The organism is Bradyrhizobium diazoefficiens (assembly GCF_016612535.1).
In the GTDB taxonomy this organism is placed as follows: Bacteria; Pseudomonadota; Alphaproteobacteria; order Rhizobiales; family Xanthobacteraceae; genus Bradyrhizobium; species Bradyrhizobium diazoefficiens_C.
This window is the reverse complement of record NZ_JAENXS010000002.1, coordinates 1,405,506-1,462,246: the sequence shown is the minus strand read 5'-3', so window position 1 is coordinate 1,462,246 and position 56,741 is coordinate 1,405,506. Positions and strand designations below refer to the sequence as shown.

General features: G+C 64.8%; 50 protein-coding genes, 3 pseudogenes and 2 riboswitches (2 of these 55 cut by a window edge). Of the genes and pseudogenes, 38 read left to right on the top strand and 15 right to left on the bottom strand.

Translation table 11 applies throughout. The features are described from left to right. The 6 genes and pseudogenes from JJE66_RS23870 to JJE66_RS38985 all read left to right on the top strand — a co-directional run. Window positions 1-560: the 3' portion of an ABC transporter ATP-binding protein gene (locus tag JJE66_RS23870; RefSeq protein ID WP_409362842.1), read on the top strand. 457 nt of this gene lie to the left of the window's left edge; 560 of the gene's 1,017 nt are visible here — the last part of the coding sequence; its start codon lies off the left edge, out of view; the stop codon is at window positions 558-560. After that, window positions 557-1,570, top strand: a complete 1,014-nt coding sequence (locus tag JJE66_RS23865) for an ABC transporter ATP-binding protein (RefSeq protein WP_200516921.1) — start codon at window positions 557-559, stop codon at window positions 1,568-1,570. Before JJE66_RS23870 ends, JJE66_RS23865 begins: the two co-directional genes overlap by 4 nt. Window positions 1,571-1,625: 55 nt before the next feature. Continuing rightward, window positions 1,626-3,119: an ABC transporter substrate-binding protein gene (locus JJE66_RS23860; protein WP_200516920.1), complete on the top strand. Its 1,494-nt coding sequence runs from the start codon at window positions 1,626-1,628 to the stop codon at window positions 3,117-3,119. Between the two features lie 592 nt (window positions 3,120-3,711). After that, window positions 3,712-4,797, top strand: coding sequence for a cytochrome-c peroxidase (locus tag JJE66_RS23855; RefSeq protein ID WP_200516919.1), 1,086 nt, complete (start codon window positions 3,712-3,714; stop codon window positions 4,795-4,797). 31 nt (window positions 4,798-4,828) lie between these two features. After that, window positions 4,829-5,149 (top strand): plastocyanin/azurin family copper-binding protein, encoded by a 321-nt coding sequence (locus JJE66_RS23850; RefSeq protein ID WP_200516918.1) that lies wholly within the window; start codon window positions 4,829-4,831, stop codon window positions 5,147-5,149. Between the two features lie 26 nt (window positions 5,150-5,175). After that, window positions 5,176-5,859 (top strand): annotated as a pseudogene (locus tag JJE66_RS38985) (MCP four helix bundle domain-containing protein); the annotation flags it as partial. Here the strand turns inward: JJE66_RS38985 and JJE66_RS38195 are convergent. Then, window positions 5,797-6,351: a hypothetical protein gene (locus JJE66_RS38195; protein WP_246756711.1), complete on the bottom strand. Its 555-nt coding sequence runs from the start codon at window positions 6,349-6,351 to the stop codon at window positions 5,797-5,799. The pseudogene JJE66_RS38985 and the gene JJE66_RS38195 sit on opposite strands and share 63 nt — an antisense overlap. Here JJE66_RS38195 and JJE66_RS38190 point away from each other — a divergent pair. Further along, window positions 6,338-6,835, top strand: a complete 498-nt coding sequence (locus JJE66_RS38190) for a methyl-accepting chemotaxis protein (protein WP_311979954.1) — start codon at window positions 6,338-6,340, stop codon at window positions 6,833-6,835. The two genes, JJE66_RS38195 and JJE66_RS38190, sit on opposite strands and share 14 nt — an antisense overlap. Window positions 6,836-6,903: 68 nt before the next feature. Here JJE66_RS38190 and JJE66_RS23840 read toward each other — a convergent pair whose 3' ends face one another. Both JJE66_RS23840 and JJE66_RS23835 read right to left on the bottom strand, forming a co-directional pair. After that, window positions 6,904-7,533, bottom strand: coding sequence for an alpha/beta hydrolase (locus JJE66_RS23840; RefSeq protein ID WP_200516916.1), 630 nt, complete (start codon window positions 7,531-7,533; stop codon window positions 6,904-6,906). Next, window positions 7,530-8,468: a ring-cleaving dioxygenase gene (locus JJE66_RS23835; RefSeq protein ID WP_200516915.1), complete on the bottom strand. Its 939-nt coding sequence runs from the start codon at window positions 8,466-8,468 to the stop codon at window positions 7,530-7,532. The genes JJE66_RS23840 and JJE66_RS23835 overlap by 4 nt, the downstream gene beginning before the upstream one ends. 131 nt (window positions 8,469-8,599) lie before the next feature. Between JJE66_RS23835 and JJE66_RS23830 the strand changes: the two genes are divergently transcribed. Beyond that, window positions 8,600-9,502, top strand: a complete 903-nt coding sequence (locus JJE66_RS23830; RefSeq protein WP_200516914.1) for a LysR family transcriptional regulator — start codon at window positions 8,600-8,602, stop codon at window positions 9,500-9,502. Window positions 9,503-9,584: 82 nt separating this feature from the next. On the opposite strand, the gene JJE66_RS38690 is transcribed toward JJE66_RS23830, so the two are convergent. From JJE66_RS38690 to cobU, 4 genes are all read right to left on the bottom strand, one after another. After that, window positions 9,585-11,603, bottom strand: coding sequence for a caspase family protein (locus JJE66_RS38690; RefSeq protein WP_200516913.1), 2,019 nt, complete (start codon window positions 11,601-11,603; stop codon window positions 9,585-9,587). A 717-nt stretch (window positions 11,604-12,320) separates the two neighbouring features. Beyond that, window positions 12,321-12,953 carry a 5,6-dimethylbenzimidazole synthase gene (bluB, locus tag JJE66_RS23820; protein WP_200516912.1) on the bottom strand — a complete coding sequence of 211 codons (633 nt, stop codon included), beginning with the start codon at window positions 12,951-12,953 and terminating at the stop codon, window positions 12,321-12,323. A gap of 3 nt (window positions 12,954-12,956) precedes the next feature. After that, the gene (gene cobS, locus JJE66_RS23815; RefSeq protein ID WP_200516911.1) at window positions 12,957-13,742 is read right to left on the bottom strand and encodes an adenosylcobinamide-GDP ribazoletransferase; all 786 of its coding nucleotides are present in this window, start codon (window positions 13,740-13,742) and stop codon (window positions 12,957-12,959) included. Then, a complete protein-coding gene (gene cobU / locus JJE66_RS23810; RefSeq protein WP_200516910.1) occupies window positions 13,739-14,242 on the bottom strand; it encodes a bifunctional adenosylcobinamide kinase/adenosylcobinamide-phosphate guanylyltransferase in 504 nt (167 codons plus the stop codon). The genes cobS and cobU overlap by 4 nt, the downstream gene beginning before the upstream one ends. A 121-nt stretch (window positions 14,243-14,363) precedes the next feature. Between cobU and cbiB the strand changes: the two genes are divergently transcribed. Next, window positions 14,364-15,317 carry an adenosylcobinamide-phosphate synthase CbiB gene (cbiB, locus tag JJE66_RS23805; protein ID WP_311979953.1) on the top strand — a complete coding sequence of 318 codons (954 nt, stop codon included), beginning with the start codon at window positions 14,364-14,366 and terminating at the stop codon, window positions 15,315-15,317. An 11-nt stretch (window positions 15,318-15,328) separates the two neighbouring features. Continuing rightward, window positions 15,329-16,291, top strand: a complete 963-nt coding sequence (gene cobD / locus JJE66_RS23800; RefSeq protein ID WP_200516909.1) for a threonine-phosphate decarboxylase CobD — start codon at window positions 15,329-15,331, stop codon at window positions 16,289-16,291. Here cobD and JJE66_RS23795 read toward each other — a convergent pair. Both JJE66_RS23795 and cobO read right to left on the bottom strand, forming a co-directional pair. Continuing rightward, the gene (locus JJE66_RS23795) at window positions 16,288-17,736 is read right to left on the bottom strand and encodes a cobyric acid synthase (RefSeq protein WP_200516908.1); all 1,449 of its coding nucleotides are present in this window, start codon (window positions 17,734-17,736) and stop codon (window positions 16,288-16,290) included. The genes cobD and JJE66_RS23795 overlap by 4 nt on opposite strands. A 7-nt stretch (window positions 17,737-17,743) precedes the next feature. Beyond that, window positions 17,744-18,379, bottom strand: a complete 636-nt coding sequence (gene cobO / locus JJE66_RS23790; RefSeq protein ID WP_200518733.1) for a cob(I)yrinic acid a,c-diamide adenosyltransferase — start codon at window positions 18,377-18,379, stop codon at window positions 17,744-17,746. Window positions 18,380-18,419: 40 nt separating this feature from the next. Further along, a riboswitch (cobalamin riboswitch) is annotated at window positions 18,420-18,640 on the top strand. Window positions 18,641-18,734: 94 nt separating this feature from the next. Here cobO and JJE66_RS23785 point away from each other — a divergent pair. From JJE66_RS23785 to cobJ, 7 genes are read left to right on the top strand one after another with little or no spacing between them, the layout of a single operon-like run. After that, window positions 18,735-19,121, top strand: a complete 387-nt coding sequence (locus tag JJE66_RS23785) for a DUF1636 domain-containing protein (protein WP_200516907.1) — start codon at window positions 18,735-18,737, stop codon at window positions 19,119-19,121. Continuing rightward, the gene (gene cobW, locus JJE66_RS23780) at window positions 19,118-20,152 is read left to right on the top strand and encodes a cobalamin biosynthesis protein CobW (RefSeq protein WP_200516906.1); all 1,035 of its coding nucleotides are present in this window, start codon (window positions 19,118-19,120) and stop codon (window positions 20,150-20,152) included. The genes JJE66_RS23785 and cobW overlap by 4 nt, the downstream gene beginning before the upstream one ends. Continuing rightward, window positions 20,152-23,400, top strand: coding sequence for a cobaltochelatase subunit CobN (gene cobN / locus JJE66_RS23775; protein ID WP_200516905.1), 3,249 nt, complete (start codon window positions 20,152-20,154; stop codon window positions 23,398-23,400). The genes cobW and cobN overlap by 1 nt, the downstream gene beginning before the upstream one ends. After that, window positions 23,397-24,560 (top strand): precorrin-3B synthase, encoded by a 1,164-nt coding sequence (gene cobG, locus JJE66_RS23770; RefSeq protein ID WP_200516904.1) that lies wholly within the window; start codon window positions 23,397-23,399, stop codon window positions 24,558-24,560. Before cobN ends, cobG begins: the two co-directional genes overlap by 4 nt. Further along, window positions 24,560-25,189 carry a precorrin-8X methylmutase gene (locus JJE66_RS23765; RefSeq protein ID WP_200516903.1) on the top strand — a complete coding sequence of 210 codons (630 nt, stop codon included), beginning with the start codon at window positions 24,560-24,562 and terminating at the stop codon, window positions 25,187-25,189. Before cobG ends, JJE66_RS23765 begins: the two co-directional genes overlap by 1 nt. A gap of 2 nt (window positions 25,190-25,191) precedes the next feature. After that, complete coding sequence (locus JJE66_RS23760) at window positions 25,192-25,923, top strand: precorrin-2 C(20)-methyltransferase (RefSeq protein WP_200516902.1); 732 nt, start codon at window positions 25,192-25,194, stop codon at window positions 25,921-25,923. Next, on the top strand, window positions 25,920-26,654 hold the full coding sequence (gene cobJ, locus JJE66_RS23755; RefSeq protein WP_200516901.1) for a precorrin-3B C(17)-methyltransferase: 735 nt from the start codon (window positions 25,920-25,922) through the stop codon (window positions 26,652-26,654). Before JJE66_RS23760 ends, cobJ begins: the two co-directional genes overlap by 4 nt. Here cobJ and JJE66_RS23750 read toward each other — a convergent pair. Further along, entirely contained in the window at window positions 26,630-27,376 is a 747-nt protein-coding gene (locus JJE66_RS23750; protein ID WP_200516900.1) for a cobalt-precorrin-6A reductase, read from the bottom strand. The two genes, cobJ and JJE66_RS23750, sit on opposite strands and share 25 nt — an antisense overlap. On the opposite strand from JJE66_RS23750, the gene cbiE reads away from it, so the two are divergent. The 7 genes from cbiE to cobT are packed head-to-tail and all read left to right on the top strand — an operon-like array spanning window position 27,375 to window position 33,550. Next, complete coding sequence (gene cbiE, locus JJE66_RS23745) at window positions 27,375-28,559, top strand: precorrin-6y C5,15-methyltransferase (decarboxylating) subunit CbiE (RefSeq protein ID WP_200516899.1); 1,185 nt, start codon at window positions 27,375-27,377, stop codon at window positions 28,557-28,559. The genes JJE66_RS23750 and cbiE overlap by 2 nt on opposite strands. Next, on the top strand, window positions 28,556-28,924 hold the full coding sequence (locus JJE66_RS23740; RefSeq protein ID WP_200516898.1) for a cobalamin biosynthesis protein: 369 nt from the start codon (window positions 28,556-28,558) through the stop codon (window positions 28,922-28,924). The genes cbiE and JJE66_RS23740 overlap by 4 nt, the downstream gene beginning before the upstream one ends. Next, the gene (gene cobM, locus JJE66_RS23735) at window positions 28,921-29,703 is read left to right on the top strand and encodes a precorrin-4 C(11)-methyltransferase (RefSeq protein ID WP_200516897.1); all 783 of its coding nucleotides are present in this window, start codon (window positions 28,921-28,923) and stop codon (window positions 29,701-29,703) included. Before JJE66_RS23740 ends, cobM begins: the two co-directional genes overlap by 4 nt. Further along, window positions 29,703-31,013, top strand: coding sequence for a cobyrinate a,c-diamide synthase (locus JJE66_RS23730; protein ID WP_200516896.1), 1,311 nt, complete (start codon window positions 29,703-29,705; stop codon window positions 31,011-31,013). Before cobM ends, JJE66_RS23730 begins: the two co-directional genes overlap by 1 nt. Next, window positions 31,010-31,741 carry a uroporphyrinogen-III C-methyltransferase gene (cobA, locus tag JJE66_RS23725; RefSeq protein ID WP_200516895.1) on the top strand — a complete coding sequence of 244 codons (732 nt, stop codon included), beginning with the start codon at window positions 31,010-31,012 and terminating at the stop codon, window positions 31,739-31,741. The genes JJE66_RS23730 and cobA overlap by 4 nt, the downstream gene beginning before the upstream one ends. Beyond that, window positions 31,738-32,487, top strand: coding sequence for a precorrin-6A synthase (deacetylating) (gene cobF, locus JJE66_RS23720; protein WP_200516894.1), 750 nt, complete (start codon window positions 31,738-31,740; stop codon window positions 32,485-32,487). The genes cobA and cobF overlap by 4 nt, the downstream gene beginning before the upstream one ends. Before the next feature lie 10 nt (window positions 32,488-32,497). Further along, window positions 32,498-33,550: a nicotinate-nucleotide--dimethylbenzimidazole phosphoribosyltransferase gene (gene cobT, locus JJE66_RS23715; protein ID WP_200516893.1), complete on the top strand. Its 1,053-nt coding sequence runs from the start codon at window positions 32,498-32,500 to the stop codon at window positions 33,548-33,550. Here the strand turns inward: cobT and JJE66_RS23710 are convergent. After that, a complete protein-coding gene (locus JJE66_RS23710) occupies window positions 33,543-34,115 on the bottom strand; it encodes a histidine phosphatase family protein (protein WP_200516892.1) in 573 nt (190 codons plus the stop codon). The two genes, cobT and JJE66_RS23710, sit on opposite strands and share 8 nt — an antisense overlap. A gap of 71 nt (window positions 34,116-34,186) precedes the next feature. Next, window positions 34,187-34,390, top strand: a riboswitch (cobalamin riboswitch). Between the two features lie 116 nt (window positions 34,391-34,506). Between JJE66_RS23710 and JJE66_RS23705 the strand changes: the two genes are divergently transcribed. Both JJE66_RS23705 and JJE66_RS23700 read left to right on the top strand, forming a co-directional pair. Next, window positions 34,507-36,840 carry a TonB-dependent siderophore receptor gene (locus JJE66_RS23705; RefSeq protein WP_200516891.1) on the top strand — a complete coding sequence of 778 codons (2,334 nt, stop codon included), beginning with the start codon at window positions 34,507-34,509 and terminating at the stop codon, window positions 36,838-36,840. Between the two features lie 13 nt (window positions 36,841-36,853). Continuing rightward, a complete protein-coding gene (locus JJE66_RS23700) occupies window positions 36,854-38,284 on the top strand; it encodes a PepSY domain-containing protein (protein ID WP_200516890.1) in 1,431 nt (476 codons plus the stop codon). Between the two features lie 18 nt (window positions 38,285-38,302). Here JJE66_RS23700 and JJE66_RS23695 read toward each other — a convergent pair whose 3' ends face one another. Continuing rightward, entirely contained in the window at window positions 38,303-39,436 is a 1,134-nt protein-coding gene (locus JJE66_RS23695; protein ID WP_200516889.1) for an MFS transporter, read from the bottom strand. A 293-nt stretch (window positions 39,437-39,729) separates the two neighbouring features. Between JJE66_RS23695 and JJE66_RS23690 the strand changes: the two genes are divergently transcribed. From JJE66_RS23690 to JJE66_RS23680, 3 genes and pseudogenes are all read left to right on the top strand, one after another. Beyond that, on the top strand, window positions 39,730-40,662 hold the full coding sequence (locus JJE66_RS23690) for an N-carbamoyl-D-amino-acid hydrolase (RefSeq protein ID WP_200516888.1): 933 nt from the start codon (window positions 39,730-39,732) through the stop codon (window positions 40,660-40,662). A gap of 60 nt (window positions 40,663-40,722) precedes the next feature. Beyond that, window positions 40,723-42,192, top strand: a complete 1,470-nt coding sequence (gene hydA, locus JJE66_RS23685) for a dihydropyrimidinase (protein WP_200516887.1) — start codon at window positions 40,723-40,725, stop codon at window positions 42,190-42,192. A gap of 24 nt (window positions 42,193-42,216) precedes the next feature. After that, a pseudogene (locus JJE66_RS23680) lies at window positions 42,217-42,345 on the top strand (peptide ABC transporter substrate-binding protein); the annotation flags it as partial. A 95-nt stretch (window positions 42,346-42,440) separates the two neighbouring features. Here JJE66_RS23680 and JJE66_RS23675 read toward each other — a convergent pair. Next, window positions 42,441-42,674 (bottom strand): hypothetical protein, encoded by a 234-nt coding sequence (locus tag JJE66_RS23675; protein ID WP_200518955.1) that lies wholly within the window; start codon window positions 42,672-42,674, stop codon window positions 42,441-42,443. Between the two features lie 25 nt (window positions 42,675-42,699). Between JJE66_RS23675 and JJE66_RS38685 the strand changes: the two are divergent. The 6 genes and pseudogenes from JJE66_RS38685 to JJE66_RS23645 form a co-directional block, all read left to right on the top strand. Then, window positions 42,700-42,872: pseudogene (locus tag JJE66_RS38685) on the top strand (enoyl-CoA hydratase/isomerase family protein); the annotation flags it as partial. A gap of 113 nt (window positions 42,873-42,985) precedes the next feature. Continuing rightward, window positions 42,986-43,408, top strand: coding sequence for an OsmC family protein (locus JJE66_RS23665; RefSeq protein WP_200516885.1), 423 nt, complete (start codon window positions 42,986-42,988; stop codon window positions 43,406-43,408). 162 nt (window positions 43,409-43,570) lie between these two features. After that, complete coding sequence (gene msrA, locus JJE66_RS23660) at window positions 43,571-44,086, top strand: peptide-methionine (S)-S-oxide reductase MsrA (protein WP_200516884.1); 516 nt, start codon at window positions 43,571-43,573, stop codon at window positions 44,084-44,086. A 1,359-nt stretch (window positions 44,087-45,445) separates the two neighbouring features. Further along, window positions 45,446-46,654: an alpha-hydroxy acid oxidase gene (locus JJE66_RS23655; protein ID WP_200516883.1), complete on the top strand. Its 1,209-nt coding sequence runs from the start codon at window positions 45,446-45,448 to the stop codon at window positions 46,652-46,654. Between the two features lie 31 nt (window positions 46,655-46,685). Further along, the gene (locus tag JJE66_RS23650) at window positions 46,686-48,494 is read left to right on the top strand and encodes a glycoside hydrolase family 15 protein (RefSeq protein WP_200516882.1); all 1,809 of its coding nucleotides are present in this window, start codon (window positions 46,686-46,688) and stop codon (window positions 48,492-48,494) included. Further along, window positions 48,491-48,997, top strand: a complete 507-nt coding sequence (locus tag JJE66_RS23645; protein ID WP_200516881.1) for a hypothetical protein — start codon at window positions 48,491-48,493, stop codon at window positions 48,995-48,997. Before JJE66_RS23650 ends, JJE66_RS23645 begins: the two co-directional genes overlap by 4 nt. Window positions 48,998-49,005: 8 nt before the next feature. Here JJE66_RS23645 and JJE66_RS23640 read toward each other — a convergent pair whose 3' ends face one another. Beyond that, the gene (locus JJE66_RS23640; protein ID WP_200518724.1) at window positions 49,006-50,037 is read right to left on the bottom strand and encodes an SDR family oxidoreductase; all 1,032 of its coding nucleotides are present in this window, start codon (window positions 50,035-50,037) and stop codon (window positions 49,006-49,008) included. Window positions 50,038-50,205: 168 nt separating this feature from the next. Between JJE66_RS23640 and JJE66_RS23635 the strand changes: the two genes are divergently transcribed. After that, window positions 50,206-51,963: a thiamine pyrophosphate-dependent enzyme gene (locus JJE66_RS23635; protein WP_200516880.1), complete on the top strand. Its 1,758-nt coding sequence runs from the start codon at window positions 50,206-50,208 to the stop codon at window positions 51,961-51,963. Window positions 51,964-52,056: 93 nt separating this feature from the next. Then, a complete protein-coding gene (locus JJE66_RS23630; protein WP_200516879.1) occupies window positions 52,057-55,041 on the top strand; it encodes an FAD-binding and (Fe-S)-binding domain-containing protein in 2,985 nt (994 codons plus the stop codon). 282 nt (window positions 55,042-55,323) lie between these two features. On the opposite strand, the gene fdhD is transcribed toward JJE66_RS23630, so the two are convergent. Next, window positions 55,324-56,148: a formate dehydrogenase accessory sulfurtransferase FdhD gene (fdhD, locus tag JJE66_RS23625; protein ID WP_246756521.1), complete on the bottom strand. Its 825-nt coding sequence runs from the start codon at window positions 56,146-56,148 to the stop codon at window positions 55,324-55,326. Between the two features lie 118 nt (window positions 56,149-56,266). Between fdhD and JJE66_RS23620 the strand changes: the two genes are divergently transcribed. Beyond that, on the top strand, window positions 56,267-56,741 hold the 5' portion of the coding sequence (locus tag JJE66_RS23620) for an FdhF/YdeP family oxidoreductase (protein WP_200516878.1). It continues 1,847 nt past the right edge of the window; only the first 475 of its 2,322 coding nucleotides appear in the window; its start codon is at window positions 56,267-56,269; its stop codon lies beyond the right edge, outside the window.

Here is a 56,741-nt window from a genome sequence, read left to right as displayed (position 1 = left end):
TCGATGCCTATCCGCACCAGTTCTCCGGCGGCCAGCGCCAGCGCGTCACCATCGCCATGGCGCTCGCCTGCGAGCCCGATTTATTGATCGCGGACGAGCCGACCACCGCGCTCGACGTCACCATCCAGGGCCAGATCCTCGATCTCATTGCCGATCTCGTCGAGGAGCGCGGCATGTCGATGATCCTGATCTCGCACGATCTCGGCGTCATCGCCGAGAACGTGCAGCGCATGATGGTGATGTATGGCGGCACCGTGATCGAGAGCGGGCCGACCGACGAGGTATTCCGCCGCATGGGTCATCCCTATACGCAGGGCCTGTTTCGTGCCCGCCCGCGGCTCGGCGCGCGCAAGGGGACGCGGCTGACGACGATCGCGGGCACGGTGCCGGAGCTCGCCGATTTGCCGGTGGGTTGCGCCTTTTCCGATCGATGTCCCCTTGTGATCGATCAATGCCGCTCCGCGCTTCCACCCGTTGTGGACGTCGGCCCTGGCCATGGCGTGCGCTGCATCAGGACGGATGTGTCGATGGCCGAAAACGCCGGGACGCTGTCCGCATGACCGCAGCACCTCTTCTCGACGTCAGAAATCTCGAGCAGCGCTACGCGCTGCCGCGCGAGAGCCTGTTTCGTCCGCCCGGAGAGGTGCGCGCGCTCAACGGCGTCAGCGTGCAGGTCGCCAGCGGCAAGAGCCTTGGCATCGTCGGTGAGTCCGGCTCGGGCAAGTCGACCTTCGCGCGGATGGTGATGGCGCTGGAGCGACCGACCGCGGGGCAGGTCACGCTGCTGGGTCGCGACCTCAACCGCATTTCCCCCGACGAATTGCGCCGTGCGCGGCGCGATTTCCAGATGGTGTTCCAGGACCCTTACGGATCGCTCGACCCGCGCCAGACCGTCGCACGCATCGTCGCCGAGCCGGTCACCGTGCTGGATGACGCCGACCGCACCAGTTTCCGCGCCCGCGTCGCCGCGGTGTTGCGGCAGGTCGGCTTGCGCGAAGCGGACATGGACAAATACCCGCACGAATTCTCCGGCGGCCAGCGCCAGCGCATCGCGATCGCGCGCGCGCTGATCACGCAACCGAGGCTGATCGTCGCGGACGAGCCGGTCTCCGCGCTCGACGTCTCCGTGCAGGCGCAGGTCCTGAACCTGATGCAGGACCTCCAGGAGCAGTTCGGGTTGAGCTACGTCCTGATCAGCCACGACCTCGCCGTCGTCGATTACCTCTGCGACGAGGTCGCGGTGATGTATCTCGGCCGGGTCGTCGAGCAGGGGCGGCCGGAGGATTTGTTCGAGCACTGCGCCCATCCCTATACGCGGGCGCTGCTCGACGCCGTGCCGCGCGCGCACGCCGGTGGCCGGCGCCGGCGCGGGGCCCAAGTGATCGCCTCGCAGATCGCCTCGCAATCGGCGACTGCTGCCGGATGTCCTTACGCGGCGCGCTGTCCGCTCGCCGACCAGCATTGCCGCGAGGTTCCACCTGAGCTACGCAGGGTGGGCGAGGGGCACCTTGCCGCCTGCCACAAGGCGGAGGCGGTGATGGCGTTGCCGCAAGTCGCCATGGAAGGTTAGCGTCCGCTGCGGGATTGGCGTAGGCTTGAGAACAGAGAAGGCAGGGGAGTTACGCATGTTCAGGAAATTATCGGTCATCGCATTTGCCGCAGCGCTTGCCGCAGCACCTCTGCCGGTGCTCGCGCAGAGCAAGAAGGACAGCGTCATCATGGGAATGACGCTAGAGCCGCCGGGGCTCGATCCCACCAACGCGGCTGCCGCCGCGATCGCCGAGGTCACGCTCTACAACATCTACGAGACCCTGACCAAGATTAACCAGGACGGCTCGACCTCGCCGCTGCTGGCCGAGAGCTGGACCGCCTCGCCGGACCTCAAGACCTTCACGTTCAAGCTGCGCAAGGGCGTCAAATTCCAGAACGGCGAGCCGTTCGACTCCGCGGCCGTGAAGTTCTCGTTCGAGCGCAACGCGGCGCCGACCAGCACCAACAAGGACAAGAGCCTGTTCCAGGGTTTTGAGAAGGTCGATGCGCCTGACGCCGACACGGTCGTGATCAGCCTGAAAAATGCCGAGCCGAACCTGCCGTTCCTCTTGGGACAGGCGAGCGGCTCGATCGTCGAGCCGAAGAGCGCTGCCACCAACGTCACGCAGCCGGTCGGAACCGGCCCCTATCAGCTCGGCACCTGGGCCAAGGGCTCTTCGATCACCCTGAACAAATGGGCCAACTATCGTAACGCTTCTGCGATCAAGCTGTCCAAGGTGACGATCCGTTTCATCTCGGATCCCGCCGCGCAGGCGGCGGCGCTGCTCTCGGGCGACGTCGATGCGTTTCCGCGCATTGCGACCCGCGTCGTTGCTCAATTCAAGAGCGATCCGCGCTTCACCGTGCTGATTGGCGGCTCCAAGGCCAAGACGATCGTCGCCATCAACGAGAAGAAGAAGCCGCTCGATGACGTCCGCGTTCGCCGCGCCATTCTCGCCGCGATCGATCGCAAGGCGATGATCGAGGGCGCCGCCGAGGGGTTCGGCACGCCGATCGGCAGCTTCTACACGCCGGGATCGCTCGGTTATGTCGACACCACCGGAATCAATCCTTACGATCCCGAGAAGGCCAAGAAGCTGCTCAGCGAGGCCGGCATCACCGCGCCGCTCGAGCTCAGCCTGAAGCTGCCGCCGCCGCCTTACGCGCGGCAGGGCGGAGAAATCCTCGCGGCCCAGCTCGCCAAGGTCGGCATCGTCGCCAAGATCGAGAACGTCGAGTGGGCGCAGTGGCTGTCGCAAGTGTTCGCCCCCAACGGGCCGCACAATTACGACCTCACTATCGTCTCCCATGTCGAACCGTTCGATCTCGTCAAGCTGACCGAGCCCGACTATTATCTCGGCTACAACAACGAGACGTTCAACGCGCTCTACAAGCAGATCGTCTCGACGCCTGATGAGGCCGGCCGCGCAAAATTGCTCGGCGATGCCCAGCGCATGTTGGCGACCGACGCGGTGGCCGGCTTCCTGTACCAGCCGCAATGGCCCACCGTCATCAGCAAGAAGCTGAAGGGCGTCTGGAAGGACGTGCCGCAGTTCGAGAACGATTTCTCGACCTGGGCCTGGGAGTAGGGGGCCGCGTCAGCAAGTCGAAACTGTTGGTTCTGCAATGGCCTCTTCCCATCGGGGAGAGGCCATTCGTTTGACGTCACCAAAACATACTCTGAAAAACAACCCCATGCACCGTAGCGATGGGCCTGATAGGCTTGACTAAGTTTCGGTCTTACCGAAATACCTTGCTCCGTCGGGCAAAACACCGGCATAATGCCACTGTCGGAGATTCTCGATGCCTGGCCGACCAGCATTTGCCGGACCAGTATCCGAAACAGCGACGGTCGTCCGCCCGCAAGGCATTTGGATCGCGCGGGTCGTAATTCTACGGATGATGCTCACCTCATAAACCCAGCTCGGCCTGTCTTCGGCTCGACGATGACGAGCCGGGTCGCTGTGAGGCGATATCCCTCGTCCATTGCACAACTCTTCGTTTGCTGCCGTTTCTTCCCGCACCTTATGAGTGCTGAAATGCCGAAAAGCGATTGCCGAATGATTTGACCGGTACGATCTATTTAACGATTTGCCGCTAAATTCACCACGATCTTCATTGCGCGTTGCTTCCACGTATTTTTTCGGTGTCGCGAATGGCACCCTTTTGGGGGACATTTGCATGCCGGAGCTGGGCTCCTATCGTTCGCGCATCCTCGCCGGAACGATTGCATCGGCCGCGCTCGGCGTTCTCGGCTTCAGCACGATCGGTTTTGGCGCCGCCGTGGTCGGCGAAAGCCGCAAGGCCGAGATCACGCAGAAGGCACCGAGCAGTCTCGACGCGTTGAAGGCGCAGTACCGTAGGCCCGCTTCGATCCCTTTCCCGAAGGACAATCCCTACACGCCCGACAAGGCGGCGCTCGGCAAGAAGTTGTATTTCGACACGCGTCTCTCGGTAAGCTCTGCGCAGTCATGCGCCAGCTGCCATAGTCCGGGTTTCGGTTGGGGTGACGGGCTCGCCGTCGGCGTCGGCCACGGCATGGCCAAGCTCGGGCGCCACTCGCCGACTATCGTCAACGCCGCCTGGAGCGCGATCTTCATGTGGGATGGACGACTTCCGACGCTGGAAGATCAGGCGCTCGGTCCGATCCAGTCGCCCGGCGAGATGAATATGAAGCTCGACGACTTGATGGCCCGGCTGGCGAGTATTCCCGAATATAAGCCGATGTTCGACGCGAGCTTTCCCGGCCAGGGCATGACGGCCAAGGCACTGGCGCAGGCGATCGCCACCTATGAGCGCACGGTCGTCTCGGAGCGCGCACCGTTTGACGCCTGGATCGAAGGCAACGAGAAGGCCATCCCCGAAGCAGCCAAGCGTGGCTTCGCCGTGTTCAACGGCAAGGCGCAATGCGCGGCCTGCCACGAGGGCTGGAACTTCACCAACGAGGGCTTTCAGGATATCGGCCTGCCGAGCACCGACATCGGCCGCGGCGAATATCTGCCGGGGGTGATCAAGATGCAGCACGCGTTCAAGACGCCCGGCCTGCGCGAGATCAACCGTCGCAGTCCTTTCATGCATGACGGCTCGCTCGCAACGCTCGAAGCGGTCATCGACCACTACGACCATGGCGGCGTCGACCGCCCCAGCCGATCCGATCTCATGCGCCCGCTCGGATTGACGGCGCAGGAGAAGGCCGATCTCGTCGCTTTCCTCAAGACCTTGACCAGCGAGCTCGAACCCACGGCCGTGCCGGTCCTGCCACGCTGAACTCGCCACGCTGAACTCGAAGGATATTCTCATGCGCACAATCGCTCTGTTCACCTGCGTGATCGTTGCCGGCTTCTCGGTCGGCGCCTATGCCGCGACCGAAGTGATCCACCAGCAGGGACGGGCCTTCTCCTCCGAGACCATCTCGGTCAAGAAGGGCGAAGCCGTCACCTTCCTCAACGACGACACCGTGCCGCACAACATCATGTCGGCCAGCAAGGGCAATGAGTTCAACCTGGGTTCGCAGGCGCCCGGCACCTCGACGGATGTCACCTTCAAGGAAGCGGGAGATGTGCAGGTGATCTGCGCCATTCACCCGCGCATGAAGATGATGGTCAAGGTGACCGACTAACCGATTGCCAGGCACCGGAGTTGACGATGTCCATACGCTATAAGATTTTCGGCGCCTTCAGTGTCGTGATCATGCTTGCCTGCTGCATTGCGTTCTACGGCATCCGCGCCATCGGCAACTCCGGCGACATGGTCGTACGTCTCTATGACGGTCCCCTGATGGGGATCAACCACGCGCGCTCCGCCCATGCCGGCCTGCACGATGCGCGTCTTCTGCTCCAGCGTGGGCTGGTCGCGGGCAGCTCCGGAGAACTGGTGACGCAGTTTGAATCGCTGATGCGCAGTACCAACGAAGACCTCAATGTGGTTCGTGAGCGCATCGCTGCGCCCAACGTCACGGCAACGCGCGAAAAGGTCGAGGCCCAGCTCAAGGACTGGTCGGGTGCCGTGCTCAAGATATTGAAGCCGTCGCCGGGTGGCACGACGGAGATCCCGACGAGTTTTCTGCTTGCGCAGCAGGGTGACAAGCTGATGGCGTCGATCGACGATCTCGTCGAGCTCGTGGCCGCTTACGGATATGACTATCGTACGGCGGCCGAAGGAGCCGTGGAATCGGCGCGAACGACGATGCTGTCGATTGCCGTCGGAACTGTCGCGATCGGGTTGATCATTGCGCTCGCATTCTCCTACTCGATGAGCCGACCGATCTCAGCCGCAGTGCGGGTCGCCGAACGTGTGGCGGCCGGTAATTTCGCGGACGATATCGTGGTCCGTCGCCGTGACGAGCTTGGCCGTCTTCTCAAGTCGCTTGCAGTCATGCAGGCGAGCCTCAAGATTCGGGCCGACGACGATCTTGCCGTGAGCACCGCCAAGGATCAGAGCAGCGCGGAGCAGACCAATCGCCGGCAGCGTCTCGAAGCGGAGATCGATGCCTTCCGCTCCGCCTTCAGCACGGTGTTGAGCCATACCGCGCGCATGACCGGCGAGCTGACCGACACGGCGCAGAGCCTCGCCTCGACCTCGCGTGCCGCCGGTACACAATCGAACGAGGCGGCTTCGACGGCGAAGGACACCTCGGCCAACGTTCAGACGGTGGCAACTGCCGCGACCCAGCTCGGCCAATCCGTGCAGGCGATCACGGCCCAGCTTGCGGATGCCACCACGATCGTACAGCGGGCGTCCGGCATGGGCGGAATCCGCCAACCAGACCATCGGCAGGCTGGCGAGCGCGGCGCAGCAGATCGACGAGGTGGTCGGCTTCATCAGGACCATCGCCGGCCAGACCAATCTGCTCGCGCTCAACGCCACGATCGAAGCGGCGCGGGCTGGCGAGGCGGGCAGGGGCTTTGCAGTCGTCGCCTCGGAGGTGAAGGCGCTGGCGACGCAGACGGCAAAGGCCACGGAGGAGATTTCGTCCCAGATCACCGAGGTGCAGTCGGCGACCCGGCTGGCGGTCGAGAATGTCGGTGCCATCGCGCTGATCATCGGCGACATCGACGGCTTTACCGGACGGATCGCGGCTGCGGTCGCCCAGCAGAATGAAGCGGCCGGCGAGATATCGAGGAATATCGGGCAGGCGGCCGCCGGCACGGCGCAGGTCGCGCGCAGCATTGCCGGAACGGCGGAGGCGACCGACACCGCCAACCGCACGGCCGATATGGTTCTCGCCACGGCGCACGACCTGTCCGGCCAGGCCACGCAGCTGCGCTCGTCGGTGGACCGGTTCCTGTCGAATGTCGCGGCGTAAGCGGCGGCATCGAGGGTTCGGCAGGCAGGATGGCACATCGTCTCTAAACGATGTGCCTCCTTGTTTGGTCAGGCCGCTTCTGCGGCGGCGATGTTGCCGATCCAGTTGCGGGCGAGCGTCACGTCGGCTTGCGACAATTGATGGCCTGCCGGTAAGACCTTGTGGTCGACACGCGCTCCTGCTTCCGACAACATCGCCGCAAGCTTTGCCGAATTGCTCGCCGGCACGATTGGATCAGCCTGCCCGGACAACAGCAGAACGGGCTTGCCGATAAGCTCCGCCTTGGGTGGATCGGACAGCGGCACCATCGCACGGAGCAGGATTGCGCCTGCAAGCACGTCCGGCTTCAGCAGCAACAGCGCGGCTGCGATGTTGGCGCCGTTGGAGAAGCCGACCGCAACCGGTGCTGCGATGCCATATCGCTGCTGTGCATCCGCGACGAAATCGCCGAGTTCGAGCGCGCGTCGGCGCACGTCCTCCTCGTCGAACACGCCTTCGGCCAGGCGGCGGAAGAAGCGCGGCATGCCGTGTTCGAGCACGCGGCCGCGCGGCGAGAGCAGGGCGGAGCCGGGTGAGATCATCTTACCAAGCCCGAGCAGATCGTTCTCGTCGCCGCCGGTGCCGTGCAGCAGCAGGAGCGGGACCGAGCCCGCGTTGGTCGCGGGCTCGAAACGATGGATGAATGTGTTCTCGGTCATGACATGCTTTCTTCGAGGTGGGGCAGGACACCCTCGATCTGCTTGCGCTGCGGCTCGAGGAAACTCGGCAGCTTCAAGTCGCGCCCCAGCGTCGCGACGGGTTCGTCAACGGCGAAGCCGGGAATATCGGTGGCGATCTCGAACAGCACGCCGCCGGGTTCGCGGAAATAGATCGAGCGGAAGTAGTTGCGGTCCTTCTGCTCGGTCGGGCGCAGGCCGTGGTTCGTAACGAGCTTTTGCGCCATCTGGCTCTGTTCGGCATCGTCCGCTGCGCGGAAGGCGATGTGATGCACCGAGCCGCCGCCCTGATGCCCACGCAAAAAGCCCTTGGCCTCGTAGATGTCGACGACGCTTCCCTGGGCGTCGCCAGGCGCCTTGAAGCGGATCACGGAGCCTTCGCGTCCGGTCTCCTTGAAGCCGAACACGTCGGTGAGAACGGCAGCCGTCTTCGTCGCGCTGTCGAGCAGCAACGTCACGCCGTGGAAGCCGCGGATCGCGTGCTCGGCCGGCACGTCGCCATTGCTCCAGCCGGGCTCGTGCTCGACGCCGGGAATGCCGACCAGCGCGAGCGCCATGCCATCAGGGTCGGTGAACGGCAGCACGGATTCGCCAAAACGCTTCTCCAGCGCCTCGTAGGCGATGCCCTTCTCGGTGAAACGCTGGGTCCAGTAGCCGAGCGAGCGCTGCGGCACGCGGAAGGCGGTCTGATGGGTCTCGCCGACGCCGCGGCGCCCGGCCGGCACGCCGGCCCAGGGAAAGAAAGTCAGGATGGTGCCGGGCCGGCCGGTCTCGTCGCCATAGTAGAAGTGATAGGTGCCGGGATCGTCGAAATTGACCGTCTTCTTGACGAAGCGCAGGCCGAGATCGCGGGTGTAGAAGCCGAAATTCCTGATGGGGTCGCCGGCGATCGCGGTGACGTGGTGCAGTCCAGACATTGTCGTCCTCCAAAGTTCGGGGAGCGGTCTTGCTCTCTGGCCGGAAATATCGTTCCGCTTTGGATTGGAGACAATCCATGCAAATATGACCGCTATGTCTACGATTTGGAAACAATTGCCCGGGCCGGACCTTGGATAAGGTCGCCAGCCTCCGGGCTTTCGTCCAAGTGGTCGAAAGCGGCAGCTTTGCGGAAGCCGGCCGGCAATTGCGGTTGTCGCGCTCGGCGATCAGCAAGTACATCGCCGACCTCGAGGAGAGCCTCGGCGTCCAGCTCCTGAACCGGACCACCCGCCACGCCAGCCCGACCGAGAATGGCCAGCGCTATTTCGAGCGCGCGGTCGTCATCCTGTCGGAGATCGAGGCCGCCGACCACGCGGTGGCGCAAGCGCAGTCGGCGCCGCGGGGCCTGTTGCGCGTCAATGCGCCGATGTCGTTCGGCACGATGCGGTTAGGTCCCGTGCTCGCTGAATTCATGGCGCGCTATCCCGAGCTTCAGCTCCAGATCGTGCTCAGCGACGATCTGCTCGATCCCGTTCAGGACGGTTTTGACGTGACGCTGCGGATCGCGGAATTGGAATCCTCGAGCTTGATAGCGCGAAAAATCATGCCAGTGGCGCGCATGATCTGCGCTTCGCCGGATTATCTCGCGCGGCACGGCACGCCAAAGCATCCGCAGGAGCTGCGCGACCACGCCTCGCTGACCTACGGCTTCCTGCTCACCGGCAATCAGTGGAAGCTCACAGGCCGCGACGGCGATCACTGGATCCAGCCCGCCTGGTCGCTCTGCGTCAACAATGCCGAGGTTTTGCGCGATGTCGCGATCAAGGGCAGGGGGCTCGCGCTGCTGCCTGAGTTCATCGCAGCCGATGCTTTGCGGAAGGGCGAACTGCGGACGGTGCTGGACAATTATTCTGCACCGCCGCTCGCGCTCTATGCGGTCTATCCGCCGACGCGGCACCTGTCAGTGAAGGTGCGGCTGTTTATCGATTTTCTGGTCGAGCGTTTCAGTGCAGGGAACGAACGTGAGGTCTGATAAGGACCAAAAAGATACATCTGAGAATCCGAGACCGCTGCTGGCCGCTGATCGATGTGACAAACGAGACCGATATGCCGCGTCAACGCCGGAGCTGCGCAAGCGAATCAGCCTCGACGACATAGCTATCGTTGACCGCAATGATCCGGCAGGTCGCCTGTACCAGGAATCCGCAGCGATCGAGCGCGAGCCGCGCCGCCTCATTCTCGGTCTTCAGTTGCGGATCGAACGCTACCCCCAGGTAGCCGCCCTGACCCATGGCGATTGCTTTCTGGCCGGAAGCCGGAGTGTAGAACTTCTCGATGAACTTTCGTGCGTTGTCGGAAAAGACGCCGGGATCGTTGACGGCGAGAGGCCTCTCGCCTGCGTGAGTGAACCAGGGTGCAGGCGGGATGTCCAAGGGGGCTTCCTTCCAGACAATCTTTCCGTCAACGGCATAGACGAAGCACATCGACTGAGATGCGCCCAAACATCCACCAAGGACGCGCGTCCGGGCCTCTTCAGCACTGGCCCGACCCCAGGTTGTCCAGTAGCGACCGGAGAAGGAAATAGCGAGTGCAGTATGATCGGGTTTGGAGCTCAGATTCTGCTTGATCTGCTCGCGACACAGGTCGCAGACGAACGGAATTTGGTCCAGTCTGAGCTCAGGTCCCGTCAATGCATAGTCCGGCCCGGTCACGGCTTGTGATAGCGGTGCTGCGGGGATCGAGCGGGGCACCGCATCCAGGACGTTGTGGTCGGCGATGAGGGAATCGGCGATCGCGGCCACACGACACGGCGAATGGGTTATGTAGGCACATCGCTGCAATGCTACGCGTGCGGCTTCCTTGTCAGAATTGGCTCGGCCCGTCATTGTCCACTGCCAGTCTGCTCCAACGGCGAGGGCCTTGCCGTGAAACTCCCGATACAACCGTGCCGCCCTCTCCCGATCATCCGGGCGGATTGCCCCGATTTCCTGGATGTTAAATGGCCTGGCGGCAGCGGGGTTTGATGAAAACCACGGTTCGATTGGCAGGGGCGGGGGTGGTTCGTCCCAACTGATCCGGCCATCGATTGCGTAAACGAAGCAGGCCTGCCGATTGGCAATCAAGCATTGAGCGAGTGCGCTGGCTCGTGCCTCGAGAGCGGTGCGCCGTCCTGTTGACCAGTAGGATCCACCGTCAAACGACAAGACGAGCGCGGAATGCAATGATTGACCGACAAACGAAGTTCTGATCTGTTCGCGACATTGATCGCACAGGAACGGTACCTCGGAAGCGTTGAACGGCGTACCTAGCAACGTTCGCGACAAGCCTGATTGCTGGGGAGTCAGCGCAACTTCCACTTTTCCGTGCAGATAGAACTCCCCGATGATCGACAGCGAAAGCTCGGGCAACTGGCCGTGCTTTGTCGTTTCATAGACGTCCGAACTAACTCTGCGGAAAATCGTTCCGATCTCTTCCGGCGCCTTAATGTTTTCGAGAAATGCTTTGGTGTACGGACTGTTGCGACCATCACCGTCCTCCGCCGTCTGTCCGGACTGGGTGGCGTATGCGACGATCATGCCTTTCGCATTGTCCAGCTTGGCCAATCCCCGTTGCACGGAAACGGCCCGGCTGGACCCGAGCGACCGTCGCAGCTCATTGGCAAACGGGTTATCGCGGCAGGCGTCGAGCACGAGAATACGTAAGTTCTTGGCCTGCTGAAGGTCGGCGACCATATCGTCGAGGCGCACCAGGCGCCGCAGATCTGCGACGTCCTTCATTTGCGTGTCGGTGGGAGCCAGATAGTTGACACCGGCAAATTGCAGGGCGTGGCCGCTATAGTACAAGAGGGCAATGTCCGCGTTTTGTGCTACGCGGGCGAAGCGAATTGCAATCTCGTCCATACCGGCCCGATCGAGATCGGTCGCCACGATTGTCTCAAATCCGACGGCCTTGAGTGCGGCCGCAACATCGGTGGCGTCGTTCGCGGGATTGGTCAACCGTGGGACATTGCGATAGGCGCCATTTCCGATGACGAGGGCTACCCTCGCATCTGCAAGACATTTGTCGGGGATCGCCAGCGGAAAGAGCAAAAGCAGAATTAGAAGAAACGCCCAAGGGGATGACCGGATTTTCATCGGTATCTCCAGCTTGAAAGAAATGCTTTGAGAATAAAATGCCGATCGTGAAGCAGATTGTGACCTTCGGCACAGTCAGTCACCTGCCAACAGTGCAACCGGGCGACTAGCGACGTCAACCCCTTGGTCGACGTCCGTCACTGACAAATTTCTGTCTCGCGTGCTTGTGAGTCCACGCCCCAGGAGACCGAGCGTTGCTCGGCAGGCGCGAGCAGGTCATCCAGCGCGCGCATAGACGCCTCTCGAAGGGCTGTGAGTTCACGCGCGGCGCTCTCGCACGCGGCTGATGACATCGACGGCGCCGCCAGCTCGACGTCGCGGCAGTGCTCGAACGGGCGGAACTCGAACGGATTTCGAAACGACAGTTGACCCCTTCGACCCAGCCACGCTGCCTCAACCCTGCGATCAGCCCACCAAGGCGAGAGGTCGAACTTTCGGTCATGTTTCGTCTGGTCAGTTCGTCGTCGAGCGACAGGCTGGTGATCGAGGCGACGATTCGCATGCGGTCCGGCATTGCGCCGAGCGCAAGGAATCCCGCTGCAGTTGCGCCCGCAAGGCGAATGAAATCGCGGCGGGCAACCGCCGGCACGACGCGGGCAGGAGCGGGCCGCTCAGTCATGAAATGTTTCGCAAAAATTATCCCTGACCATAACGTGAAAGCCTGACCACCACAATTGATGAAAAATGCGCATGTGAATGTTCATTCGCAGCCACTGGTTAGCGCCGCAGCGTGAATTCGCTTGCGCTGCGCCGATGCTCCCACTTCGCCCGCTCGAGCTCGGGCTGGTCGCACTCCGCCTCGGGATATCCGATGCAGAGATAGGCGATGAATTTCCAGGAGGCGGGCACGTCGAGCGCGCTGTGGATCCGCTCCGGATTGAGGATCGAGACCCAGCCGAGCCCGATACCTTCCGCGCGTGCGGCGAGCCACATGGCAGTGATCGCGGCCACCACCGAATATTCCGTTGTCTCGGGCATGGTTGCGCGGCCGAGGCCGTGGCCGATGTCGCCGGCCTTGTCCGCGAACACTGCGAGGTGGCTGTGCGCCTGCTCAAGGCCCGACAGCTTGAGCGCGGCATAGCGGCTGGCGCGCTCGCCGGTGTAGCAATTCAGCGCGTCGGCGTTGCAGCTCTTGAAGTCGTCGATCACGGCGCGGCGCCGTGCGGCATTGTCGACGATGACGAAGCGCCACGGCTGGCTGAGGCCGACCGAGGGTGACAGACAAGCCGTCTCGATCAGGCGATCGACGGCGCCATCCGGCAGCGCGTCGGTGCGAAAGCGGCGCAAGTCGCGGCGCCATACGAACAGCTCGCGTAATTGCCGGCGGAAGGTGTCGTCGAACTCGACCATGGATCATCCTCCCGCGTGAAGGAAGGCTGCGGCGGCCAGCAGGATCAGGATTTCGCCGACCTGCTCGAAAGCGCCAAGGATGTCTCCGGTCTGCCCGCCGATCTGGCGGGTCGCAAGTCGCGCCAGGATCAGCCCGGCGAGCGACAGCAGGACCAAGCCGACCAGCGCCTTGGCCGGCCCGAGCGCCAGCGCAAGACAAAGCGTGCCAAGTCCGAAAGCGACGGCCACGCTGCGGCCCGGCGGCGATCCCGCGCTCGACGACAGCCCGTCGGAACGCGCCGGCGGCACCAGCGACATGAAAGCCGGCAAGCCGGCGCGGGCCGCGGCATTCGCTGAGACGAGCGCAAGCATCACCATCCACGGATTGGCGATCGTCGCAAGTGCGCTCCAGCGCAGACCGAACGACAGGATCAGCGCGCAGACGCCATAGCTGCCGATCCGGCTGTCGCGCATGATCTCGAGCTTGCGCTCGCGCGTCCGTCCACCACCGAGGCCGTCGGCGGTGTCGGCGAACCCGTCCTCGTGCAGCGCGCCGGTGATCAGGGTGGTCGTCGCCAGCGCAAGCAGGGCGGCTGTTGCGGAGGGCAGCCCCAGCCTGCTTGCGAGCGCATAGACCGCGGCGCCCGCGAGGCCCACCAGCAGCCCCGCAAGCGGCAGCGCCCAGGTCGCGCGCGCGATGGCGCCGTCACCGGCCGGCTTCGACGATGCCATCGGCACGATCGTGACGAAAGACGTCGCGATCCTGAGATCGGCGACGATGTCTTTCAGAATTTCAGCGCGCGCCATCATTTCAGCTTCATTGGCAGGCCGGCGACGACGAACTCGACCTCGTCAGCGGTGGCCGCGATGATCTGGTTCATGATCCCAGCGGCGTCGCGAAAGCTGCGCGCCAGTGCGTTGTCGGGCACGATGCCGAGGCCGACTTCGTTGGTGACGAAGACGACGGGACTCTTGAGGCGGGGCAGGGTGGTGGAGAGCTTGCTCATCTCGTGTTCCCAGTCGCGCTCCGCATGCATCAGATTGGAGAGCCACAACGTCAGGCAGTCGACGAGCCTTGCGCCGCCGCCATCGGTTGCGGTTAGCGCAGGCACGAGATCGAGCGGCACCTCGCGCTCGATCCAGTCGGTTCCGCGCCGCGCGCGGTGCCTGGCGATGCGCGCGTCCATTTCCGCATCGAGCGCCTCGGCCGTCGCGATATAGACGGGCTGCCCGGGGAAGGCGCGCACGCGCGTTTCCGCACGTTGGCTCTTGCCCGATCGCGCTCCGCCCGTGATCAAGATGACGGCCATGAAGGTCTCCTGTGGGCCTGACTAATCACCAAACGCGGCCAAAGACAAAGCCGAAATCAGGCGGGCAGGGGCTTGCGCTCTGCCTTCGCTTTGCGCAACAGGGGCGGAACAGGAGGCCGGTGTGGGCTTTGCGGGCGCGATGGTGGTGGCGATGGCGGTGGATGCCCTGCTGGGCTGGCCGTCAAAACTGTTTGCGCGGATCGGCCACCCCGTCACCTGGGTCGGCCGGTTGATCGCCGCGATCGACGCCGGCTGGAATCGCGCTCCCGATCCGCCATGGCTTCGCCGCGCTGCTGGCGTCGCTGGAGCGCTTCTGGTGATTGCACTCGCGGTCGCGCTCGGTTGGGTGCTTCAGTCCTTGCTTCGATTCTTACTGCCTTGGGGCTGGAGCCAGATCGCGCTGGTCGGAGTCCTGGCGTGGCCGTTGGTGGCACTCCGCTCGCTGCACGACCATGTCGCCGCCGTCGCACATCCTCTGCTGGGCGGTGACATTGCTGCCGCGCGCGAAGCAGTCTCGCGTATCGTCGGCCGCGATCCCGCCGCGCTTGATGAGGCCGGGATCGCACGCGCCGCCATCGAGAGCCTCGCCGAAAACGCCTCCGACGGCATCGTCGCGCCCGTGTTCTGGGGCTCGCTCTTCGGTCTGCCCGGCATTTTGGGCTACAAGGCGATCAACACGCTGGACTCCATGATCGGTCATCGCAGCGAACGGCACGAGGCCTTCGGTTGGGCGGCTGCGCGCATCGACGATGTCGCGAACTTCATCCCGGCCCGTCTGACCGGTTTTCTCTTCGTGCTGCTCGCGCCGCGGCGATCCGAAGCGCTGTCATGCATGAGAAGTGATGCACGCCGTCATCGCTCGCCCAATGCCGGCTGGCCCGAGGCTGCCATGGCTGGCGCGCTCGGAGTTCGCCTCAGCGGACCCCGCATCTATCACGACAGCATCGCCAACGAGCCTTGGCTCAACGAGGCGGCCCGTGATCCGCTCGCCGCCGACATCACCCAGGGCCTGACGATCTACCGCCGCGCCATGCTGCTGCTCGCGGGCCTGCTTGCGATCCTCGCGTTCGCGTGAAAGAACAGGGAATGCGCGAGCACGGTGGAAATCTCGATCACGCCCGGCAGCGTTTTGGCGGACGCGCGGACGACTGGATCGATCTCTCGACCGGGATCAACCGGCTGCCTTATCCCGTGGGCGAGATCAGCGCGCATCATTGGCAGGCGTTGCCGTCGCGATCCGAGATCGACGCGTTGCACCGGGCGGCCCGGCATGCCTATGGCACAGCTGCGCCCGTCGTCGCGATGGGCGGCGCGCAAGCCGCCATTCAACTGTTGCCGCAGCTCGCGCCGGGTGGCCGGGCGCGCATCTTCGCGCCGATATACAACGAATACGCTCCCGTTCTCTCGGCTGCGGGATGGGAGGTCGAGGAGGTCTGGGAGCTCGATGCGCTGGCGGGGGCGGATCTCGCCATCGTCGTCAATCCCAACAATCCTGACGGACGCCGTCATGCGCCAAAGGATTTGCTCGCGCTCTTGCCGCGCGTCGGCCGCCTCGTCATCGACGAGAGTTTTATTGATGCCGTTCCCGAGCTCTCGCTCGCCTCAGAAGCCGACCGGCCGGGGCTGCTGATCCTCCGCTCCTTCGGAAAGTTTTATGGTCTTGCCGGCTTGCGGCTCGGCTTCGCGCTCGGCAATGCGGCCGACATCGGCAAGCTCGCGGCGGCGTCAGGTCCATGGCCGGTGTCAGGTGCGGCGATCGCGATCGGCTGCCGCGCCTTGCGCGACGATGCCTGGGCCAAGGCGACGTCAGCGCGGCTTGCGCGTGACTGTGTTCGCCTCGACGAGATGGTGCAGTCGCAAGGCTGGCAGCTCGTCGGCGGCGCGCCACTGTTTCGTCTCTACGAGACGCCGGGCGCACTTGCCGCGCAGCAGAAGCTGGCGCAAGGCCAAATCTGGTCCCGTGTCTTCGCGCAGAACCCGACATGGCTGCGCCTCGGGCTTCCGGGCATTGAGGCCGAATGGACGCGCCTCGCCGAGGTGCTAGACTAGCGCGCTAGCGCGAGCAGGCCATCGACGTCGAGATGCTTTTCGATATGATCGGCAAGTGCATCGAGCGCGCTCTCGACCCGGGCGTGATAGGGCTCCTCGCCCGCGGGAATACCGAGCTTTGCCAAAAACGCCTTGCGGAATTCGTCCGACGTGAACAGGCCGTGCAGATAGCTGCCCTGTACGCGTCCGTCGCTGGAGATCGCGCCTTCGGGCTCGCCGTTCAGTTTCGCGAATGGGCGGACGCGATCGGGTCCGTCGGTACGGCCGATGTGGATTTCGTAGGCCTGGATCGGCTGATCGGTAGCCGCATGCACGGCCGCAACACGCGTCAGCGTTTTCTCCGGGCTCATCACCGTCGTCACGTCCAGAAGCCCAAGGCCCGGCGTTTCGCCGGCGGGGCCCTCGATGCCATCGGGATCGGCGACGCTACGTCCGAGCATTTGATAGCCGCCGCAGAGGCCGAGCACATGGCCGCCGCGGCGATGATGCGCCAACAGATCGATGTCCCAGCCCTGCGCGCGCAAGAAGGCGAGGTCTCCGCGGGTAGATTTGGAGCCGGGGATGATGACGAGCCTGACGTCGCCCGGAATAGCCTCGCCCGGGCGCACCATCACGAGATCGACTCCCGCTTCGAGCTTGAGCGGATCGAGATCGTCGAAATTGGCGATCCGCGATAGCGCCAGACAAGCAATCTTGCACTGGCCCGGCTTGCGCGCATCACTGAGGCCCAGCGCATCCTCAGCCGGTAGCTCGCCGGCGCGCGCGAACCAGGGCAGCACGCCAAAGCCGCGCCAGGATGTCTTCTGCTCGATCAGCTTGTAGGCGTCATCGAACAGCGTGGGATCGCCGCGGAACTTATTGATGACAAAACCCTGGATCATGGCCGCATCATTGGGATCGATCACCGTCTTGATGCCGACGAGTTGGGCGATGACGCCGCCACGGTCGATGTCGCCGACCAGCACGACGGGCACGTCGGCCTTGCGCGCAAAGCCCATATTCGCGATGTCGGCCTTGCGTAAGTTCACCTCGGCCGGACTACCGGCACCTTCCACCAGCACGAGATCGGCACGCGCTTTCAGGCGCGCAAAACTCTCCAGCACCGCACCCATCAGCGACGGCTTCATCGCCGCATATTCCCGCGCCCGCGCGGTCGCGATGCGCTTTCCCTGCACGATGACTTGCGCCCCGACATCGGTCTCCGGCTTCAGCAGCACCGGGTTCATGTCGGTGTGCGGCTCGACGCCGGCGGCGAGTGCTTGAAGCGCCTGGGCGCGGCCGATCTCGCCGCCGTCGACGGTGACGGCCGCATTGTTCGACATGTTCTGCGGCTTGAAGGGAAGCACGCGCAGGCCTCGCCGCGTGAAGGCGCGCGCAAGGCCGGCGACGATGAGCGATTTGCCCACGTCCGAGCCGGCTCCCTGGATCATCAATGCGCGAGCCATCGTGTCGTCAGAACTCGACGCCGGCTTGCGCCTTGATGCCGGAGCGGAACGGATGCTTCACCAAGGTCATCTCGGTGACGAGATCAGCGATCTCGATCAGCTCGTCCTTGGCGTTGCGCCCGGTGAGCACGACATGCGTCATCGGCGGCTTCTGTGTTTTCAGGAAATCGACGACCTCTGCGATATCGAGATAATCGTAGCGCAGCGCGATGTTGATCTCGTCGAGCACGACCATGCGCAGGCTGGAATCGAGGATCAGCTCCTTGGCCTTCTCCCACCCGGTGCGCGCGGCGGCGATATCGCGGGCGCGATCCTGCGTCTCCCAGGTAAAACCTTCGCCCATCGCGTGGAACTGGCAGAGCTCGCCGAAATGGCCGGTGAGCAGGCGTCGCTCGCCGGTGTCCCAGGCGCCCTTGATGAACTGCACCACGGCGCAGGGGAAGCCATGAGCGACGCAGCGCACGATCATGCCGAAGGCGGAGGAGGACTTGCCCTTGCCGGCGCCGGTGTGGACGATGATGAGGCCCTTTTCGCCACTCTTGGTCGCCATGATCTTGTCGCGGGCGACCTTGATTTTCGCCATTTTCGCGGCATGCCGGGCGTCGGTTTCGTCGACCGTTTGGGTATCCGGTTCAGGCGTCATCATACCTGGTCCTTCGGCTTGACAAGAGGCAGCCGGGGGCAAATGGTGGTCCGGCGTTGGTTCCTGTCCTATGACAGGCGAAGAGGGAATGCGATAGGGGCCGAATCGGCAAGATTCGGATCCAAAATGCAGCCGCCCCCGCGACCGTGACCGGAGAGATGCCCGAAGCCACTGATCCGCCTTGCGGATCGGGAAGGCGGGGATCGAAGGGGAAACCCTGCTCCGGAAGCCGGGAGACCTGCCAGCGCGGACGATTTTTGGACCGGCGGACGGGGTGTTCCGCGACGGGGAAACGGGCCTTCGCAAGAACGGTTCGTGGGCCTCTTCGCTTCCCGCTGATTATCTGGAAGAGGCGATGAGCGTCACACTTCATGTCTGCATCACCTGCCGCGCCGGCGAGACGCCTAGCGAGGGCGAGGTCACGCCGGGCAAACGCCTGCATGGCGCGATCCTCGAGGCCGGCGTGCCCGAGGGCGTCAATGTGGTTCCCGTCGAATGCCTGTCGGCCTGCAGCCAGGGCTGCTCGGTCGCGCTCAGCGCGCCGGGCCGCTGGTCGTATGTCTATGGCCGGCTGTCGGATGCGAATGCGAGCGACGTGGTCGTCGGCGCGGCCGCCTATGCGGCCGCGCCCGACGGCCTCGTGCCCTGGCGCAGCCGTCCCGAAATCTTCCGCAAGCAATCGCTTGCCCGCATTCCCCCCATGATTCCCGCAATGGCCGTCGTGCCGGAGGCCGCCGAATGAGCTCGCTCGCAAAAGTGCCGGTCACAGTGGTCACCGGTTTTCTCGGCTCCGGCAAGACGACGCTGATCCAACATCTGCTCGCCAATCCCAATGGCAAGAAGCTCGCGGTCCTCGTCAACGAGTTCGGCAGCGAAGGCGTCGACGGCGAAATCCTGAAATCCTGCGCCGACGCGAACTGCCCGGAAGAGAATATCATCGAGCTCGCCAATGGTTGCATCTGCTGCACCGTGGCCGACGATTTCATTCCGACCATGGAGAAGCTGTTGGCGCGCCCCGTGAGGCCCGATCACATCCTGATCGAGACGTCGGGCCTGGCGCTGCCGAAGCCGCTGCTGAAAGCGTTCGACTGGCCGGAGATCCGCTCGCGCATCACCGTCGACGGCGTGATTGCGCTGGCCGATGCCGAGGCCGTCGCCGCCGGCCGTTTCGCGCCGGATCCGGCTGCGGTCGAAGCGCAGCGCGCGGCGGACGAGAATCTCGATCACGAGACACCGCTGTCGGAGGTGTTCGAGGACCAGATCGCCTGCGCCGATATCGTGCTCTTGACCAAGGCCGATCTCGCCGGCGCGGCGGGACTTGAAGCGGCCAAGGCAGTGATCACCGCCGAGATGCCGCGCCGCGTACCGATGCTGGCGGTGACCGACGGTGCGATCGATGCGCGCGTCATCCTCGGCCTCGGGGCTGCCGCCGAGAACGATCTCGCGGCGCGCCCCTCGCATCATGACGGCGAGGAAGACCACGAGCACGACGACTTTGCTTCCGTCGTGATCGATCTTCCGGAGGTCAGCGACATCGATGCATTGGTCGCGTCGGTCCAGCGTCTGGCGCGCGAGCAGAACGTGCTGCGCGCCAAGGGCTACATTGCGATTGCAGGCAAGCCGATGCGTTTGCTGCTTCAGGCCGTCGGCGAGCGCGTGCGCCACCAATTCGACAGGCCTTGGGGCGCGGGAAGCAGGCAGTCAAAGCTGGTCGTCATCGGCGAGCACGGCGATATCGACGAGGCCGCCATCAAAGCGGGACTTGGTATCTGATGCACGTCGTCTTCCGCGAGAGCCGCGGTCTCGAGGAGACCGCGACGCCAAGGGACATCGGCCAGGACCCGGCCGATCTCGTGGTGCTCTCGTACTCGGATTCCGATCTGGCTGCGTTTGCGGCCGGCTGGCGGCGCGGCCGTGACAGCCTGCCGTCACTGCGGTTGGCGAATCTGGCGGAGCTGCGGCACCCGCTCTCGGTCGATACCTATATCGAGCGGACGCTGGCGCAGGCGCGCGGCATTTTGGTGCGCCTGATTGGCGGTGAGTCCTACTGGCCGTATGGGCTCGCGGCGCTCCAGCAACTCGCCAAGGATCGCAACATCGTGCTCGCTGTGCTGCCGGCCGATGGCCGCGACGACGCCCGGCTCGATGGATATTCCACCCTGCCGGTCTCGACCCTGCGCCGGCTCAAGGTGCTCTGCGACACCGGCGGTCCGGTCGCCGCCCAAGCCGCGATCGCGCAGCTTGCGCTGGCTTCTGGCCTCTATGCCGGGCCCGTCGCCGGTGAGATGAGCGTGCCCGAGCTGGGTTTTTACGATCCCGCACGTGGCGTCATTGCTGTGCCGAGGGCGAGCGAGGGCAGGCCGCGTGCGCTCGTGACATTCTATCGCTCCTATCTCGCCGCCGCGGACACCGGTCCGGTCGATGCCCTGATCGCCGCACTGCGCGAGAGGGGTTTTGACACCTATGGCGTGTTCGTGGCTTCGTTGAAGGCCGCAGGCGTCACGGATTGGCTGCGGGCGCATCTTGCGCAAAATCCTCCGGCCGCGATCGTCAATGCCACGGCATTCTCGGCGACCGGCGATGACGGAACGACGCCGTTCGATGCCGCATCGTGCCCGGTGTTCCAGGTCGCGCTCTCGTCGGCGCGACGCGAGGATTGGGTCGAGTCGTTGCGCGGCCTGTCGCCCGGCGATCTCGCGATGCATGTGGTGCTGCCCGAGGTTGACGGCCGCGTGTTTGCGGGCGTCGTGAGCTTCAAATCGGCAGCGACGCGCGATCCTGATCTGCAATTTTCGCATCTGGCCCACAGGCCGGATGAAGAGCATGTGACGGCTGTCGCCGCCCGCGTTGCGGCCTGGCATCGGCTCGCGGAGAAGCCGGCCGCCGAGAAGCGGCTGGCCATCGTGCTCTCGAATTATCCGGGCCGTCCGCACCAGATCGCACATGCGGTCGGTCTCGACGCGCTGGCGTCGGTCGAAGCGTTGGCGTCCGATCTCGCGGAGGCTGGCTTCGATGTTGCCTCGGTCGAAGCGCTCGGCGAGACGCTGCTCCAGCAAAAATTGACATGGAGCGTCGCCGATTACCGCGCGGCGCTCTCGCGCCTTCCGCAAGCCTTGCAGGATGATCTCGCGCAAGCCTGGGGCGCGCCGGAGAACGATCCGAGCTGCCGCGATGGCGCGTTTCGCTTCAACGCGATCCAATGCGGTCGATCGATCATTGCGGTTCAGCCGGAGCGTGGCGATGCGACCACGCGCGATTCCGACTATCACGATCTCGCCCGCACGCCGCGCCACGCCTATGTCGGGTTCTATCTCTGGCTGCGAGGGCAGGGCTGTGATGCGGTCGTGCACATGGGCGCGCATGGCACGCTGGAATGGCTACCCGGGAAATCCGTGGCGCTGTCATCCGCGTGCTGGCCGGAGGCGCTGATCGGCGATCTTCCCGTCATCTATCCCTTCATCGTCAACGATCCCGGCGAGGCCGCGCAGGCCAAGCGGCGCTTAGGTGCCGTCACCATCGGCCATCTGCCGCCGCCGCTTGCCGCATCGGCCGTGCCGGAAGGCCTGCGTCGGCTCGAACAGCTCCTCGACGAATATTCGACCGCGGACGGTCTCGATCCTGCCCGCCGCCAGCGCCTGATTTCTGCGATCCGCGACGAGGCCCGTGCCGCAGGCCTTGAAGAGGATCTTGGCCTGGATGCATCGGCGGCGCCGGCCGAAGCAATCCCGCGGATCGATCGCTTCGTTTGCGACCTCAAGGAGAGCCAGTTCGGCGATGGCCTGCATGTGTTCGGCCGCGGCGCCTGCGGCGAAGCTGAGCGCGATGCCCTTCGCGTCGCGCTCGCGGGGAAGCGCGTTGCGCCGGGCCCATCAGGCTCGCCCTATCGCGGGCGACAGGATGTGCTGCCGACGGGACGCAATCTCTTCGCCGTCGATCCTCGTGCGGTGCCGACGCCATCGGCACATGCGCAAGGCATCAAGCTCGCCGAAGAGCTGCTCCGTCGCCATTTGCAGGATCACGGCGACTGGCCGAAAGGCCTCGTGGTCGATCTCTGGGGCTCCGCGACGATGCGCACCGCAGGCGAGGAATTTGCGATGGCGCTGCATCTGGCCGGCCTTGCGCCGCGGTGGGATCACACCTCAGGCCGCGTCACCGGCTATCACATCATCGCGCCAGCCGAGCTCGGCCGTCCCCGCATCGACGTCACGCTGCGCGTGTCGGGCCTGTTCCGTGATGTCTTTTCAGGCCTCGCGCAATTGTTCGAAGCCGCCGCCGAGGCGCTCGCGGTGCGCGAAGAGGAGGGCGACGAGAATCCGTATCGGCACCGCGCTTCGCGCGTGTTCGCGCCGCGCCCCGGACAATACGGTGTCGGCCTCTCGGCAATTCCCGATGCCCTTACGCCCGAGACGCGCGACGCGGCCGGCGAAGCCTGGCTGTCGGCATCATCCTGGGCGTTCTCCGCCGATGGCGCGATCAAGCCCGATCGAGCCGGTATCGAACAGCGGCTCGCGTCCGCCGACGCTTTCGTTCACGTCCAGGACTTGCCGGAAACCGACCTGTTGCTCGCCGCCGACTATGCCGCGCATGAAGCCGGCGTCGCCGCGGCCGCAGCGCATCTCGGTGCGGCGGCGCCATCGCTCTATCATCTCGACACGACACGGCCCGAGCAGCCGCATGCGCGCACGCTGACTGAGGAAATCTCCCGCGTCGTCCGCGCGCGCGCCGCCAATCCGGCCTGGATCGCCGGCATGATGCGCCACGGTTTTCGCGGCGCCGCCGAGATATCAGCGACGCTGGAGCACATGGCGGCCTTCGCCCATCTGGCTGACGCCGTGCCGCCGCATCTGTTCGATCTCTATTATGATGCGACCCTCGGCAATGTCGACGTCCATGCCTTCATGGCGCGCGAAAATCCGGCCGCGCTCGCCGCGATCGAGACCTGCTTCACGCGCCTACACGAGGCCTCGCTCTGGCGAACGCGCCGCAATTCGATTGCAGCCGCGCTGAAGGAGGCGTCATGAGCGCGGCTTCTGTGAAGGGCTGGTGCCCCGGCGCGCTGCGGCCGATGCAATCTGGCGACGGGCTCGTGGTCCGCGTGCGCCCATTCGGCGGCCGGCTTGATGCGGCGCAGACCGCCGGGCTTGCGTATCTCGCCGAGCGCCATGGCAATGGCCTGATCGACGTGACCAGCCGCGCCAATCTCCAGATCAGGGGCGTCAGCGACACCGGCCACCGGCTGCTGCTTGATGGTCTCGCACAGCTGACGCTGCTCGATCCGGATGCCGACACCGAATCCCGGCGCAACATCCTGGTCACGCCGTTCTGGCGCGACGGCGACGAAACCCAGGCGCTCGCCGCCGAGCTCGAAGAGGCGCTTGCGGGCTCTGCGCTCGAGCTTCCTTCGAAATTCGGTTTCGCCATCGATGACGGCAGATCGCGCGTGCTCGCGGGCAATTCCGCCGATGTGCGGATCGAGCGTGATCCTTCAGGCGGTCTCCTTGTGCGCGCGGACGGCGCCAGGCTCGGCCGCAGCGTCGCGCACGGCGAGGCCGTGTCCACTGCACTTGCTTGCGCGAGCTGGTTCGTCGCGTCCGGCGGCGCCAAGGGCGGGCGCGGGCGCATGGCCACGCATCTTGCGGCCGGCGCAGAATTGCCTGGAGCGCTGCGCGGCGAGGCCGAGGCTGCGTCCATCATGGCCGCGGCGCGTCCCGGCCTCTATCCGCAAGGCGCGATGCTCGGCGTCGCCTTCGGTCAGATGCCGCATGGCACACTCAATCGGTTGGCCGGTTGCGGCCATGCCCTGCGGATGACGCCATGGCGGATGGTTCTGAGTGAAGGCAAGCGGACGATGCCGACCACAGCCGGTCTGATCACCGAGGCCTATGATCCAGCGCTGCGTGTCATCGCCTGTAGCGGTGCGCCGCGCTGCCGTGAAGCCCATGCCGACACCCGCGCACTGGCGGCGGCGCTCGCGCCGAATCTCGGCGCGGCCGAGCGGCTTCACGTCTCGGGCTGCGCCAAGGGTTGCGCTCATTCCGGCGCGGCCGCGATCACGCTGGTCGCGACTGATGCAGGATTCGATCTCGTGCGCGGCGGATCGACGCGCGATGAGCCCATCCTGCGTGGCCTGGACCGCGACGACATCGTCAGCAATCCCTCCATACTGCTGGGAGGGCACTGATGCCGTACACTTACGAGACTGACGGCGCGGCGATCTATCGGCAATCCTTCGCGACCATCAGGGCCGAGGCGGATCTCGCACGCTTCACGCCGGACGAGGAGCAGGTCGTGGTGCGGATGATCCATGCTGCCGGCATGGTGGGCCTCGAGACGCATATCCGCTTCACCCCCGGCATGACGACCACCGCGCGCGCCGCGCTGCAGAGGGGCGCCCCGATTCTGTGCGACGCGCGCATGGTCTCGGAAGGAATTACGCGCGCGAGACTGCCCGCGGCCAACGCCGTCATCTGCATGCTCGGCGACGACAGCGTTCCTGCGCTGGCGCAATCCATGCGCAATACGCGGTCGGCCGCGGCGCTGGAGCTGTGGCGACCGCATCTCAATGGAGCGATCGTCGCGATCGGCAATGCGCCGACCGCGCTGTTTCACCTTCTCAACATGCTGGAGGACCGTGACTGCCCGCGCCCCGCGGCCATTATCGGCTGTCCGGTTGGCTTCGTCGGTGCGGCCGAATCCAAGGCTGCGTTGATAGCCGATCCGCCTGCGCCGGCGCTGACGGTCGAAGGCCGCCTCGGCGGCTCCGCGATCACCGTCGCCGCCGTCAACGCGCTGGCGAGCCGGAGCGAATAGCAATGGGACGCATCACCTGCTGCGGTCTCGGCCCCGGCGATCCCGATCTCATGAGCGTGCGCGCTGATCGTACCGTGCGCGGAGCAAAGCATGTCGCCTATTTCCGCAAGAAAGGCCGACCAGGCCAGGCGCGGCGCATTGTCGAGGGTATGCTAGCTGCCGACATCACCGAATATTCGATGGAATATCCGGTCACGACCGAAATCGCCTTCGACAGTGCCGAATACATCCAGCTGCTCGCTGGCTTCTACGACGAATGGGCCGAACGCCTGGCGCGGCTGGCGCGTGCGGTCGACGTCGTCGTTCTCTGCGAGGGCGATCCCTATTTCTACGGCTCGTTCATGCATCTGCATACGCGCCTGCAAGGCCGCGTCGAGATCGAGGTCATCGCCGGCATTCCCGGCATGGTCGGCTGCTGGAACGGCGTCGGCCAGCCGATCGCGCTCGGCGACGACGTGACGACGGTGCTGATGGGCACGCTGACTGAGGCCGAGCTCGAGCGCCGCATGCGCGATTCCGATGCGCTCGTCGTCATGAAGACCGGCCGCAATCTCGCAAAGGTGCGCCGCGCGCTCGCGTCTGCCGGCCGGCTGGATGACGCCTGGCTGGTCGAGCGCGGCACCATGCCGGGCGAGCGCGTGGTGCGACTCGCGGAGATCGACGCGGCCGACTGTCCTTACTTTGCGATCGTGCTCGTGCACGGCAAGGGCCGGCATCTGGACGCGGCCGAATGATGGGCACGCTGACCATCGCGGGGCTCGGCCCCGGCAATGAGGCGATGGTGACGCCCGAGGTCTCCGCTGCGCTGGCCTCCGCTACCGACATATTGGGTTACGCGCCCTACGTCGCGCGCGTGCCGCCGCGGCCGGGGCTCAGGCTGCATCCCTCCGACAACCGCGAAGAGCTGCTGCGTGCGAGCGAAGCTCTGCGGCTTGCCGCCGACGGTCGACAGGTCGTCGTCGTCTCCTCCGGTGACCCCGGCGTGTTCGCGATGGCGTCGGCTGTGTTCGAGGCACTGGAACAGGCGCCGCACTATCGGGATCTGCCGATCCGCGTGCTGCCTGGTATCACCGCGATGCTGGCCGCCGCCGCACGCGCAGGCGCGCCGCTGGGCCATGATTTCTGCGCGATCAATCTCTCCGACAATCTGAAACCATGGGCGGTGATCGAGAAGCGCTTGCGCCTTGCCGCGGAAGCTGATTTTTCGATTGCAATGTACAATCCGCGCTCGGCGAGCCGGCCTGAGGGATTTGGCCGCGCCCTCGCGGTGCTGAGAGAAGCCGGCTGCGGCGAGCGCCTCGTGATCTTCGCGCGCGCGGTCAGCGCAGCCGATGAAAAGATAGAAACCGTGTCGCTGAGCGACGCGACGCCCGAGATGGCCGACATGCGAACGCTGGTGATCGTCGGAAATTCGCAGACGCGCCGCGTCGGCGGCTGGGTCTATGCGCCGAGGCAGGTCCGATGACCGAGCCACTGCATCACCTCGGCCACGCTCTCCACCCGCAGCCGTTCAGGCAGCTTTGGCCGCGAGATCATGATGACGGGCAGGCCGAGCATGCGCGCGGCGTCGATCTTGGCGCGTGCGCCGTCGCCGCCGGAGTTGCGCGCCACGATCCATGCGATGCCTCGGGCGCGCAGCATCTCCAGCTCGCCATCCAGCGTGAACGGCCCGCGCGACACGATCACATCGGCGGCGAAGGGCAGGGTCGCTTCGGGCGGATCGACGAAACGCAGCGTGTAGGCGTGCTGCGGCCGCGTCGCGAACGGCGCAATGTGCTGGCGACCGATGGCGAGGAACACGCGTGCGGGCGCGTCGGGAAGGGCGGCCGCCGCGGCGCAGACCTCACTGACTTCAATCCAGTTGTCGCCGGGGGTTTTGACCCAGGGCGCACGTTCGAGCGCAATCAGCGGCGTGCCGGTTTCCGTGCACGCTTCGACGGCGTTGCGGCTCATCTCGGCGGCAAAGGGATGCGTTGCGTCGATGACATGTGTGATGCTTTCGCGCCTGATGGTATCGGCAAGCCCGCGCGCGCCGCCAAAGCCGCCGATGCGGGTCGGCAGCGGCTGATCCGCGGGCGCGCGGGTGCGGCCGCCATAGGAATAGACCGCGTCAATGCCCGCACGCGCAATCTCGGCCGCGAGCAGGCTCGCGTCGGCAATTCCGCCCAGAATAAGGGCGCGCATCATGGCTGATCCCTGGCTGACCATCATCGGTATCGGCGAAGATGGCCTCGCCGGGCTGTCGGACGCAAGCCGAAAGGCGCTTTTTAATGCGGAAACCGTCTTTGGTGGCGAACGTCATCTTGCGCTTGCAGATGTGGGAAGCCGTGGCCGGGCATGGCCGGTGCCGTTCGACGCCAGCGTCGTGCTGAGCTGCCGTGGAAGGCCGACGACGGTGCTCGCCTCCGGCGATCCGTTCTGGTACGGCGCCGGCGCGGGCCTCGCCGAGAAGCTCGGCAGCGACGAGTGGATCGCGCATCCGGCGCCATCGACATTCTCGCTCGCCGCAGCGCGCTTGGGCTGGCGTCTCGAAGCAACAGCCTGTCTCGGTCTTCATGCCGCACCGGTCGAGCGCCTCGTGCCGCATCTCGCGCAGGGCGCGCGAATCATTTGTCTCATACGCGATGGCAGGGCCGCTGGCGATCTTGCAAGATGGCTGAGCAGTCACGGATGGGGCGCCTCGGCATTCTGGACTCTCGCCGCGCTTGGCGGCCCGCGCGAAGGCATCGCAGAGCATCGCGCCGACAGCTTTTTGGGCGATCTCGGCGAAAACCTGGTTGCGGTAGCGTTGGAGGCAAGGGGAGCGCCGGGCATTCCCCACAGCTCGGGATTACCAGACGATCTCTTTGTCCATGACGGCCAGATCACCAAGCGACCGGTGCGCGCGCTCGCACTCTCGACGCTGGCGCCGCGTCCCGGCGAGCTTCTGTGGGATATCGGCGCGGGCTCCGGTTCGATCTCGGTCGAATGGGCGCTGTGCGGTGGGACGGCGACGGCAATCGAGGCGCGCGAGAATCGCGCCGCGAACATCCGCAGCAATGCGGCGGCGTTTGGATTGGCGCATCGGATCACTGTGGTGGCGAGCAAGGCCCCGGATGCGCTCGCCGCTCTGGAAGCGCCCAACGCTGTCTTTGTCGGTGGCGGTTTCGATCGGGCGATGTTCGACGCCATCTGGTCGCGGCTTGCGAAGGGTGCGCGGCTGGTCGCGCATGCCGTGACGCTGGAAACTGAAGCGCTGCTCGGCGATCTGCATCAGCGCCATGGCGGCGAATTAATGCGGGTCGAGATTGCGCATGCTGCTCCGCTCGGCGGCCGCTACCGGTCCTGGGAGGCGACCCGGCCGGTGGTGCAGTGGAGTGCGGTCCGATGAAGGTTGCCGGGCTCGGATTCAAACGGGATGTGGCGTTGGCTTCGTTGCGTGAGGCGCTTGCAGCGGCTGGCGGCGCCGAAGGCCTTGCGGCCGTGGCAACCGTCAGCGACAAGGCTGACGCGGAAGTGTTCAAGCAGCTCGCGCGGGAATGCGGTGTACCGATCAAGGCTGTGCCGGCCGATGTGCTGGCCAGTATCGACACGCCGACGCAGTCGAAGCTTGTCGTCGAAAAGTTCGGCACAGGATCGCTCGCCGAGGCGGCAGCGCTCGCTGCGGCTGGCCCTCGCGCACGGCTGATCGCGACGCGCGCGGTCTCGCAGGATCGCACCGCGACTGCTGCGATCGCCGAAGGAGATGGCCCATGACGGTGCACTTCATCGGCGCCGGGCCGGGCGCCGCCGATCTTCTCACCTTGCGCGGGCGCGATTTGATTGCGGCCTGTCCAGTCTGCCTCTATGCCGGCTCGCTGGTGCCAGAAGGCGTGCTGGCGCATTGCCCGCCTGGTGCGCGCATCGTCAACACCGCGCCGCTGTCGCTCGACGAGATCATCGCGGAGATTGCTGCGGCTCACGCCGAGGGCAAGGATGTTGCCCGCCTGCATTCCGGCGATCTCGCGATCTGGTCGGCGATGGGCGAGCAGCTGCGCCGTTTGCGCGGGCTCGGCATTCCCTTTACCGTCACGCCAGGCGTGCCGTCCTTCTCCGCCGCCGCAGCCGCCCTCGAAGCCGAACTCACGCTGCCCGGCCTTGCGCAGGCAGTCGTGCTAACGCGCACGCCGGGCCGCGCGAGCGCAATGCCCGAGGGCGAGACGCTCGCGGCCTTCGCCGCAACAGGCGCCGTGCTCGCCATCCATCTGTCGATCCATCTGCTCGACAAGATCATCGCCGAACTCACGCCGCATTACGGCGCGGACTGCCCGGTCGCGGTCGTCTGGCGCGCGAGCTGGCCGGATCAGCGCATCGTCCGCGCCACCCTCGCAACGCTCGATGCCGCCGTCGGCGCCGAGATGGAACGCACCGCGCTGATCCTGGTCGGCAGGACGCTTGGCGCGGCGGACTTTGACGAGAGCCGGCTTTATGCCGCCGACTATGATCGCCGTTATCGCCCGGTCGGTGCCGAGCCGCGCTTTCCGGAGGCATCGTGATGCCGGCCGGCCTCGTCATCTCCGCGCCGGCCTCCGGCGTCGGCAAGACCACGCTGACGCTGGCGCTCGCGCGCGCCTGGCGCCATCGCGGATTGCGCGTGCAATGCGTCAAGAGCGGCCCCGATTATATCGATCCCGCCTTCCATGCCGCAGCGACTGGCCGAGCCTCGGTCAACGTCGACAGCTGGGCGATGGATCGCGCCACCATCGAACATCTCGTCAGCCGGGGGGCGGACGCCGATATCGTGCTCGCCGAGGGATCGATGGGCCTGTTCGATGGCGTCGCCGCGCGCGGCGTCTCCGGCACGGGTGCCACCGCCGACATCGCGGAGATGCTGGGTTGGCCGGTGGTGCTGGTGATCGACCCCTCCGGGCAGGCGCAAACGGCCGCGGCGATTGCCGCGGGTCTTCGCGACTATCGCGCTGGTGTGCGCCTTGCCGGCGTGGTGCTCAATCGTGTCGCAAGTCCGCGTCATGAAGATCTCGTGCGCCGCGCGCTGAATGATGCCGGCATCGCCGTGTTCGGCGCGCTGCCGCGTCATGCCGAGATCAGCCTGCCGAAACGGCATCTCGGCCTCGTTCAAGCCGAGGAGCAGGCCGAGATCGGTAAGCTGATCGACGAGGCCGCGCGCTTCGTCGGCGAACATGTCGATCTCGATGCGGTGCTGCGCTCGGCAGCCGCGTGGTCGCCGCAATCGACGGCGAACGGTCCGAATGTGACACCGCCCGGCCAACGCATCGCGCTCGCCCGCGATGCCGCATTCTCCTTCGTCTATCCACATATGTTAGAAGCCTGGCGCGCGGCCGGCGCGGAAATCTCAGCCTTCTCGCCGCTCGCAGACGAAGCGCCTGACGCGAGCGCTGACGTGTGCTGGCTGCCCGGCGGCTATCCTGAGCTTCACGCCGGCAGGATCGCCGCAAATGCGCGTTTCCGCAGCGGTGTGCGCGCCTTCGCCGAGACGCGGCCTGTGCATGGCGAGTGCGGAGGCTATATGGTGCTGGGAACGGCTTTGACCGATGCCGACGGTATCGGTCATGAGATGACGGGTCTGCTCGGGCTGGAGACGAGCTTTGCCAAACGTCGCATGCATCTCGGCTATCGTCTCGCCACGCTTGCTGCTCCGGTGCCGGGGCATCAGCCCGGTGCACGCTTGCGCGGCCATGAGTTCCACTATTCGACCATTCTTGCCCAGCCCGATACGCCGCTGGCGATCGTGCACGATGCAACCGGCGCGGTCATTGCCGAGACCGGCTCGCGGCGCGGACACGTCACCGGCACGTTCTTCCATCTGATCGCGGAGGACCGGTGAGCGGTTTTGTCTCCTTCATCTCCGCCGGACCCGGCGATCCCGAGCTGCTCACGCTCAAGGGCGCCGCGCGGCTGCGCGAAGCCGACGTCGTGCTCTACGACGATCTCGCCTCCGGCGCGATCCTCGATCTGGCGCGGCCCGGCGCCAACCTTGTCGCGGTCGGGAAACGGGCAGGACGGCCGTCAACAAAGCAGCATCACGTCAATCGCCTGCTGGTCGACTACGCAGCCACGGGCGTGCGCGTCGTGCGGTTGAAGTCGGGCGATGCCGGCATCTTTGGCCGACTCGAGGAGGAGCTCGAGACGCTGCGCGAAGCCGGCGTCGGCCACGAGATCATTCCCGGCGTGACCTCGGCATGTGTGGCCGCCGCGCAGGCCGGCATTCCCCTGACGCGGCGCCATACTTCGCGGCGGGTGCAGTTCATCACCGGGGCTGACGTGACCGGCGAGCTGCCGCAAGATCTGAACTGGACGGCGCTGGCCGATCCGGACGCGACCACCGTGGTTTATATGGGCCGGCGGACGTTTCCGGCGCTGGTCGCCAAATTGATTGAGCATGGCCTCGCAGCAAACACGCCGGCGCTGTTCGCTGAATCGCTCGGCCGTCCTGATGAGCGGCTGGTGCGCACCACCATTGCCGAGCTGGCCGAGCAGCTGGCGCGCGGCGGCGCCGCTTCCACGGCGGCTGTGATCCTGTTCGGTGCGCTGGCGGGAGACTATCCGTCATGATGACGCTCTCCCTGATCGGCATCGGTTGCGGCGATCCCGGGCAGCTCACGCGCACCGCGGTCAGCGCGATCAACGCCGCCGATCTCGTCCTGATTCCGCGCAAAGGGAGTGCGAAATCCGATCTCGCTGATCTCAGGCGGACGATCTGCACGGATGTGCTCACCAATGGCACCACTCGCATTGTGGAGTTCGACCTTCCCGTGCGCGACGCCGGCGAATCCGATTACCGCAGGGGCGTGGACGATTGGCACGACGCAGTCGCCGCGACCTGGTCGCAGACGATCGAAAACCATCTCGGCAGCGAGGGTAAAGTCGCGCTGCTGATCTGGGGCGATCCCTCGCTCTACGATTCCTCGCTGCGCATCGCGCGCCGCCTCGATCCCTTGCCGACAATCGAGGTCGTGCCGGGCATCACCTCGATCCAGACGCTGTGCGCGGTGCATGCGCTGCCCCTGAACGACATCGGCGAGCCGTTCCTGGTCACGACGGGGCGCCGCTTGCGCGAAGCCGGCTGGCCGCAGAGCGTCGATACCGTGGTCGTGATGCTCGACGGCGGCACGGCGTTCCAGTCGCTCGATGCGGCGGGACTTCACATTTGGTGGGGTGCCTATCTCGGCATGCAAGATCAGATTATCATGTCCGGCGCGCTGGCCGAGGCTGGCCCGCGCATCATCGCCGCGCGGCAGGACGCGCGCGAGCGGCATGGCTGGATCATGGACAGCTACATTCTCAAGCGCAAGCCATAAGCGAGGCAGCATGCTCCCTGAATGGGTTTTTCAAAAGTGCCCGGAGATCTCTGCGGTTCATCGCGATGGCGCGATCGCGCGTCAGGCGCAATTGACAAAACCAACCGGTGCGCTCGGCCGGCTCGAGCAGCTTGCAATCGAGCTTGCGGGTTTGCAGGCGACCGAGCAACCGCGCGCAGCACGCGTGCCGATCATCATTTTTGCCGGAGATCACGGCATCGTCGCGCAGGGCGTGTCGGCCTATCCGCAAGCGGTGACCATCGCGATGATGGCGAATTTTGCCTCCGGTGGCGCCGCGATCTCGGTGCTGGCGCGCGAGCTTGGTTCGAGCCTCGAGGTCGTCGATGCCGGCACGCTGGCGGAGGTGGCGATGCCGGGCATCGTCACGGACAAGCCGCGCCGTGGCACCCGTGATTTCAGCGTCGAAGCCGCGCTCATGCCTGCGGAGCTGGCATTCGCCTTCGAAGCTGGCCGGCGCGCAGTTGCGCGGGCGGCAGCCAGCCAACCCGATCTCCTCATCTTCGGCGAGATGGGCATTGGCAACACCACGACCTCGGCGGCGATGGCCGCGAGCCTGCTCGGCATCAGCGCCGAAGAGGTCGCGGGCAGCGGCACCGGCGTCGATGCGGCTGGCCGCGCGCACAAGGCGCGCGTGATCGAGGCAGCGATCGCACGTCATGGCGTGGCCGAGGCCTCGCCCGAACAGATCCTGTGCGCCGTGGGCGGCTTCGAGATCGCAGCGATCTCCGGCGCGATCATCGCGGCCGCGCAGGCGCGCATTCCCGTGCTGATCGACGGTTTCATCGTGTCGGTTGCGGCGCTCGCGGCGGTGCGGCTCAATCCGTCGTGCCAACCATTTCTGCTGCCGTCGCATCAATCGGCGGAGCACGGGCATCGCCTGGTGCTGCGCGCGCTGAACGTGCAGCCGCTGATCAGCCTCGATCTCAGGCTCGGCGAAGGATCGGGCGCGGCGATCGCGCTGCCGCTGGTGCGGTTCGCCTGCAGCCTTCACAGCGACATGGCGACATTCGCACAGGCCAACGTTCCGGATCGGCCTAGCTGATCGGCTGATTGACGGAGACGACGCGCCAGCCGCTCGCGAGCCGGTCGATCCGGGTCAGCGACAGCGGATTGATCACGAAGCGCAACGCGGCCTGCGGCGTCAGGTCGAGCGCGATGCAGAGCGCGGCGCGGATGGTGCCGGAATGCACGACGAGCGTTGCCGCACCGGTGCCGATCCGCGACAGACCGAGCTGTACGCGCGCGATCTGATCCTCGAAGCTCTCGCCGCCGGGCGGCCGTCCGCGCGCCGGATCATTCCAGAACTGCGCATAAGCTTCGCCTCCGGTCGCGGCAAGTTCGTCATGCTTGTGGCCGGTCCAGTCGCCAAACTCCTGCTCGCTGAACTCGGGCAGCAACGCGGGTTCGAGCCCCAGCACGCGTGCCGTCTCGACCGTGCGTCGCGCAGGGCTGGCGTAGCTCGCCGCATTCCGCGGCAGAAGCTGGCGTAGCGCCTCCAGCTGCGCGAGATCGCGAAGATCAGCCGGCGCGTCGGACGCATGGATCGTCCCCGCGACCCCGTCGACGGGGGCATGACGGATCAGCCAGAGGAAGGTCGCGCCTTCCATGCAAATCTCCAAGGAAGTTGGGGCTGCGGCAATATCACCGCGGTCTGTACATTGACTCTGTCTTGGTCGTAATCCTAGATAGCTCTGATGGTTTCCCCGAGAGGGGATGAAAAGGGAATGCGGTGCGGGGACGTTGTCCCCAATGCCGTAGCTGCCCCCGCAACTGTAAGCGGTGAATCCTTCGTCACAAGCCACTGGGTCCTCGGTCCCCGGGAAGGCGACGAAGCGGTCACGACCCGCGAGCCAGGAGACCTGCCGTCAGCCGTGGTCACACGCGAAGATGTCGGTCGGGGAGTACAGACATTCGGCTTCTTCGGAAGGCTGACAAGCCAGACGATGGGACCTTGGTTCGCGGTGACGTGCCACTGACGTCACACCGAGGTCCAGGACCATGTCTTCCGTCCGTATTGCGCGATCGCGCCGTTTTCTGCTCGCGTCCGCCGCCCTCACATGCTTCGCCGTCGTCGATATTCCGGCCGCGTTGGCGCAGCAGACCCGCGAGTCTCTGCCGCCCGTGGAGGTGTCGCCCCCGCAATCCCGCAAACAGGCCGGCCGGGACGCGGCAAACGCCCGCCGCACGCTTGTTGCGGCACCGGCTGCGCCAAAGCCCGTCGTGCCGAACGCCGCGGCGCCGACGCCGCTCAACAGCAACGCCGTCGCCGAAAGCGCCTCGCGCCTCGGTTTAACCGTGCGCGAGACGCCCGCGACCGTGGAGGTGATCTCCGCCGAAACCATGCGCGAGCAGGGCTATCGCACCGTCTCCGAGGTGGCCCAGGGCGCGGTCGGCGTCACCGCCGGCGACAATCCCGCGGAACCCTCGGCCTTCTCGATGCGCGGCTTCACCAACAGCCAGATCAACACGCTCTACAACGGCATCAAGATCGGTCCGCAGAACATGACCTCGCGGATCATGGACACGGCCAATCTCGAAGCCGTGGAAATTTTGAAAGGCCCGGCCTCGCTGATGTCCGGCGAAGGCGCCGCGGGCGGCGCGATCAATTTCGTCACCAAGCAGCCGCACACGGGTCCAGTCCAGAACGAGGCGGACTTCTCGTACGACTCACTAAACTCGTTCCGCGCCCATTACGGATCCGGCGGCAGCACCAACGTGCAGGGGCTCGACTACCGCTTCGATGTCAGCCGTTCCTCGCTCAACGGCTTTGCCGACGACACAAACACCAAGACGCTCGACGTGTCTGGCCAGCTCAACTACCGCGTCTCCAACGGTCTCAAGGTCTGGGGTGCAATTGAATATCGCGAGGACCGCTCCAAAGCCTATTGGGGTGCGCCGCTGGTGCCGGTGGCCTTCAGCGGCGCGCACGCCACAGCGGGTATCATCTCGGGCACCTATATTGCCTCTAACGGATCGAATCTCGGGCCGGTCACGATCGACGACCGCACCTTCAACACAAACTACAATGTCCTCGACAATCGCAACGTGGCGCAGGAAGTCTGGCTGCGCGGCGGCTTCGAGCTGAAGCTGGCGCCCGATCTGACGCTGAAGAGCCAGGCCTATGCCTACGGCGCGGAGCGCAGCTGGTTCAACAACGAGGTCGAGGCGTTCAACACGGCGACGAATACGGTTGATCGCAGTCGCTTCTATGTGGCGCACAGCCAGCGCCTGGTCGGCAACATCACCGACCTGACCTGGGATGCGAACATCGCAGGTTTCGACAATCGCCTCGTCACGACGCTGTCGTCGAGCTACCTCGACTTTGTCAGGCCCGGCGCCGCTAACTTTCCTGCCGACTCCGTTGACCTGGTCGATCCTAACCGCGGCCTTTACGGCCTGCTCTCGACGCAGCAGCAGACAGCTCGTATCGACAACGAGGCGCTGTCGTTCGAGGACCGATTGAAGCTGACGCGCACCTTCTCGCTGATCGGCGGCCTGCGCGTCGAGCACATTGGGCTCGACCGCAATTCGACCGACGTCAACGGCCTAGAGAAGGCCGATTTCCCGTTCTCGAGATCCTGGGCACCGGTCACCGGCCGCATCGGCTACACTTGGGAGGCCATAGCCGGCCTGACCTTCTTCAGCCAGTACGCGACCGGTGCCGACATCTCGGCCAACAATATCTTCCTGCTCGGACCGACCCAGCCGCTCGATCTGACGACCGCGCGCACCTATGAGACAGGCGTCAAACATGTGCTCTGGGACAACCGGGCGGAGTGGTCGTTCTCGGCCTACGACATCCTGCGCAAGAACGTCTATGCCGCAGCCGGCGGCATGACGCTCAACATTGCGGGACGGCAGGAATCGAAGGGCGTCGAGCTTGCTGGATCAATCCGCCTGATCGAGCCTCTGCGTCTGTGGGGCAACATCGCCTATGTCGATGCGCGCTACGCCGATTACGACTTCGCCGGCGGCTCGTTCTCGGGCAACACGCCGCCGAACGTGCCGCGCATCGTCGCCAATGCCGGCGCGTCCTGGCGCTTCGCTACGGCGTGGCCGGTGGAGGTCGGCATCACCGGCCGCCATGTCGGCGACCGCTATAACAGCGATGCCAACACCGTCACGATGAATGCCTATACGGTCGGCGATGTCTACGCCTTCGTCGACATCCCCAAGATGGTCTTCAATGCGATCGACCAAGCCCGCGTGACCTTCCGGGTGCGTAACTTCACCGACAAGCGCTACGCGATCTGGGGCGATCCGTTCTATCCTGATCAGATCCTGCTCGGTGCGCCGCGCACCTACGAGGTCTGCGCGGCGTTCAAATGGTAGGGCCGTTGACCACATGATGAGCGTGATTGTCCTGCTGCACCGTTGGCTCGGGATCGCGTTCTGCTTGCTGTTCGCGATGTGGTTCGCCAGCGGAATCGTGATGCACTTCGTTCCGTTTCCGTCGCTGACGGAAGCGGAGCGCTTTGCCGGGCTTGCCCCGCTGGATCGCGGACCGGCGATTATGCCGGTTGCCGACGCCGTGGCTGCGAGCGGGATGAAGGATGTCACGCGCGTTCGCCTGATCCAGCGCAGCGACGGGCCAGTCTATGTCGTGTCGGGGCCGTCAATTGCGCGATCGATCCGTGCTTCGGATCGGGACGACGCATCGGTTACGGTTCCCGATGTCGCGCTCGCCATCGCGCGCGCCCACGCCGACCGACGCGGGCTCGATGCCACACGCGCCGCGATTGTTGCACGCGCCGGTTACGACCAGTGGAGCGTATCCAACGGGTTCGATCGACACCGGCCTATATTCCGCATTGCTCTCGGCGATACACTCGGAACAGAAATCTACGTCTCGTCGCGCACCGGCGAGGTCGTGCTGGATACGACCCGCAGCGAGCGCGGCTGGAATTGGGCCGGCAGCGTCTTGCACTGGATCTACCCGACGGTCCTCAGGAGCAACTGGTCGCTGTGGGACCAGGTGGTCTCGACATTATCGCTGGCGGCCTTGATCGCGGCGGTGCTGGGGGCGGTGCTTGGAATCATCAGGATCAGGATTCGAGGGCGCCGGATTTCGCCCTATCGCGGCTGGCATGCCCTGCATCACGTCATTGGCCTCGTATCGACCGTTTTCGTGCTGACCTGGATTTTCAGTGGCTGGCTCTCCATGGATCACGGCCGGCTGTTCTCGCGCGGGCAGTTGACGCCAGCAGAAGCGGGCGTGACAAACGCTGTGCCGGATTGGCGAGCGACTTCATCCTTCGATCGGCTGCTCGTACCGTCCTCTGTGCGTGAGGTCGAATGGTTTGCTTTCAATGGCAGCGTCTATCGGCGCGACCGGACCGGCCTCAACAGTCAGACGTTGACCGAAGCGGGCGAGCCGGGCCGTAATCCGCAGATGGCGTTCCTGGCTGAGCAGGACGTCCTCAGCCTGACGACGCGCCTTGCGGCAGGCTGCGGCGCAGCGTCCGTTCTAGCCGATAACGATGATTATCCCGCTCAGTCGATCATTCCCCAGGCGCCCGTCTACCGTTCGCGCTGCGGGGATCTCTGGTTCGACATCGATGGCGCCGACGGCAGCGTCTTGCAAAGACTGGATGCCTCGCGGCGGGCCTATCGCTGGGCCTACAGCGCGCTGCACACGCTCGATTTCCCGGTCCTCATGGCGCATCGGCGTCTGCGCGATGTCCTGATCGTCGGGCTTTGCGCACTCGGCCTGGTGTTCTCCGTCACCGGCATCGCGATCGGGTGGCGGCGTCTGCAAGCGAAATTTGCGACCTGAGCGGCATGACGTGCCTTTCTATTTTGTGGTCACGGCGCGCGCGGACAGCGTGACCAGGCACATCAGCGCCGCGAGCATCCAGAACGCCATAGGCAGGCCGGCGGCGTGGGCGACAAAACCGATGCCGGCGGGGCCGACCAGAATGCCGGCATAGCCGGCAGTGGTGATTGACGCTACCGCGAGGCCGGTGGGCATCGCGGTCTGCCTGGCGGCGCGGCGAAACAGCACCGGCACGAGGTTCGACGCGCCAAGGCCGATGAGCAGGAAACCGGCGATGGCAATGGCCGCGCTCGGCGCGAGCAGCAACACAGCAAGGCCTGCGACGGCAAGCAGGCTTCCACCGACCAGCGTTGTGCGATCGCCGAGACGCGCCACGACGGCGTCGCCGCCAAGCCGCCCGGCGGTCATCGCGATCGAGAACACGATGTAACCGATCCCGCCCTGGGTCTCGCTGACGAGACCCGTGCCGATGACGAGCAGTGCGCCCCAATCGAGCATCGCGCCTTCGATCAGAAAGGTGATGGCCGCCAGCAGCGCCAGCAGCAGCACGATGCCATGCGGCAGCACGAACAGCGGTCCCTCCTGCGCCTTTGCCGAACGCAGCAGGCGCGGCCAGGCAAGCCCCATCGCGATCAGCATCAGTGCGGAGCAGATCAATGCGCATGCGAGCGGACCAAGATGAAACGACAACAGCGCCGTCATCACCGCCGATCCGGCGAAGCCGCCAATGCTGAAGAGCGCGTGAAAGCCCGACATCAGCGGTTGTCCTGCCGCGCGTTCGACGTCGACGGCATGGATGTTCATGGCGACGTCGATGGAGCCGAGCGCAGCGCCGAATGCGAGCAAGGCAATCGCCAATGTCACAGGCGTGCCGGCCATGACCAGCAGAGGCAAGACCAATGCGAGGCCGATCCCGCCTGCGATGATGATCGGCTTGGTGCCGTGGCGTGCGCTCAAAATGCCGGTCGCGAGCATCGCGACGACCGAGCCGATGCCGAGGCTGAGCAGCAGCAAGCCAAGGACCGCGTCATCGACCGCGAGCCGCTCCTTCGCGAACGGCACCAGCGGCGCCCAGCAGGCGATGCCGAAGCCGGCGACCAGGAACGAGAGGCGGGTGGCGAGCCGCGTCGCCGGCCGGTCGGCTGATGTCATTCGTGAGGCTCCGGAGAGGATTGGGGAGGAGAGAGAGGGCGCAGTTATCAACCGAGGCGAGGAGAGATGCTCCGCGTGCTTGTAGCTCGAATGGAGCGACTTGTCGGTTCGAACAACTGGTGCGACATATGACATGACGTATCAGGTGCTTCTCAGTTCCGCTGAACGGGGCGGACGGCATGAAAACTGCTTGGCTGGAAAAACGGTGCGGGGCCGCGTTATGCTGCGCGGGCCGGCACGCCCCTGAAGAGAAATCTGCCCAAGAAATCTGCAAAAAAATCAGGAACTCGCTGATGCGTATCGTCAATGTTGCCGCCGCCCAGATGGGCCCGATCCAGAAAGCCGATAGCCGCGAGTCCGCGGTCAAGCGCATGATCGCGCTGATGGACGAGGCCAAGGCCAAAGGCGCCGACCTGATCGTCTACCCGGAACTGGCGCTGACGACGTTCTTCCCCCGCTGGTACGCCGAGGATCGGGCCGAGTTCGATAACTGGTTCGAGCGCGAGATGCCGAACGCGGCGACCAAGCCTCTGTTCGAACGTGCGGCGCAACATCAGATGGCGATGAACTTCGGCTATGCCGAGCTCACGCCCGATGGCCATCACTTCAACACCGCGATCTTGACCGACAAATCCGGCAAGATCGTCGGCAAATATCGCAAGGTCCATTTGCCGGGCCATGTGGAGTACGACACCAAGCGCTCGCATCAACACCTGGAGAAGCGCTATTTCGAGCCGGGCGATCTCGGCTTCAACGTCTGGCGCGAGCTGGACGGCATCATCGGCATGGCCATCTGCAATGACAGGCGCTGGCCCGAGACCTATCGCGTGATGGGCCTGCAGGGCGTCGAGATGGTGCTGATCGGCTACAACACGCCGTCAGTCAATGCGGAGCGAAGCGAAGAGGGCGTCGAGAAGCGGCTGTTTCACAACCGTCTCTCCGTGCAGGCCGGCGCGTATCAGAACGCGACCTGGGTGGTCGCGGTGGCCAAGGCCGGCGTCGAGGACGGCCACCCGCTGTTCGGCGGTAGCCTGATCGTTGATCCCAATGGCGAGATCGTCGCCGAAGCCAAGACCGAGGAGGACGAACTCCTGGTCTATCCCTGTGACCTCGATGCCACCAGCTTCGGCAAAACCACGATATTCAACTTTGCACAGCACCGCCGCATCGAGCATTACGGCCTGATCACCAGCCGCACCGGCGCGGTGCCGCCGCCGGAGAAGTGATGCCGACGGTCTTACTGCAAATCGGTAATCATTGCGCGCAGGCCTATCACGGAGTTCCTCATGACTGAACCCACTTACGATCTGATCATCCGCGGCGGTCGCGTTGCGACCACGACCGATGTGTTCGAGGCCGACGTCGCCATCTCCGGCGAGACCATCGCGGCCATCGGCCGCGGGCTTCCACCTGCCAGGCGCGAGATCGACGCACGCGGCAAGCTGGTACTGCCCGGCGGCGTCGACAGTCATGCGCATATCGAGCAGCTGTCTGCCGCCGGCATCATGAATGCCGACACTTTTGAAAGCGCGACCGTGTCGGCGGCCTTTGGCGGCACGACCACGGTGATCCCGTTCGCGGCCCAGCACGTCGGCATGAAGCTGCCGCAGGTGGTGGCGGACTATCACGCGCTGGCCAGGAAGGGCGCCGTGATCGACTACGCCTTCCACATGATCATTGCGGATGCGACCAGGGAGACGGTCGAGGAGCACATCCCGGCGCTGGTGAAGCAGGGCCATGCCTCGATCAAGGTCTTCATGACCTACGACCGGCTCAGGGTCGACGACGAACCGCTGCTCGACATCCTCTTGGCCGCACGCCAGTCCGGCGCGATGTTGTGCGCCCATGCCGAAAATCACGGCATCATCGCCTGGATGGTCAAGCGGCTGCTTGCGCGCGGTTACACCATGCCGAAATACCACGCTGTCAGTCATGCGCGCGTCTCGGAGGCGGAAGCCTTCACCCGGCTGATTGGCATGGCGGCGCTGATCGATCAGCCCATCATGATCTTCCATGTCTCGACCGCCGAAGGCGCCAAGGTCATCCGCGACTCGCGCGGGCAGGGGCTCAAGGTATTCGCCGAGACCTGTCCGCAATACCTGTTCCTTACGGCCGATGATCTCGACAAGCCCGGCGCGGAGGGCGCCAAGTGGATGTGCAGCCCGCCGCCGCGCGCGCATGCGGACCAGGAGGCGCTGTGGCAGGCGCTGTCGCTCGGCGATCTCCAGACCATCTCATCGGACCACGCGCCGTATCGTTACGACGAGACCGGCAAATTGCGCGCCGGGCCCAATCCGAACTTCAAGCAGGTCGCCAACGGCCTGCCGGGACTGGAGCTGCGGCTTCCGCTGCTGTTCGATGCGATGGTGTCGAAGGGGCGGCTCGGCCTGGAAAAGTTCGTGGAGCTGACGTCGACCGCGCCGGCAAAGATCTACAATCTGCATCCGCGCAAGGGTTCGATCGCTGTCGGCGCCGATGCCGATATCGCGATCTGGGACCCCAATCGCGAGACCACGATCGCCGACGAGATGATGCACGACCTCACCGGCTATACGCCGTTTGCGGGCCGCAAGCTGAAGGGCTGGCCGGTGTCGGTGCTGTCGCGCGGACGCGTGATCATCGACGGCGACAAGTGCCTCGCATCCGCCGGCAGCGGCAAGTTCCTGGCGCGCAGCGGCGGCGAGGCGGCAAAGCCGACAGGTCGGCTCGTGGCGGACATGGATCCTGAGCGGAATTTCGGAGCAAGACTGCTGTGATTGTGGATCCGGCGCGATGAAGATAGCGGATGCCGCTTCCACACCCGTTGTCCCTACGTGTTCGATCGCTGCCGGACGGACGAGCCGCAGCTTCGTTCGGCTGAGGGCGAGCAATGGGTGGCCTGCCATCTGGACGCGCTGCCGGCGGGGTAGGCGACCCCTGCAGGCGGCGGGTCTGTTTCGCCTGCGCTCAATCGTTCTTTAAAAAGAGTCCACTCTACCGAAATGCGAAATGGCGTATTTGTCGTTCATGGTGATGAGGCTCGGCGGGTATTGCGCGCGAAGACGTCGCCACGGTCGGCATTTTCCTGCCACGGCGGCAACTCCTCCACCACCATCTCGGGATGCGCGAGGAGGAACGGGGTGGTGAGATAGTTCCAGATCGCGACGCCGCAGAAGAAGACCAGGCCCGCGCGTCTACCTTTCGTCCGGCCCGCTGCCGGACGCGGGCGGGGCTCATCGCCCTTCAGGACCGGCGCCATGCCATCCGCCTGGAGCGCCGCCTGCCGTCATACTGGCGTCACGAGCTTGCCGCCCGATGCCGAGATCAAGCCGGAGGGGGCCGTGTTCTTGGCGTCCCTCGTCCTGCGAGCCCAACCGGGATGATGGTGCGGAGCTTCCACCGTGCCGGCGATGTCGAGAACCGGCTGGGCTTCCACGTCGGACAGATCGGCGACTGACGGAACCGCTGCGGCGCTCGACCGGTTGGAGGGCGGGGCGGTCACGCCAAGGCCGCCTTCCACCGGTGCGGAGCGTCGCTGAACGACCCGCAAACACAAAAAGGACAGATGAGATGATCCGCAAAGCGAAAGCAGTATGGCAGGGCACCGGTCGCGACGGCAGCGGCCATCTATCGAGCGAATCCGGCGTGCTCGCCGAGACACCCTATTCGTTCAAGACGCGGTTCGAGAACGAGAAGGGGACCAATCCCGAGGAATTGATCGCAGCCGCCCACGCCGGCTGCTTCACGATGGCGCTGGCGTTTGGCCTGCAACTCGCCGGCTTCACGCCGACCGAGCTCTCGACGGAAGCTGCGGTCACGCTCGATCCGGAAGGCAAGGGTTTCAAGATCAGCAAATCGGCGCTCACCTTGCGCGCCAAGGTTCCCAACCTCGACGACGCCGGTTTTGCTCGCATTGCCGGCGAGGCCGAGAAGAACTGTCCGGTGTCGAAAGTGCTCAACGCCGCGATCACGCTCGACGCCAAGTTGATCTAGCCGGACCCCGGGGCAGTCGCCCCGTGCCTTGCCAACATCAGCTAGATGAAGACAGGGTTCGGGCGATTTTGCCTGAGGTATCACGATCACCAAGATGATCCTCGCTTGCGCGCGGCCACGCAGTAAGGTGAGATCATCCGAATTGACCAGATGGAGCATCAAATGACGACAGAGCGCGCAGTTTTGGCAGGAGGCTGCTTCTGGGGCATGCAGGATTTGATCCGCAGGCAACCCGGCGTGATCTCAACTCGCGTTGGCTACACCGGCGGTCGGGTGAAGAACGCCACCTATCGCAATCACGAAGGCCATGCCGAAGCGATCGAGATCATTTTCGATCCCGTGAAGACCAGCTTCAGGACGATGCTGGAGTTCTTTTTCCAGATCCACGATCCTACGACGCTCAACCGCCAGGGCAACGATCTGGGAACGAGCTACCGCTCGGCGATTTTCTACACGTCAGACGAGCAGAAGCACGTCGCTGAAGACACCATTGCCGATGTCGAGGCGTCGCGTCTGTGGCCCGGCAAGGTGGTGACGGAAGTCGCGCCGGCCGGCGAATTCTGGGAGGCCGAGCCCGAGCATCAGGATTATCTCGAACGCTATCCCGACGGCTACACTTGTCATTTCATCCGGCCCGATTGGAAGTTGCCGCGGCGCGCGGCTGTTGCGGGAGGCTAGAGTTCGCGAGGAGAATCTGGGATTACGACGCGCGCAGCTGCGTGATCAGGTTACGTCGGGCAAAACACCCGCCACGCCGTCAACCCCTCTCCGTAAAAATATTCCACTTTACCGAAATTCGGAAACGGCGTATGTGTCGTGGTATCCCGGCTCATCCTTGAGGGGCGATCTCGTGTCGTCTTGATTGCGAGCCGGGCTTGCGGTGGACGCGGGCAGCGTCGGGTGCGAGAGGTGCGGGCAGGGCGGGTAGTCCCTGTGAGCCCGAAACCGCGTGCCGACGAGCGGCGCTGTCAGGTTCGTCTCGCCAGCATTTTCTCGGCAATTTCGACAAAGCCGGGGAATAATGCGGCGAACAAGCGAGCCGTGCGTACGGCAAAACCGTGTGGTCCTGGCCGTCGTCGCTACGGTCAAGCTTTCGCGGAGATGTGGAGCGCCCAACCGGGGTCAACCGCATCGTCAATTCGCGGGGCGAGGGAGGCCAGAGGGAACTCGGCTCCCGGGAGAGCACGGCATAAGCCGTCAACCCATCGCGCAGGGAAGGCCGAGTGATTGGCACCACCTGTATGCTGCTGTGCGGTCTTTTTGCGCACCATCTTCGCGCAGCGGACCGCGGGTGCGAGGTCAGCACCCGGCCTTCCCTGCGCCCTCTCGGACAAGAGGGTGACAAGAGACGAAAGAGATCAAGCAAAGCTCGGGCGAATTGCGCCGCGAGGGCGAGAAGGTGTGTCCATCGCCGCGAAGACCTCGCTTTGAATGGTATGTCGGAAATCCTTCCCCCGGTCCAAAAGGCTTGATTGCAACGGCGCGGTCGAAGTGCGTGCGGGAGGCCGTCGAAGCCTGCGGCCTGGAGTGCTCGTTCGACGTGGGCTCGGATCGCGTCGCGCTCGGTATCGATCCAGCCATGCGCGCGGGCCTTGGTCACCATCTCCGCCTGGTGCTGATCCCAACTGGCGTTATCGGGACGGCCCTTCTGGTCAAATCAGCCGCCGCGGATCTGACGTTTGCCATCGGCGGATCCCGCGCAAGCCGGATGAGCCTGTTGCTGGAACGCGAACGCGGGTGCCATGACGATGCGGTAACGTTCCGGCTCGTACGAAGTGCAGGTGCTCGGACTAGGAACCAGAGCGATTTGCGCGCGATTGTCCGGGACAGAAGCTGGGCTTGGCGAACGCTCCGCGGCAAGCCGGCGATCATAGCGAGGCTGCGATGCCGTATCGGATATCTAACCGCCGCACTTTCGACCACGGCAGTGTCCATCTGTTGGCTTGTGGTCTCGCAAGCCTCGCAGGGGCGGTTGCGGGTGCTTCACTCGCGCGGGGAGCCCGCCGAAGCGGGTTTGAGTCCAATCGCCACACGCAATTGGCGCAGCTCGATGGCACGCCTGCGCGACATTACTACGCCGGCTTCAATCCGCAGCGCGCGATCGCCATCGCTGACCTCCGCGCCATGGCCCACAAGCGGCTGCCGCGCTTTGCGCTCGAATATCTCGAGGGCGGAGCTGAGGACGAAGCCGCGATGTTTCGCGAGCAGCGCGCATTCGCCGACTGGCGCTTCATGCCGAAAACCCTGGTCGATGTGTCTCGGCGCACGCTGGCCACCGACATCCTTGGACGATCCGCCGCGATGCCGCTCGTGGTGTCCCCGACCGGTCTGAACGGCATCCTTCATGTCCATGGCGACAGCTTGCTGGCGGAGGCGGCGCTGCGCGCGGATGTTCCATTCGTGCAAAGCACGATGTCGAACGACACCATGGAGGAGGTCGCCCGCGCGGCGCCTGGCGTTCGCCACTGGTGGCAGCTCTATGTATTTGGCGGCGATGAGATCTGGCAGGAACTGCTCCGGCGCGCCGACGGTGCAGGGTGTGAGGCTCTCGTGCTGACCACCAATGCCCAGATCTTTGGTGATCGCGAGTGGCAGCGTCGCAACCAGGTGGGAAAGAGCCGGCTCACCGTGCTTGCGGCGCTGGAAAGCCTGACGCATCCGCGCTGGTTCGCCGAAAATCCGCTCTCGCATGGGCTGCCGAGCTTCGCCAACATCATCGACTTCGTGCCGAAAGACCAGCGCAGCTTCTTCGCAGCCTCGAGCTGGGTCCGTGCCAACCAGCCGACCTCGCTGAGCTGGGACACGGTCGCAAAGATCAGGCAACGCTGGAAGAAGCCGTTCGTCCTCAAGGGCATTCTCTGCCCCGACGACGTGCGGCGCGCCGTCGATAGCGGCGTGGACGGGGTCGTGCTGAGCAGTCACGGCGGCCGCCAGCTGGACTGGACGATCTCACCGCTCGATCTGCTGCCGGTCGCGCGCGAGATCGTCGGCGATAGGATCGCGCTTTACATGTCCGGTGGCGTGCGACGAGGGACCGATCTGCTCAAGGCCTGCGCGCTCGGCGCCGATGCCGTCTGGGTGGGGCGTGCACCGCTCTACGGCCTCAGTGCCGCCGGAGCTGCAGGCGCCGCCCGCGCCCTCGAGATCCTCAAGACCGAGGCCGAGAATGCAGTGGGTCTGTTGGGCGTGAACCGCGTGGACGAGCTTGGTCCGCACCTGCTCGCCCATCAGGGGCGGGCGGCTTAGAAGCCAATCCAACGAGGCACGGAGGCCGATCGTGAACCGGCAACCGAACATCAAGGACTACGCCATCATCGGCGATTGCAGGACAGCGGCTCTGATCTCGCGAGAAGGTTCGCTCGATTGGCTGTGCCTGCCGAACTTTTCTAGTCCCAGCGCATTTGCCCGTCTGCTTGACCCCAATGCCGGCCACTTCTCGATCAGGCCGCGTGGCTCCTTCGCGGTCCAACGTCGCTATGTACCGGAGACGGCGGTGCTCGAGACGACATTCAAGACCGACAGTGGCACTGTACGATTGATCGATCTCTGCCCCATCTCGGACAGCGTCGGATCGCTGCTCCCGATGCGCGAGATCCTGCGGATCGTCGAGGGCGTTGACGGCGTCGTGGACCTGGAGGTCGAATTCGCGCCGCGACTGGACTATGGGCGCGTGCTAGCTCCGATATGCAGGTTGACCGATACGGTGTGGCGCTGCGATGGCGGGCGCCATTTATTGCTCCTCAACAGCAACGTCGAATGTGCCGATGACGGACCAATGCTCAGAGCAGCGCCGCGCATCTCTTCCGGAGAGCGTCGGCATTTCAGCCTCGCTTACGTCGAGTGCGACATCGGCACGATCGCGCCGGTCGGTGCGGAGGCCGATGGCCGGTGCGACCGCACCATCGCCTGGTGGCGCAATTGGAGCAATACCTGCAATTTTTCCGGGCGCGAGCGGGACGCCGTGCTGCGCAGCGCGATCACGCTCAAGCTCATGACGTTCTGTCTGTCCGGTGCGATCGTGGCGGCGCCCACCACGTCCCTGCCGGAAGTGGTGGGCGGCGCGCGCAATTGGGATTACCGCTACTGCTGGCTCCGCGACGCGGGGCTGACCATGAGCTCGCTAGTCGATCTCGGTTTCCACGAAGAGGCCGCGACATATCTCGGCTGGCTCCTGCATGCGACGCGGCTGACGCGGCCGAATTTGAGCATCCTCTACGATGTTTATGGTCGCACTGACGTGCGCGAGCGGATGGCCGGTTGGCTTGCCGGCTATGGGAGTACGAGGCCGGTTCGTCTTGGCAATGACGCGATCACGCAGCGCCAGCTCGACGTGCACGGCCAGGTGATCGCCGCCGCCCAGATCTTTGCTGCCTCGGGATGTGAACTCAGCCCACTGGAGGCGCGCATGCTAGTCGGCTTCGGGGATGTCGTCAGCAAGCGGTGGCGCGAGCCGGACAATGGCATCTGGGAAATCCCGGGGGACCGCCGCTCATACACCTTCTCGAAAGTCATGTGCTGGGTCGCAATGGATCGGTTACTGTCCCTGCACGAGCGGGGCACGATCGATATCGGAGCGCGCGAGGCACCATTCCGGAAAGTCCGCGCCGAGATCGCCGAATGTATCGAGAGCCGCGGGTTCAATACGGATCTCGACAGCTATACCGCCGAACTCGATGGGAGCGAGGTCGACGCGGCGCTACTGCTGCTGGTGCACTTCGGCTACAAGGCCGCATCGGACCGGCGGATGGTTACGACCTGCAATCGCATCGAGCAGCAACTCGGTTGCGGTGATGGGCTGCTGTACCGCTATCGGCCTGGACATGACGGCTTAAAGGGCAGGGAAGGCGCCTTCGGCACCGTCAGCTTCTTTGCAATCGTGCACCTGGCTGACCGCGGCCTCCTCCACGAAGCGGGACAGCGCTTCGATCATCTGTGCGCGCTGGGCAATGACGTCGGGCTGTTTGGCGAGGAGATCGAGCCTGGATCCGGGCACGCGCTCGGCAACTTCCCTCAGGCCTTCACCCATGTCGGGCTGATCCATGCCGCCCTTGGCATCGCGCGTGCGCGCCGGAGGGTAGGTTCGTGAGCGCGCTGGACGGAGTTTCTTGGTTTCTGCCGCTCTGGGCGCTGGTCGCGACGCTGACCATGACCTCCATTCTGGAAGCGAGCCGGGGGCTTGGCTTCTCCCGCCTGAGCTTGCCGCTCCTGATCGGCACGTTCTTCACGGCTCAGCGCGGACGCGCGGTCATCCTTGGCTTTGTTGTCTATACGCTCGGCGGGTGGCTATTTGCGTTCGTCTATTTTCTGCTGTTCGCGAGCGTCCGGATTTATACATGGTGGTTCGGTGCGCTTGCGGGGCTGGTCCACGGACTGTTTCTCCTGACCTGCGCGCTGCCACTGCTGCCGTTCGTGCATCCGCGGATGGCATCGGAATATCATTCCGCAAGCGCAATCCGGCAACTTGAGCCGCCCGGGTTTCTGGCCATGAATTATGGCTACCATACGCCCCTGAGCACACTGTTCGCCCAGATCGTCTATGGGATGACGCTCGGGGGTTTCGTTCAGGTCGCAAATTGGATGAGCTCTTGAGCCGGCGTCTAGTCGTATCGCCTGCGCAGCGCTCTGCGAGGAGGAAGGGGCCGGGCGATCCGGCCAAGCATCAGAAGCGCTGCTCCGCATGCAATGACCGGTGCGAGGCGGGCAACGGTGCCGCGGACCACGATCGCACTGTTGCTGGATTCGCTGCCGAAGCTGCCGCGGGTGCGATGCAGGTCGCGGACGGGCTCCAGAAGGTTGTCCTTTCGGTAAGGCGCGACAGGTGTGCCGGTTTCCTGGCCGTTGAATGTCGTTCGTGCGAGGTAGCGATCGAACAGGCCCGGCGCCAGCATGTTTCCGAGCACGACGGCCAGCGTGCTCGCGCCGATCCAGTACTCTCGCGCAGGCTGTAAGGCGGCGCGATAGAGCGTGTCGGCGATCACCTCCGGCTGGACGACCGGCGGCACCGGACGTGGCTGGTGCGTCCGGTGGGTGCGTGCCCAATCGAACTGTGGCGTGTTGACGGCCGGCAGTTCCACGATCGTGACGTTGATGCGAGAGCCGGTATGGATTAGCTCGGTGCGGAGCGAGTTGGTAAAGCCGCGGATCGCGTGTTTCGATCCGCAATAGGCGGCCTGCAACGGGATGCCGCGAAATGCCAAGGCCGATCCGACCTGAATGATCGTGCCACGGTTGCGCGGACGCATGTGGCGCAAGGCCGCCATCGTACCGTGAACCACGCCCAGATAGGTCACCTCGGTCACGCGGCGGAATTCGTCCGGCGTCAGGTCCCAGACCGGCGAGAAAACGGTTACCATCGCATCGTTGATCCAGACGTCGATCGGCCCGAAATGTTCGGCGATGGCATCGGCGGCAGCAAAGACCTGATCGGCGTGGGCAACGTCGGCTGGCATTACGAAGCCGCGGCCGCCAAGCCGCTCGATCTCGTCCTTCACGTCGTTCAAGGCATCCTTGTCGCGGGCGATCAGCCCGATCTTTGCGCCACCGCGTGCAAAGCGGTGGACCGCGGAGCGGCCCACGCCTGCGGATGCGCCCGTAATCACGACTGTGCGGTTCTGAAGTTCACGCGGCATTGATCTCACCATTCGTCCGGCCGGTTCTGTGGGCCAACCACGCGCGGCACCAGAGGGTTCCTTGGGGATCGAAGCCGGCTGCATCTTCGTCGAAGGTCGGTAGGAACGCTCCCGGCGACTATCCGTTCTTCGATCAAGAGGGCGGGTTGAAATCACGGACGAGGCGCCATGGCATCTCCCACTGCATCAGACATTCTGGTCGAGACACTGCTCGACTGGGGCGTAGACACCGTGTTCGGAATCCCGGGCGACGGGATCAACGGCATCATCGAGGCGCTGCGTACGCGCCAGGACCGGATCAAATTCATCCAGGTGCGGCACGAAGAGGCCGCGGCGTTCAACGCGTGCGCTTATGCCAAGTGGACCGGGCGGCTCGGCGTCTGCATTGCGACCTCCGGCCCCGGCGGCATTCACCTGCTGAACGGCCTCTACGACGCCAAGCTCGATGGACAGCCGGTGCTTGCGATCACCGGACTGCAATTCCACGACCTGCTTCACACCTTCACCCAGCAGGATGTGGAACTGGACAAGCTCTATATGGATGTTTGCGTCTACAACAGCCGCATCATGGGGCCGCAGCACGTCGAGAACGTGGTCGAACTGGCCTGCCGCACGGCGCTCGCCTATCGCGGCGTCGCGCACGTCACGCTGCCCGTCGACATGCAGTCCCAACCCGTCAGCGCCGGCACGCGATCGGAGCGCAACATCCCGCATCACGTGCCGGATCTGATGGCCCGTTCCGCGCAGGCTCCGAGTGAGGAGCAACTCGGTCGTGCCGCAGAAATCCTCAACGCGGGCAAGAAGACGGCAATCCTCGCCGGCCGCGGCGCGCTTGACGCGCGTGAACAGGTGCTGGCCGTGGCGGAGCGTCTCGGAGCGCCGGTGATCAAGCCGCTGCTCGGCAAGGGTGTCGTCCCCGACGACAGCCCATTCTCGGCGGGCGGCATCGGGTTGCTTGGCACCAAGCCGGCGCAGGAGGCGCTGGAAAGCTGCGACACGCTGCTGATTGCCGGCAGCTCATTCCCCTATATCGAGTTCTATCCGAAGCCGGCTCAGGCACAGGCCGTGCAGATCGAGCTCGACCCGATGCGTGTGGGCCTGCGCTATCCCGTTGCGGCGGGTCTCGTGGGCGATACCGGAAAGGCGTTGCAGGCGCTGCTGCCCCGGTTGAACTACCGCGACGACCGCTCATTCCTGGAGACGGCCCAGGCCGGCATGAAGGAGTGGACAGCATTGATGACCGAGCGCGGCACGCGGACGGACAAGCCCATGAAGCCCGAGGTCGTCGCCCATGAGCTCAACAAGCTGCTCACGGACGATGCGATCGTGTCGACCGACTCGGGCACGATCACCACCTGGATCGCGCGTCATCTGATCATGCGCGGGAACATGATGTTCTCGTGCTCGGGCAATTTGGCCACGATGGCCTGCGGCCTGCCTTACGCAATCGCAGCTGCGGTTGCGCATCCAGGCCGGCAAGTTGTGGCCTTCGTCGGTGACGGCGGCCTGACCATGCTGATGGGGGAACTCGCGACCTGCGTCAAGTACGGTCTCGATGTGAAGATCGTCGTGATCAAGAACAACGCGCTCGGTCAGATCAAGTGGGAGCAGATGGTGTTTCTGGGCAACCCGGAATATGTCTGCGATCTCCAGCCGATCGACTTCGTCGCTGTGGCGCGCGGCTTCGGCGTCAACGCCTTCGGCATCGACGATCCCAAGCGCTGCGGCGATACGCTGCGCGAAGCACTTAATATGCGTGGCCCTGTCCTGATCGAGGCGACCGTCGACCCGCATGAGCCGCCAATGCCGCCCAAGGCGACCATGAAGCAGGTCAAGAACTTTGCGGAGTCGCTGGCTCGCGGCACACCGGCAGCCAAGAAGATCGCTTGGACGATTGCCTCTGACGTCGTCCGCGAGATTACCTGAGGCCGCACAGCATACCGGCTCGGTGGCGACCGCTGTGGTTTGCGTCCACGGAGGCGCGCCCGGCCGCGCATTCACGCGGCAAAAGGAGAATCGATGAGCCACATTCTCGAAGTCGACCACAGCAAGACGCGCGCTTCAAAACGCCGTATCGAGCGGGCGCCCGACGGCAGGATCACAAGCGATGAGATGGCAGCGTCTCCGGGACAATATGAGGATCTCGGCCGAGAACTCGCGGCTGCCGTCGACGGCGAGGTGCGGTTCGACGCAGGCGATCGGGCGCTCTATGCCACGGATGCATCGAACTATCGGCAGGTGCCAATCGGCGTGGTAATCCCCCGGTCGGCCGCGGCCATCGTCAGGACCGTCCAGCTCTGCCGCAAGTTCGAGGCACCGATCGTCATGCGCGGGGGCGGGACGAGCCTCGCCGGCCAGGGCTGCAACTTCGCTGTCCTGATCGATTGCTCGAAATATCTCAATCGCGTGATCGCGATCGATGCCGTATCGCGGATTGCGGAGGTCGAGCCCGGCTGCATTCTGGATAATCTGCGCGGGACCGCCGAACGCCATCAGCTGACCTTTGGCCCCGATCCCGCCACGCACGACCACAACACGCTTGGTGGCATGATCGGCAACAATTCCTGCGGCGTGCATTCGGTGATGGCAGGGCGCACCTCCGACAACGTCGATTCCCTGGATATTCTCACCTATGACGGCCTTCGCCTTGAGGTTGGCCGCACTGGGGAAGACGAATTTCGCCAGCATCTCGCCGCCGGCGGACGCCGGGCGCAAATCTACCAGCAGCTCGATGAATTCCGCAGGCGCTATCGCGATCTCATCCTGGCGAAATACCCGAAGATTCCGCGGCGGGTGTCCGGTTACGAGAATCTGGACGAGCTGATGCCCGAACGCGGGTTCAACGTCGCGCGTGCGCTTGTGGGAACGGAAGGGACGTGCGCCGTCGTTCTCGGTGCCCGTCTGAACCTGATAGCAAGTCCAAGGTACCGCGTGCTTGTCATCATCGGCTTCGATGACGTCTATCACGCGGCCGACGCCGTGCCTGACGTACTCCCTTACGAGCCAATTGGGCTTGAAGGGTTCGACGAGTTGCTCGTCGAATTCGTCAAGAAGAAACACCTCCATCCCGAAGACGTCAAAGTGCTGCCGCCCGGAGGTGGCTGGCTGATTGCGGAATTCGGCGGCGATACGCGCGAGGACGCCACGGCGAAAGCCAATCCGCTGGCCCAGGAATTCAAGCGACGCGGACTCGATGCGAATCTGGTCGCCGATCCCGGGCCACAGGCCAAGATCTGGGAGGTCCGCGAAGCGGCGCTGGCGGCGACGGCGCATGTGCCGGGTCAGCCGGAAACCCATCCCGGATGGGAGGATAGTGCCGTGAGCCGGGAAAATCTCGGCCGTTATCTGCGCGAGCTCAAGGCGCTCTATCACAAATACGGCTATTTGGCCTCGGTGTACGGCCATTTTGGCGACGGCCTCGTGCATTGCCGGGTGCCGTTCAATTTGCGCACCGAGTTGGGCCTCGCGAACTGGCAACACTTCCTCGACGAGGCCGCCGATCTCGTCGTGCGCTATGGCGGCACGCTCTCGGGCGAGCACGGCGATGGTCAGGCGCGGGCGAGCCTGCTCGAGAAAATGTACGGGCCCGAATTGATGCAGGCCTTCCGCGAGTTCAAGGCGATCTGGGATCCGGCCGGCAAGATGAACCCGGGAAAGGTGCTTGAGCCGTTTCCGCCGACGTCGAACCTGCGGCTTGGCCCCAACTATCAGCCGCCTGACCTGCCGACCTATTTCTCCTATCAGCAGGACCACAACAGCTTTGCCACGGCGACGCGCCGCTGTGTGGGCGTGGGCTCGTGCCGCCGCCGCGACAGCGACAAGGGCGTGATGTGTCCGAGCTACATGGCGACCAACGAGGAGAAGTACTCGACGCGCGGTCGCGCGCGGCTGCTGTTCGAGATGCTGCACGGCGGGCCGATTGACGATCTCTGGCGCAGCACCGAAGTCGAGGAGGCGCTCGATCTCTGCCTCGGCTGCAAGGGCTGCAAGAGCGATTGTCCAGTGCAAGTCGATATGGCGACCTATAAGGCGGAGTTCCGCGCGCATCATTACAAGGCACGCCTGCGCCCGCGTGCGGCTTATTCGATGGGGCTGATCCACGAATGGTCGCGCATCGCAAGCTCTGCGCCTTGGCTGGCCAATGCCGTTTTTCGGTGGCCGGGGCTGTCGGCTGCGGCGAAATGGGCCGGTGGGATCGCGCCACAACGCAGGTTGCCACGCTATGCCCGCCGCTCGTTCGTGCAGTGGTTTCGCGACCGGGGCGCGCGCCAGGGCGGTAAGCCCGTGATGCTGTGGCCGGATACATTCAACAACTATTTCAGGCCGGAGACCGCCATTGCAGCCACAGAGGTCCTCGAGGCGCTGGGCTATACGATCACGATTCCCGACCGAAACCTGTGTTGTGGGCGGCCATTGTATGATTGGGGCATGCTCGATCAGGCGAAGAGGCTGTGGGGACGCACCCTGGAGACGCTGGCGCCCGTCATGAGGGACGGTATGCCGATCGTCGGCCTTGAGCCGGCCTGCGTCAGCGCCTTCCGCGACGAATTGCCGAGCCTGCTGCTCGGGAACGAGCATGCCGAACGCCTCTCACGCCAGACGCTCTTCTTCACCGAGTTTCTCGATCGGCATGTTCCCCATCAGAAACTCGGCCGAGTCTCTGGTTCGGCCTTGGTGCAGATTCACTGTCATCACCATGCAGTGCTGGAGCCGGATGCGGAGCGACACGTCCTCGATCACGTTGGGCTTGATTACGAGGTCATGAAATCCGGCTGCTGCGGAATGGCCGGGGCGTTCGGGTTCGAGCGCGATAAATACGACGTCTCCATCACCGCGGCCGAACGCGCGATGTTGCCGCTGATCAGAAACGCGGGCTCCGATACGGTCATTTTGGCAGACGGATTCAGTTGCCGCGAGCAGATCGAACAATGCTCCGGGCGCAGGACGAAGCACATCGCCGAGTTGCTGGCGAACGCGGTCAGCTCGACCAGCGCGGTGCGCTGAGATCGCACGCAATCAGGAGCGTCAGATATGCAGTCCAGGTCGCCCGAGAAAAACAACAAGCAGCCCAGAGATCGCCGACGCGACAAGGGTGCGGAAGGCGGCGCGACCGAGAGGTCGTCCACACGGCGCACGGAAGTCACGGAGGGCGACTCAGCTCATGAGGTCCACGAAGGCAAGCTGATCAGGAAGCCAGCCACGGAAAGCGGCAAGTAAGCGTTGGTCAGGGAAACTTGAGACTGAATTGCTGCTTCGGTCGTTGTCGGGATTCCGTCCGCGCCATTATCAGGCAACTCCGTCAAAATGGCTGAATATCTCAAACTCACGCCCGCGAGCGACGCCGACCAGCGTGATGCCGCTCGTCTCGGCCGTCCGGATTGCGAGTGCGGTCGGCGCTGAAATCGCGATGATGTGGCCGGCGCCGATCGCGGCAGTCTTCTGCACCATCTCGACCGATATCCGGCTGGTTAGTATAACGGCGCCGGAATGTCCTGCTATCCCCGCTGCTGCGAGGGCACCGGCGAGCTTGTCGAGCGCGTTGTGGCGGCCGACGTCTTCACGGACGACCAGGTTGGCGGCGCCGGGCGCGAAGAATCCGGCGGCATGGGTCGCGCGCGTCGACTGGCCGAGGATCTGTGACGCGGCGGTCCGCTCGATTGAGGAGCCAATCTGTTCGGGAGTGAGCCTGATCCGCCGCGCCACGGGACGAATGGCCGCGCTGGCCTCGCGCAGGCTTTCGATCCCGCACAGGCCGCAGCCGGTTGGCCCGACCAATCGCCGCCGCCGCTCTTTCAATTGCCGTCCAGCCCTCGGCCGCAGCCATACGCGCAGCTCGATGCCGTCGCGACTGGGATCGACCGTGAGCTCGGCGATTTCGCCCACATCGTCGATAATCCCTTCGGTCAGGCTGAAGCCGATTGCGAAATCGGAGAGATCGCCGGGCGTCGCCATGAGGACCGCCAGCGTCGTGCCGTCGTAGACCAGTGCGACCGGACACTCTTCGGCCATCATGCGCTGGTCAAGCATTCGGCCTGACGTAAGCCTTGGCATGCTGGTGGAAGCGGTGCGCGCGAGCGCGCGGTCGCGCTGGCCGAGTTGTGAGCCGTGCATGAGGTTCGTCCTAACGTCGGTCTATCGACGCGCGATGCGCGCGAAGGTTCCGAAGTCTTAGGAACCAGCGAGCGCTTCTCAGGTTTTCCGTGCGGGGCTTGCAGTTGAAGGGCCCGCCATGCGGCAGAAAGCCAAAGTCGAAAATTACAACGCTCCCGCCGGCGGTTGGGGATCGCTCAACGCCGTCGTTCATATCCTGACGCAGGAAGAGGTTGCCCTCCTCGGCAGCGAGATCCTGCTGAAGCAGAACAAGCCCGGCGGTTTCATGTGCGTGAGCTGCTCCTGGGCCAAGCCGGCAAGCCCGCATCCGTTCGAATTCTGCGAGAACGGCGCCAAGGCGACCGCCTGGGAGGTGACAGGCAAGACCGTCGGGCCGGAGTTCTTCGCCGGGCATACGCTTACCGAGCTGCGCTCCTGGTCCGATCATCGATTGGAAGAGCAAGGGCGGCTGACCAATCCGATGCGCTATGATCCGGTCAGCGACAAATACGTCGCGGTGGACTGGAGCGAGGCGTTTCGCGAGATAGGCGCGGAGCTGAACAAGCTCGATCCCCATTCGGTGGTCATGTACACGTCCGGCCGCGCCTCGTTGG

Bases quoted from the DNA above. Each gene is read 5' to 3' on its own strand.
- JJE66_RS23750 (WP_200516900.1), bottom strand. From the start codon at position 27,376: ATGATGCGCGCCCTTATTCTGGGCGGAATTGCCGACGCGAGCCTGCTC.
- JJE66_RS23665 (WP_200516885.1), top strand. From the start codon at position 42,986: ATGATCCGCAAAGCGAAAGCAGTATGGCAGGGCACCGGTCGCGACGGC.
- cobD (WP_200516909.1), top strand. From the start codon at position 15,329: ATGCGCGAGCACGGTGGAAATCTCGATCACGCCCGGCAGCGTTTTGGC.
- JJE66_RS23850 (WP_200516918.1), top strand. From the start codon at position 4,829: ATGCGCACAATCGCTCTGTTCACCTGCGTGATCGTTGCCGGCTTCTCG.
- JJE66_RS23840 (WP_200516916.1), bottom strand. From the start codon at position 7,533: ATGACCGAGAACACATTCATCCATCGTTTCGAGCCCGCGACCAACGCG.
- JJE66_RS23635 (WP_200516880.1), top strand. From the start codon at position 50,206: ATGGCATCTCCCACTGCATCAGACATTCTGGTCGAGACACTGCTCGAC.
- JJE66_RS23855 (WP_200516919.1), top strand. From the start codon at position 3,712: ATGCCGGAGCTGGGCTCCTATCGTTCGCGCATCCTCGCCGGAACGATT.
- cobG (WP_200516904.1), top strand. From the start codon at position 23,397: ATGAGCGCGGCTTCTGTGAAGGGCTGGTGCCCCGGCGCGCTGCGGCCG.
- JJE66_RS23705 (WP_200516891.1), top strand. From the start codon at position 34,507: ATGTCTTCCGTCCGTATTGCGCGATCGCGCCGTTTTCTGCTCGCGTCC.
- JJE66_RS23695 (WP_200516889.1), bottom strand. From the start codon at position 39,436: ATGACATCAGCCGACCGGCCGGCGACGCGGCTCGCCACCCGCCTCTCG.
- JJE66_RS23760 (WP_200516902.1), top strand. From the start codon at position 25,192: ATGGGACGCATCACCTGCTGCGGTCTCGGCCCCGGCGATCCCGATCTC.
- JJE66_RS38195 (WP_246756711.1), bottom strand. From the start codon at position 6,351: ATGAAGCCGACCACCTCGTCGATCTGCTGCGCCGCGCTCGCCAGCCTG.
- fdhD (WP_246756521.1), bottom strand. From the start codon at position 56,148: ATGCACGGCTCACAACTCGGCCAGCGCGACCGCGCGCTCGCGCGCACC.
- JJE66_RS23785 (WP_200516907.1), top strand. From the start codon at position 18,735: ATGAGCGTCACACTTCATGTCTGCATCACCTGCCGCGCCGGCGAGACG.
- JJE66_RS23730 (WP_200516896.1), top strand. From the start codon at position 29,703: ATGCCGGCCGGCCTCGTCATCTCCGCGCCGGCCTCCGGCGTCGGCAAG.
- JJE66_RS23865 (WP_200516921.1), top strand. From the start codon at position 557: ATGACCGCAGCACCTCTTCTCGACGTCAGAAATCTCGAGCAGCGCTAC.
- cobJ (WP_200516901.1), top strand. From the start codon at position 25,920: ATGATGGGCACGCTGACCATCGCGGGGCTCGGCCCCGGCAATGAGGCG.
- JJE66_RS23710 (WP_200516892.1), bottom strand. From the start codon at position 34,115: ATGGAAGGCGCGACCTTCCTCTGGCTGATCCGTCATGCCCCCGTCGAC.
- cobT (WP_200516893.1), top strand. From the start codon at position 32,498: ATGCTCCCTGAATGGGTTTTTCAAAAGTGCCCGGAGATCTCTGCGGTT.
- bluB (WP_200516912.1), bottom strand. From the start codon at position 12,953: ATGGTCGAGTTCGACGACACCTTCCGCCGGCAATTACGCGAGCTGTTC.
- cobM (WP_200516897.1), top strand. From the start codon at position 28,921: ATGACGGTGCACTTCATCGGCGCCGGGCCGGGCGCCGCCGATCTTCTC.
- cobU (WP_200516910.1), bottom strand. From the start codon at position 14,242: ATGGCCGTCATCTTGATCACGGGCGGAGCGCGATCGGGCAAGAGCCAA.
- JJE66_RS23795 (WP_200516908.1), bottom strand. From the start codon at position 17,736: ATGGCTCGCGCATTGATGATCCAGGGAGCCGGCTCGGACGTGGGCAAA.
- JJE66_RS23765 (WP_200516903.1), top strand. From the start codon at position 24,560: ATGCCGTACACTTACGAGACTGACGGCGCGGCGATCTATCGGCAATCC.
- cobF (WP_200516894.1), top strand. From the start codon at position 31,738: ATGATGACGCTCTCCCTGATCGGCATCGGTTGCGGCGATCCCGGGCAG.
- JJE66_RS23860 (WP_200516920.1), top strand. From the start codon at position 1,626: ATGTTCAGGAAATTATCGGTCATCGCATTTGCCGCAGCGCTTGCCGCA.
- cobO (WP_200518733.1), bottom strand. From the start codon at position 18,379: ATGACGCCTGAACCGGATACCCAAACGGTCGACGAAACCGACGCCCGG.
- msrA (WP_200516884.1), top strand. From the start codon at position 43,571: ATGACGACAGAGCGCGCAGTTTTGGCAGGAGGCTGCTTCTGGGGCATG.
- JJE66_RS23640 (WP_200518724.1), bottom strand. From the start codon at position 50,037: ATGCCGCGTGAACTTCAGAACCGCACAGTCGTGATTACGGGCGCATCC.
- cobN (WP_200516905.1), top strand. From the start codon at position 20,152: ATGCACGTCGTCTTCCGCGAGAGCCGCGGTCTCGAGGAGACCGCGACG.
- cbiE (WP_200516899.1), top strand. From the start codon at position 27,375: ATGGCTGATCCCTGGCTGACCATCATCGGTATCGGCGAAGATGGCCTC.
- JJE66_RS23690 (WP_200516888.1), top strand. From the start codon at position 39,730: ATGCGTATCGTCAATGTTGCCGCCGCCCAGATGGGCCCGATCCAGAAA.
- JJE66_RS38690 (WP_200516913.1), bottom strand. From the start codon at position 11,603: ATGAAAATCCGGTCATCCCCTTGGGCGTTTCTTCTAATTCTGCTTTTG.
- cobW (WP_200516906.1), top strand. From the start codon at position 19,118: ATGAGCTCGCTCGCAAAAGTGCCGGTCACAGTGGTCACCGGTTTTCTC.
- cobS (WP_200516911.1), bottom strand. From the start codon at position 13,742: ATGATGGCGCGCGCTGAAATTCTGAAAGACATCGTCGCCGATCTCAGG.
- JJE66_RS23630 (WP_200516879.1), top strand. From the start codon at position 52,057: ATGAGCCACATTCTCGAAGTCGACCACAGCAAGACGCGCGCTTCAAAA.
- JJE66_RS23700 (WP_200516890.1), top strand. From the start codon at position 36,854: ATGATGAGCGTGATTGTCCTGCTGCACCGTTGGCTCGGGATCGCGTTC.
- JJE66_RS23675 (WP_200518955.1), bottom strand. From the start codon at position 42,674: ATGGCGCCGGTCCTGAAGGGCGATGAGCCCCGCCCGCGTCCGGCAGCG.
- JJE66_RS23740 (WP_200516898.1), top strand. From the start codon at position 28,556: ATGAAGGTTGCCGGGCTCGGATTCAAACGGGATGTGGCGTTGGCTTCG.
- JJE66_RS23835 (WP_200516915.1), bottom strand. From the start codon at position 8,468: ATGTCTGGACTGCACCACGTCACCGCGATCGCCGGCGACCCCATCAGG.
- hydA (WP_200516887.1), top strand. From the start codon at position 40,723: ATGACTGAACCCACTTACGATCTGATCATCCGCGGCGGTCGCGTTGCG.